41 protein-coding genes and 1 other RNA gene are annotated in these 42,386 nt (G+C 68.5%); 21 read left to right on the plus strand and 21 right to left on the minus strand.

Going from position 1 to position 42,386, the window contains the following annotated elements; translation table 11 throughout:
* The first annotated feature begins 223 nt into the window (after positions 1-223).
* Together K0H49_RS07335 and K0H49_RS07340 are read left to right on the plus strand one after the other, a co-directional pair.
* Positions 224-1,519 (plus strand): sigma-70 family RNA polymerase sigma factor, encoded by a 1,296-nt coding sequence (locus K0H49_RS07335; protein WP_219210725.1) that lies wholly within the window; start codon positions 224-226, stop codon positions 1,517-1,519.
* Between the two features lie 172 nt (positions 1,520-1,691).
* A complete protein-coding gene (locus K0H49_RS07340) occupies positions 1,692-4,013 on the plus strand; it encodes a TonB-dependent siderophore receptor (RefSeq protein WP_257624769.1) in 2,322 nt (773 codons plus the stop codon).
* 43 nt (positions 4,014-4,056) lie between these two features.
* Here the strand turns inward: K0H49_RS07340 and rnpB are convergent.
* Positions 4,057-4,424: RNase P RNA component class A (gene rnpB / locus K0H49_RS07345), an RNA gene on the minus strand.
* A gap of 18 nt (positions 4,425-4,442) precedes the next feature.
* Positions 4,443-5,228: an AraC family transcriptional regulator gene (locus K0H49_RS07350; protein WP_219210729.1), complete on the minus strand. Its 786-nt coding sequence runs from the start codon at positions 5,226-5,228 to the stop codon at positions 4,443-4,445.
* 108 nt (positions 5,229-5,336) lie between these two features.
* On the opposite strand from K0H49_RS07350, the gene K0H49_RS07355 reads away from it, so the two are divergent.
* Together K0H49_RS07355 and cysK are read left to right on the plus strand one after the other, a co-directional pair.
* Positions 5,337-6,263, plus strand: coding sequence for a DMT family transporter (locus tag K0H49_RS07355; protein WP_219210731.1), 927 nt, complete (start codon positions 5,337-5,339; stop codon positions 6,261-6,263).
* 14 nt (positions 6,264-6,277) lie between these two features.
* Complete coding sequence (gene cysK, locus K0H49_RS07360; RefSeq protein ID WP_219210733.1) at positions 6,278-7,207, plus strand: cysteine synthase A; 930 nt, start codon at positions 6,278-6,280, stop codon at positions 7,205-7,207.
* 6 nt (positions 7,208-7,213) lie between these two features.
* Here cysK and K0H49_RS07365 read toward each other — a convergent pair whose 3' ends face one another.
* Positions 7,214-7,858: a hypothetical protein gene (locus tag K0H49_RS07365; protein WP_219210737.1), complete on the minus strand. Its 645-nt coding sequence runs from the start codon at positions 7,856-7,858 to the stop codon at positions 7,214-7,216.
* A 44-nt stretch (positions 7,859-7,902) separates the two neighbouring features.
* Positions 7,903-9,123, minus strand: coding sequence for an MFS transporter (locus K0H49_RS07370; RefSeq protein ID WP_219210739.1), 1,221 nt, complete (start codon positions 9,121-9,123; stop codon positions 7,903-7,905).
* Positions 9,124-9,284: 161 nt separating this feature from the next.
* Here K0H49_RS07370 and K0H49_RS07375 point away from each other — a divergent pair, with 161 nt between their 5' ends.
* The 7 genes from K0H49_RS07375 to K0H49_RS07405 all read left to right on the plus strand — a co-directional run bounded on the left by K0H49_RS07375 (position 9,285) and on the right by K0H49_RS07405 (position 16,464).
* Positions 9,285-9,896, plus strand: a complete 612-nt coding sequence (locus K0H49_RS07375; RefSeq protein WP_257624771.1) for a TetR/AcrR family transcriptional regulator — start codon at positions 9,285-9,287, stop codon at positions 9,894-9,896.
* A 103-nt stretch (positions 9,897-9,999) separates the two neighbouring features.
* Positions 10,000-11,037 (plus strand): MerR family transcriptional regulator, encoded by a 1,038-nt coding sequence (locus K0H49_RS07380; RefSeq protein ID WP_219210741.1) that lies wholly within the window; start codon positions 10,000-10,002, stop codon positions 11,035-11,037.
* Entirely contained in the window at positions 11,034-12,467 is a 1,434-nt protein-coding gene (locus tag K0H49_RS07385; protein WP_219210743.1) for a carotenoid oxygenase family protein, read from the plus strand. The genes K0H49_RS07380 and K0H49_RS07385 overlap by 4 nt, the downstream gene beginning before the upstream one ends.
* A gap of 98 nt (positions 12,468-12,565) precedes the next feature.
* Positions 12,566-14,233 (plus strand): NAD(P)/FAD-dependent oxidoreductase, encoded by a 1,668-nt coding sequence (locus K0H49_RS07390; protein ID WP_219210745.1) that lies wholly within the window; start codon positions 12,566-12,568, stop codon positions 14,231-14,233.
* A complete protein-coding gene (locus K0H49_RS07395) occupies positions 14,233-14,787 on the plus strand; it encodes a VUT family protein (protein WP_219210747.1) in 555 nt (184 codons plus the stop codon). Before K0H49_RS07390 ends, K0H49_RS07395 begins: the two co-directional genes overlap by 1 nt.
* 20 nt (positions 14,788-14,807) lie before the next feature.
* On the plus strand, positions 14,808-15,443 hold the full coding sequence (locus K0H49_RS07400) for a flavin reductase family protein (protein WP_219210749.1): 636 nt from the start codon (positions 14,808-14,810) through the stop codon (positions 15,441-15,443).
* 55 nt (positions 15,444-15,498) lie between these two features.
* On the plus strand, positions 15,499-16,464 hold the full coding sequence (locus K0H49_RS07405) for a ProQ/FINO family protein (RefSeq protein ID WP_219210751.1): 966 nt from the start codon (positions 15,499-15,501) through the stop codon (positions 16,462-16,464).
* A gap of 71 nt (positions 16,465-16,535) precedes the next feature.
* Here the strand turns inward: K0H49_RS07405 and htpX are convergent, their stop codons facing one another.
* The 4 genes from htpX to pyrC form a co-directional block, all read right to left on the minus strand.
* Positions 16,536-17,414, minus strand: a complete 879-nt coding sequence (gene htpX, locus K0H49_RS07410) for a protease HtpX (RefSeq protein WP_219210753.1) — start codon at positions 17,412-17,414, stop codon at positions 16,536-16,538.
* A gap of 230 nt (positions 17,415-17,644) precedes the next feature.
* Positions 17,645-18,376 carry a DUF3025 domain-containing protein gene (locus tag K0H49_RS07415; protein WP_219210754.1) on the minus strand — a complete coding sequence of 244 codons (732 nt, stop codon included), beginning with the start codon at positions 18,374-18,376 and terminating at the stop codon, positions 17,645-17,647.
* Positions 18,373-19,239, minus strand: coding sequence for an NYN domain-containing protein (locus K0H49_RS07420; RefSeq protein WP_219210755.1), 867 nt, complete (start codon positions 19,237-19,239; stop codon positions 18,373-18,375). The genes K0H49_RS07415 and K0H49_RS07420 overlap by 4 nt, the downstream gene beginning before the upstream one ends.
* A complete protein-coding gene (gene pyrC, locus K0H49_RS07425) occupies positions 19,236-20,276 on the minus strand; it encodes a dihydroorotase (RefSeq protein WP_219210756.1) in 1,041 nt (346 codons plus the stop codon). Before pyrC ends, K0H49_RS07420 begins: the two co-directional genes overlap by 4 nt.
* Before the next feature lie 236 nt (positions 20,277-20,512).
* On the opposite strand from pyrC, the gene K0H49_RS07430 reads away from it, so the two are divergent.
* The 3 genes from K0H49_RS07430 to K0H49_RS07440 are packed head-to-tail and all read left to right on the plus strand — an operon-like array spanning position 20,513 to position 23,449.
* On the plus strand, positions 20,513-21,073 hold the full coding sequence (locus tag K0H49_RS07430) for a TRAP transporter small permease (RefSeq protein ID WP_219210757.1): 561 nt from the start codon (positions 20,513-20,515) through the stop codon (positions 21,071-21,073).
* Positions 21,070-22,368, plus strand: coding sequence for a TRAP transporter large permease (locus K0H49_RS07435; RefSeq protein ID WP_183028854.1), 1,299 nt, complete (start codon positions 21,070-21,072; stop codon positions 22,366-22,368). Before K0H49_RS07430 ends, K0H49_RS07435 begins: the two co-directional genes overlap by 4 nt.
* 46 nt (positions 22,369-22,414) lie before the next feature.
* On the plus strand, positions 22,415-23,449 hold the full coding sequence (locus K0H49_RS07440; protein ID WP_219210763.1) for a DctP family TRAP transporter solute-binding subunit: 1,035 nt from the start codon (positions 22,415-22,417) through the stop codon (positions 23,447-23,449).
* Between the two features lie 69 nt (positions 23,450-23,518).
* Here K0H49_RS07440 and K0H49_RS07445 read toward each other — a convergent pair whose 3' ends face one another.
* From K0H49_RS07445 to K0H49_RS07495, 11 genes are all read right to left on the minus strand, one after another.
* Positions 23,519-23,956, minus strand: a complete 438-nt coding sequence (locus tag K0H49_RS07445; protein ID WP_219210765.1) for a GreA/GreB family elongation factor — start codon at positions 23,954-23,956, stop codon at positions 23,519-23,521.
* A 351-nt stretch (positions 23,957-24,307) separates the two neighbouring features.
* Positions 24,308-25,045 (minus strand): amino acid ABC transporter ATP-binding protein, encoded by a 738-nt coding sequence (locus K0H49_RS07450; protein WP_219213097.1) that lies wholly within the window; start codon positions 25,043-25,045, stop codon positions 24,308-24,310.
* A gap of 75 nt (positions 25,046-25,120) precedes the next feature.
* Positions 25,121-25,810 carry an amino acid ABC transporter permease gene (locus K0H49_RS07455; RefSeq protein WP_219210767.1) on the minus strand — a complete coding sequence of 230 codons (690 nt, stop codon included), beginning with the start codon at positions 25,808-25,810 and terminating at the stop codon, positions 25,121-25,123.
* A gap of 1 nt (position 25,811) precedes the next feature.
* Positions 25,812-26,543 carry an amino acid ABC transporter permease gene (locus tag K0H49_RS07460; protein ID WP_219210769.1) on the minus strand — a complete coding sequence of 244 codons (732 nt, stop codon included), beginning with the start codon at positions 26,541-26,543 and terminating at the stop codon, positions 25,812-25,814.
* A gap of 107 nt (positions 26,544-26,650) precedes the next feature.
* Entirely contained in the window at positions 26,651-27,550 is a 900-nt protein-coding gene (locus K0H49_RS07465) for a transporter substrate-binding domain-containing protein (RefSeq protein ID WP_219210771.1), read from the minus strand.
* A 364-nt stretch (positions 27,551-27,914) separates the two neighbouring features.
* Positions 27,915-28,895, minus strand: a complete 981-nt coding sequence (locus K0H49_RS07470; protein ID WP_219210772.1) for a LysR substrate-binding domain-containing protein — start codon at positions 28,893-28,895, stop codon at positions 27,915-27,917.
* Positions 28,896-28,951: 56 nt separating this feature from the next.
* The gene (locus tag K0H49_RS07475) at positions 28,952-29,890 is read right to left on the minus strand and encodes a 2-hydroxyacid dehydrogenase (protein WP_219210774.1); all 939 of its coding nucleotides are present in this window, start codon (positions 29,888-29,890) and stop codon (positions 28,952-28,954) included.
* A gap of 211 nt (positions 29,891-30,101) precedes the next feature.
* A complete protein-coding gene (locus tag K0H49_RS07480; RefSeq protein ID WP_219210776.1) occupies positions 30,102-30,587 on the minus strand; it encodes a hypothetical protein in 486 nt (161 codons plus the stop codon).
* Positions 30,584-31,315, minus strand: a complete 732-nt coding sequence (locus K0H49_RS07485) for a hypothetical protein (protein ID WP_219210778.1) — start codon at positions 31,313-31,315, stop codon at positions 30,584-30,586. The genes K0H49_RS07480 and K0H49_RS07485 overlap by 4 nt, the downstream gene beginning before the upstream one ends.
* A gap of 11 nt (positions 31,316-31,326) precedes the next feature.
* Positions 31,327-32,994 carry a hypothetical protein gene (locus K0H49_RS07490; protein WP_219210780.1) on the minus strand — a complete coding sequence of 556 codons (1,668 nt, stop codon included), beginning with the start codon at positions 32,992-32,994 and terminating at the stop codon, positions 31,327-31,329.
* Positions 32,995-33,128: 134 nt separating this feature from the next.
* The gene (locus tag K0H49_RS07495) at positions 33,129-35,009 is read right to left on the minus strand and encodes an ABCB family ABC transporter ATP-binding protein/permease (protein ID WP_219210782.1); all 1,881 of its coding nucleotides are present in this window, start codon (positions 35,007-35,009) and stop codon (positions 33,129-33,131) included.
* A 38-nt stretch (positions 35,010-35,047) separates the two neighbouring features.
* Here K0H49_RS07495 and K0H49_RS07500 point away from each other — a divergent pair, with 38 nt between their 5' ends.
* Complete coding sequence (locus tag K0H49_RS07500) at positions 35,048-35,473, plus strand: acyl-CoA thioesterase (RefSeq protein WP_219210788.1); 426 nt, start codon at positions 35,048-35,050, stop codon at positions 35,471-35,473.
* Here the strand turns inward: K0H49_RS07500 and K0H49_RS07505 are convergent.
* Entirely contained in the window at positions 35,470-36,465 is a 996-nt protein-coding gene (locus K0H49_RS07505) for an ABC transporter substrate-binding protein (RefSeq protein WP_257624616.1), read from the minus strand. The two genes, K0H49_RS07500 and K0H49_RS07505, sit on opposite strands and share 4 nt — an antisense overlap.
* A gap of 93 nt (positions 36,466-36,558) precedes the next feature.
* Here K0H49_RS07505 and K0H49_RS07510 point away from each other — a divergent pair, with 93 nt between their 5' ends.
* From K0H49_RS07510 to K0H49_RS07535, 6 genes are all read left to right on the plus strand, one after another.
* Positions 36,559-37,245 carry a TetR/AcrR family transcriptional regulator gene (locus K0H49_RS07510; RefSeq protein ID WP_219210789.1) on the plus strand — a complete coding sequence of 229 codons (687 nt, stop codon included), beginning with the start codon at positions 36,559-36,561 and terminating at the stop codon, positions 37,243-37,245.
* A gap of 123 nt (positions 37,246-37,368) precedes the next feature.
* Entirely contained in the window at positions 37,369-38,202 is an 834-nt protein-coding gene (locus K0H49_RS07515) for an ABC transporter permease (protein ID WP_219210790.1), read from the plus strand.
* The gene (locus K0H49_RS07520) at positions 38,199-39,266 is read left to right on the plus strand and encodes an NAD-dependent epimerase/dehydratase family protein (RefSeq protein ID WP_219210791.1); all 1,068 of its coding nucleotides are present in this window, start codon (positions 38,199-38,201) and stop codon (positions 39,264-39,266) included. The genes K0H49_RS07515 and K0H49_RS07520 overlap by 4 nt, the downstream gene beginning before the upstream one ends.
* Positions 39,253-40,113, plus strand: coding sequence for a GNAT family N-acetyltransferase (locus K0H49_RS07525; RefSeq protein ID WP_219210792.1), 861 nt, complete (start codon positions 39,253-39,255; stop codon positions 40,111-40,113). The genes K0H49_RS07520 and K0H49_RS07525 overlap by 14 nt, the downstream gene beginning before the upstream one ends.
* Positions 40,114-40,141: 28 nt before the next feature.
* Complete coding sequence (locus K0H49_RS07530; protein ID WP_219210794.1) at positions 40,142-41,209, plus strand: dihydrodipicolinate synthase family protein; 1,068 nt, start codon at positions 40,142-40,144, stop codon at positions 41,207-41,209.
* A complete protein-coding gene (locus K0H49_RS07535; RefSeq protein WP_219210796.1) occupies positions 41,206-42,021 on the plus strand; it encodes an ABC transporter ATP-binding protein in 816 nt (271 codons plus the stop codon). The genes K0H49_RS07530 and K0H49_RS07535 overlap by 4 nt, the downstream gene beginning before the upstream one ends.
* Positions 42,022-42,205: 184 nt before the next feature.
* Here the strand turns inward: K0H49_RS07535 and K0H49_RS07540 are convergent.
* Positions 42,206-42,386: hypothetical protein (locus tag K0H49_RS07540; RefSeq protein ID WP_219210798.1), on the minus strand; the 181-nt coding region annotated here is incomplete at its 5' end.

Genomic DNA, 42,386 nt, shown 5'->3' on the forward strand with positions numbered 1-42,386 from the left:
AGACCCTACTCGTCGAAACTGAAAACACCGCTCGGCGCTTGCCCTGTGAATACGAGCGACGGAGTTATTTCGGCCCTGCGTGTCGTCGCCCAAAGCCCTCGACGGGATGGTCACCTCCTGCAGCACCCACACGACACCCACCCCCACCCACGCACAAAGCATTCACAAATGAGAACCATTCTCGTCATAATGCCAGCGCGATCCGCGTGCCCTCCTCCCGCCCATGTCCGCCCAACTCTCCCCCACCCCGCTGCTCTCGGCTTTCCAGGAAAGCTATCCGGAGGTGGTGCGCTTCATCGCGCGCCGCACGGGCAGTGCGCAGGACGCGCGGGAGCTGGCGCATGACACCTGGATCCGGCTGGCCGAGCGGGGGGCGGCCGGCGATGAGGCGCCGCCGGCCCCGGCCGCGCGGGCGTATGTCTACACGGTGGCGGAGAACATCGCGATCGACCATCTGCGCCGGCGGCAGCGCGGCCAGGAGCGCTTCACGCCGCAGCGCGCGGAGGGCGAAGCGCCGTTGCGTGAGCCGCTGACGCCCGACATCGCCGAGCGGCTGGGCCATCGGCAGGCACTCGATGCGGTGGCCGCGGCGCTGGCAGCGTTGCCGGCGCGCAGCCGAGACATCTTTTTGGCGGACCGGCTCGATGGCGCGAGCCATGCAGAGCTCGCGGCGCAGCATGGGGTGTCGGTCAAGACCATCGAGCGCGAGGTGATGCGCGCCATGGACGGCGTCGAGGCCGCGCTGCACCGCTGGCGTGGCGAGGCGGTGCCGCCGGCGCGCACGGGGCGGCGGCGTGCGCTGTCGGCGCTGCTGGGCGTGGCGGGCATGGGCGTGGGCAGCGCGGGGGTCTGGCAGGCCTGGCGCCGGTATGTGCCGGAGCAGTCGCTCACGCTGGCCACCGCGCCCGGGCGCATCCGGCAGCAGACGCTGCCCGACGGCAGCCGGCTCACGCTCGATGCGGCCACCCAGCTCGAGGTGGCCTATTACGCGGCTCGGCGCACCACGCGGCTGCTGGCCGGCAGCGTGTTCTTCGACGTGGCGCGCGACCCGGAGCGGCCCTTCACCGTGGCGGCCGGCGCGCACGAGGTCACGGTGCTGGGCACGCGCTTCGAAGTGGCGCTGCAACCATCAGGCGACCTGCAGGTGGCGGTCGAGTCGGGCCAGGTGCGGGTGCGCAGCGGCGCGGGCGCGCAGTGCGTGCTGGGCGCAGGCGAGCGCGTGCGCATCGAAGGGGCGCAGCTCACGGTCAGCCGCGACGGCGATGCGGCCGCGGTCGCGCCCTGGCGCGAGGGCTGGCTCGACTTCCAGCACACGCCGCTGGGCGAGGTGGTGGCGCGGCTCGCGCGCTATGGCACGCAGCCGATCGAGGTGGCGCCCGAGGTCGCGCAGCTGCCGGTGGTGGGCCGGGTGCGCATCGCCGACAGCCGGGCCTGGCTGCGGCTGCTGCCGGGCAGCCTGCCGGTGCAGGTGCGCGAGCGGGGGCCGGGGCGTTCGCTGGTGATCGAAGGTCGCGGCTGAGGGATTTCGGAAGTTCGTACGTTTCAGTACTCCATGAGCCCGCGCCGACCGACTTCGGGGCGCGGGATGTCGATGGACCCGAACGAGCCGAGAAACCCGAATGCCTGCTGTTGCTGCTGATCATCCTCCCCGTCTTCACGCTGGCGCCCGCCGCCTGATCGCCGTGGCCGTCATGGCCCTGGCCGCCCAGCAGGGCCAGGCCCAGACCGGCGCTGCGCCAGCGCCCTCGCAGCGCGCGGCCATCGCCTTCGCGATCCCCGCGCAGCCGCTGGACCAGGCGCTGGGCCAGCTGGCGCGCCAGGCCAGGCTGCAGCTGATGGCCGCACCCGCGCTGCTGCAAGGTCAGCAGGGCCGTGCGGTGCAGGGCAGCCTGAGCGCCAACGCGGCCGTCGCGCAGCTGCTGCAGGGCAGCGGCCTGTCGGGCCGCATCGACGGCAGCACGCTGGTGATCGAGCGCGCGTCGAATGCATCGAGCGGCACCACGCTGGCCACCGTCACCGTGCTGGCAGCCAGCCCCGAGACAGCCACCGGCCCGGTCAACGGCTACGTGGCGCGGCGCAGCGCCACGGCCACCAAGACCGACACGCCGCTGCTCGAGGTGCCGCAATCGGTCTCGGTGATCGGCCGCGAGGAGATGGACGCGCGCGGCGTGCAGGACGTGATGGAGGCCATCCGCTACAGCCCCGGCATCACGGTGGGCATCTACGGCCCGGACAACCGCGGCTGGGACCTGATGCTGCTGCGCGGCTTCGACACCTCCAACAGCACCTACCTGGATGGGCTCTCGCAGGCGCTGTTCGGCGTCAACCGCTTCCTGACCGAGCCCTATGCGCTGGAACGCGTCGAGGTGCTGCGCGGGCCGGCCTCGATGGCCTTCGGCCAGGGCGATGCGGCCGGGGTCATCAACCGCGTGAGCAAGCAGCCCACGGGCGAACGGATCCGCGAGATCGAGGCGCAGGTCGGCAGCTTCGACCGCAAGCAGCTGGCCTTCGACATCGGCGACCGCTTCGGCGCCGATTCCGACTGGAGCTACCGGCTGATCGGCGTGGGGCTCGACAGCAACGACCAGGACCGCTACCCCGACGGCCACAAGCTCAATCGCAAGCGCACCTACCTCGCGCCCTCGGTGCGCTGGCAGCCCCATGCCGGGACCTCGCTGACGCTGTACGCCAATGTGCTGGACAACAAGTCGCAGGAGGACACCTACTATTTCAGCCAGAACAACGTGCTCACCGACGTGAAGATGGGCGACTACAGCTTCAGCCGCATGAAGCAGCGCCAGAGCGCCGTGGGCTACAACTTCGAGACCGCGCTCGACAGCGCCTGGACGCTGCGCCAGAACTTCCGCTACAGCCATGTGGCACTGACCCGGCGCACGGTGTGGGTCGACGAAGTGGATGCCGACGCACACAGCATCTCGCGCATCGCCCGCACCTGGGACGACCCGGTGAACCAGGCCAGCCTCGACACCCACGTGCAGGGCAAGCTGCGCACCGGCGAGGTCGCGCACACGCTGCTGTTCGGCGTGGACTTCAGCGAACAGCGCGGCACCGCACGGCGCTTCATCGGGCCGGCGCCCGCCCTGGACCTGCTGGCGCCGGTCTATGGCCAGCACGTCGACACGCCGCAGGACCCGCTGGCCCACTACAGGCAGACCACGCGGCAGATCGGCCTCTACGCGCAGGACCAGATCAAGTTCGCGGACCGCTGGGTCGTCACGCTGGGCGGGCGCCAGGACCATGTGCGCTCGGTCACCGACGACCAACTCCACGCCACCGTCACGAAGAAAAGCGACGATGCCTTCAGCGGCCGCGCAGGGCTGACCTACCTCGCGGGCAACGGCTGGGCGCCGTATGTGGGCTACACCGAATCGTTCCTGCCCGTGAGCGGTGCCGACGCGGACAACAACCCGTTCAAGCCGATGCGCGGCAAGCAGGTCGAGGCGGGCGTGAAGTTCCAGCCCGAGGGCAGCCGCACGCTGGTCACGGCCGCGGTGTTCGACCTGCGCAAGACCAACGTGGTCACCTACGACCCGGTGAACTTCGAAGGCCGGCAGATCGGCAGGCAGCGCTCGCGCGGCCTCGAGCTCGAGGCCAAGGCCGAGATCATCCCCGGCCTGAATGCGCTGGCCTCGTACACCTGGATGGACACCAAGGTGCTCGAGAGCGCCGATCCCGGCGAAGCCGGCAAGATCCCGCCGCTGGTGCCTCGGCAGACCGCCTCGGCCTGGCTCGACTACACGCTGGGCAACGGTTGGGGTGCGGGCGCGGGCGTGCGCTACATCGGCCGGCGCGCCAACGACGAATACAACACGTCCTTCGAGCGCGGCGTGACGCTGGTCGACGCGGCGCTGCACTACGAGCAGGGGCCGTGGCGGCTCGCGCTCAACGTGTCGAACCTGTTCGACAAGGACTACAAGGCCATCTGCTACCACGGCGAGTGCTACCGCGGGAACCTGCGCAGCGCGACGGTGACGGCGCGCTACCGGTTCTAGGGTGCATGCGTGCGGCCCGCAGGCAGCGGGGCCGAAAAATAAAGTGTGAAGCGCGCCGATAAGCCGGATTCTGTGCACCGGCGCTCCTTGCGGAATGCCGGCGTGACCGCCATTACTCTGGGCCGTCTGTCACCAGACGGCTCGATGCCACCTACCCGCCAGCTCAGCGGAACCACCTCGATACTGGCCTACTTGGTGTTGCTGCGCGCAGAGATTGCCCGTTTCACCCGGATCCGGGTTGCCCCTTCACCGACTCGTCTCTGTTGCTCTGATCCTCACCTCACGGTGGAGAGCCGTTAGCTCCTGCGCTGTCCTGTGCAGTCCGGACGTTCCTCCAGTGCGGTCTTTCGACACGACCCCTTGCGGCGTCGCCCCTTGCGGGCTTGCACCAGCGGCGGTCTGGCGTGCTTCACGCGGTGGATTATCGCCTCACATTCCGCAGAACTCTTTTCGGTACTGCTCGGGCGTGGCGCCGGCCTCGCGCTGGAACATCGCGATGAAGGCCGAGGCGGTGCCGTAGCCCAGGTCGAAGCCGATCTGCTGCACCGTCTGGCCGGCCTCGAGCGCGTCGACGGCACGCAGGAAGCGCAGGCGCTGGCGCCATTCGCCCAGGCTCATCCCGAGTTCGCGCTGGCAGTGCCGCGCCAGCGTGCGCTCGGTGACGTGCACCTGCTGCGCCCAGTCGGCCAGCGAACGGTGGTCGCCCGGCGCGGCCTGCAGCGCATCGAGCACCGAGACCAGCGCGGGCGACTGCGCATCGGGCAGGTAGCAGCGCTGCTGCGGCGCCTGGGCCAGCTGGTCGACCACCACGTGCGCCAGCCGCAGGTCGGCCTCGGTGCGAGGCTCGTGGAGCGCGCGCGCGGCGAAGTCGGCCAGGATGCTGCGCACGATCGGGCCCACGCGCACCGTGCAGGGCGTGGCCGGCAACGCTGCGCAGAGCGCGCGCTCGACGTAGATCGAGCGGTAGGCGATCGCATGGCGCAGGTGGCAGCTGTGCACCACGTCGGGCGGTATCCAGACCGCGTACTGCGGCGGCGACAGCATGCGCAGGCCCTCGGTGTCCATCTGCAGCGTGCCGTGGGCCGCGTAGTTGAGGTGGCCCCAGCTGTGGCTGTGGGCCGCGGCCACGCTGTCCGCGTCGAACTCGTCGTAGCGGAAATAGAAGGGGCCGGGCTTGCCCTCGACGTCCTGGATGCGCAGCTGCTGGGTGGCCATGACGGGTGCTGAGTTGGAGAAGGTCCGAAACGCCGGACTGAATGTCCTGAATGCGCTATATGCCTCAGGACAGACGAACCGATCATAGGACCCCTTCAAGGAATCCCTATGTGGCGCTATGCATTTCCCCTGATCGCGGTGGTGATCTGGTCCTTCAACACAGTCGTGAGCAAGATGGCCGCGGGCGTGATCGCACCCGCCGAGATCAGCTTCTACCGCTGGCTGCTGGCCGCGCTGCTGCTCACGCCGCTGGCGCTGCGCGCGACGCTGCGCAACCGGCAGGCGATCCGCCCGGCACTGGGCCGCATCGTGGTGCTGGGCCTGCTGGGCATGGTGATCTACCAGAGCCTCGCCTACTACGCGGCCTACATGACCAGCGCCACCCACATGGGCATCATCGCTTCGCTCACGCCGCTGCTGGTGCTCGGGCTGTCGGTGCCGATGCTGCGCCAGCGGCTCACGCCGGGTGCGGTGGCGGGCTCGCTGCTGTCGATCGTCGGCGTGCTGATCGTGGTGAGCGAAGGCAGCCTGCACGCCCTGCTCGCCTCGGGCATCGGCCCGGGCGACGGGCTGATGCTGCTGGCCATGCTGGCCTATTCGCTCTACGTGGTGCTGCTCAAGCGCTGGAACCTGCGCGAGGTGCCGCCGCTGCAGCTGATGTACCTGCAGGTGCTGGTGGCCGCGGTGGCGCTGTTCCCGGTCTACCTGCTGTCGCCGCGCATGGGCCTGTCGGCCACCAACCTGCCGCTGGTGCTGTTCGCGGGCGTGTTCGCCTCGATGGCGGCGCCGCTGCTGTGGATGCATGCGGTGGGCCGGCTCGGCCCCAGCCGCACCAGCATGTTCTTCAACCTGATGCCGCTGTTCACCGCGCTGATCGCGGCCGCCACGCTGGGCGAGACGCTCGAGGGCTACCACGCGATCGGCGGCGTGCTGACGGTCGGGGGCGTGCTGCTGGCCGAGCTCTGGAAAGCCCCGTTCTCCGCACGGAAGCCACCGGTCGGCGCCACAATGGCGGTCCGCAAAGACCGACCCTGAAGGAGACCGCCCCCATGAAAGCCGACACCATCCTCGCCACCATCGGCCGCACGCCCCACATCCGGATCCAGCGGCTGTTCGCGGGCACGGCCAAGGGCACGCAGCAGGTCTGGATCAAGTCCGAGCGCGCCAACCCCGGCGGCTCGATCAAGGACCGCATCGCGCTGTCGATGGTCGAGGACGCGGAGAAATCCGGCGCGCTGAAGCCCGGCGGCACCATCATCGAACCGACCTCGGGCAACACCGGCATCGGCCTGGCGATGGTCGCGGCGGTCAAGGGCTACAAGCTGGTGCTGGTGATGCCCGATTCGATGTCGGTCGAACGCCGCCGCCTGATGCTTGCCTACGGCGCGACCTTCGACCTCACGCCGCGCGCCGGCGGCATGAAGGCCGCGATCGCGCGCGCCGAGGAGCTGGTGGCGAGCACGCCCGACAGCTGGATGCCGCAGCAGTTCAACAACCCGGCCAACGTGGCGGTGCATGTGCGCACCACGGCCGAGGAGATCGCGGCCGATTTCCCCGAGGGCCTGGACGCCATCATCACCGGCGTGGGCACGGGCGGCCACATCACGGGCGTGGCCAAGGTGCTCAAGGCCAGGTGGCCGAAGCTCAAGGTCTACGCGGTCGAGCCGGTCGCTTCGCCGGTGCTGTCGGGCGGCAGCCCGGCACCGCACCCGATCCAGGGCATCGGCGCGGGCTTCGTGCCCAAGATCCTGGACATGGGCCTGATCGACGGCGTGATCCAGGTCGATGCCGATCCGGCGCGCGAGATGGCACGCCGCTCGGCGCGCGAGGAAGGCACGCTGGTCGGCATCTCCTCGGGCGCCACGCTGGCCGCCATCGCACAGAAGCTGCCCGAACTGGCCGACGACGCCGTGGTGCTGGGCTTCAACTACGACACCGGCGAACGCTACCTGTCGGTCGAAGGCTTCCTGCCGGCCTGAGGGTTTTCAGCGCGACTGTTCGCGCAGGCGCTCGGCCTTCTGCGCCAGCGCCGCCGCCTCGGCGAGTTGTGCGATCGACAGCGGGCCGGTGGTCTCCACTTCGCCCGTGAGCAGGCTCTTCAGGGCCTCGCTGCCCGCCGGCCCCGCGACCCAGGCAAAGGCCGAGGTGATCGAGCCGCCGCCGAACTTGGCGCGCAGCGCCTTCGCCGCCGCCCGGCCCACCTCGGCGAAGGACGCCTGGTCCGCGGCCGTCGAGGCGGCCCGCACGATCACGCAGAAGGCCTCGAATTTTTCGGCTTCGGTGTGCAGGCGGCGCGCCTTGGCCGCGCTGTGGACCGCCGCGCTCAGCAGGGCTGACTCGTGGGCTTCGGTAAAGAAGACGATCTCGCGCCCTACGACCCATGCGGCATCGGCGCGCGAGACCACCTGGACCTCGGCGCCGCGCGCCGCCGAGGCGCGTTCGGCTGCGGCCTGAGCGGCCTCGGCCTGCGCCGACGGCCACGCCAGCAGCGGCACCGACGCAAAGCCCTGAACCGCCCAGCGGCCCGCGCTGTTGAGGCAGCGCACCGACTCGGCCGAAGCAGCCGAGGAGGTGGAAGCGTCGGCAAGGGAAAGGAGCAGGTACGTGGGCAGCGACATCGGGGCGTTCATTCAGGGGAGCCCTCGATTGTCGCCGCGCCGCGCGGACCGGTGGGTCAGCGCCTCACCGCACGCCGGGCCGGAAAACCGCGCCCGCGTGCCCCTGCCGCGATCGCGAAGCCGATCACGACCAGCACCAGCGCCACCCAGGGCAAGGATCCGACACCGAGGCTGCCCAGCAGCACGCCGCCCAGCACCCCGGCGCCCGCGATGGCGCTGTTCCAGGTCACGACGTTCATCGACAGCGCCACGTCCGCGCCCTCGCCGGCCGTGTCGGCCAGGGCCGTCTGCAGCAGGGTCGCCGCGCCGCCGAAGGTCGCCCCCCAGATGCCGACCCCGACGAAGATCATGAGCGGGAGGGACGCGAAGAGTCCGAACAGCAGCGTGACCAGCGCGAACACGCCCAGGCTGGCCAGCACCGACAGCCGCAGGTGCCGGTCGACCACGCGGCCCGTGATCCAGATGCCCAGCAGCGCCGCGGCGCCGAAGACCAACAGCACCACGTCGACCGCATCGCCCAGGCCCGAGGGCGCCACGAAGGGCGCGACATAGGTGTAGAGCAGGTTGTGCGCGAGCATCCAGGCCAGCACCACGCCCAGCACCGGACGCACACCCGGGGTCGTGAGCACCTGGCGCAGCGGCATGGCCTGCGCGTCCGACGCCTGGCCGGGGTAGTCCGGCACCTTGGCGACGACCCAGCCGATCAGGAGCAGGCTTAGCAGCGACATCAGGCCGAAGGTGGTGCGCCAGCCCAACAGCGCCCCCATCCAGGTGCCCAGCGGCACACCCAGCGACAGCGCGACCGGCGCGCCGACCATCGCCACCGCCATGGCCCGGCCCTGCTGGTGCGACGGGACCATGCGCCGCGCATAGCCCGCAAGCAGCGCCCAGGCCAGGCCCGCCGAGGCGCCGGCGAAGAAGCGCGCCACCAGCGTGAGCGCATAGCTCGAGGACAGGGCCGTGAGCGTGTTGAAGACCAGAAAACCCACGATGGTCGCGAGCAGCACCGTGCGGCGGCGCCAGCGGCGCGTGGCGATCGTCAGCGGGATGGCCGCGAGCAGCGAGCCCAGCGCGTAGAGCGTGACCATCTGGCCGGCCAGCGAGGGCGACACGCCCAACCCCTCGACGATCTGGGGCAGCAGGCCGGCCGGCAGGGTCTCGGTGACGATGCAGATGAAGCCGGTCATGGCCAGCGCCAGCAGGGCGGCCAGGGGCAGGGGTTCGGCGCGCTCGTTGGCGGGCATGCGCTCCGGTGGCGCGGTTCGGGAAGAAGACATGGGATTCCTGAGTGGGGGTTGCAAGAGAAGCCGCGAGGACTGCGGCCACGACATATATATCGATTGGTACAAATGTAGGCCGCCTGTCACTGGCTTGTCAACGACTTTTGTATCGACTAGTATTGAAGTGAACTTGCAACCAGGAGACTGCCGTGGCACAGATGGGCCGCCCCCGAAGCTTCGACCGCGATGCCGCGCTGACCCAGGCCATGCACTTGTTCTGGGAGCAGGGCTTCGAGTCGACCTCGCTGAGCCAGCTCAAGGCCGCGATCGGCGGCGGCATCTCGGCGCCCAGCTTCTATGCGGCCTTCGGCTCGAAGGAGGCGCTCTACCAGGAGGCCATGGCGTGCTACCTCGCCACGCACGGCCAGGTCACGCAGGCGCTGTTCGACAAGGCGCTGGCGCCGCGCGACGCCATCGAGCAGGCCTTGCGCACCTCCGCCAGGATGCAATGCGAAGCCGGCCATCCGCGCGGCTGCATGGTGGCGCTGGGCGCGGCCTATGTCGGCGGCCCAGGCCAGGACACGATCACGCAGCCGCTGCGCGACTCGCGCGACCGCACCCGCGCAGGCCTCCTCGCCTGCGTGGAGCGCGGCATCAAGAGCGGCGAGCTGTCGGCCACGACCGATGCCAAATCGCTGGCCGCGGTGTTCGACAGCTTCCTGCTGGGCCTGTCGATCCGCGCGCGCGACGGCGCCCGGCATGCGCTGCTCGACGCGGCGATCACGCAGGTCCTGACGCTCTGGGATGCGGCCGTCGCGCGCAAGCGCTGAGTGGCGCTGCGCGGCGCCGAAGGTGCCGATCTTTCTTCGCAAAGCGTCTTGACCCTCACGCAACGTGAGGTCCTACGATGCCTTCAACTTTTCGAGAGAAGGCATGCATTTGAAGATTGGCGAACTCGCGCGGCGCACCGGCCTGACCGTGCGCACCCTGCACCACTACGACGACATCGGCCTGCTCAAGCCCGCGACGCGCGGCGCGAGCGGCTACCGGCTCTATGGCCGCGAAGACATCGCGCGGCTCTACCGCATCCAGGCGCTGCGCCGGCTCGACGTGTCGCTGGCCGACATCGCGGCCCTGCTCGACGACGAGGCCCACGGGATCGATGACATCGTGGCCCGGCAGCTGGGCGCGCTCGAACAACAGATCCGCCAGGCCAGCGCGCTGCGCGATCACCTGATCGCACTGCAGGCGCAGCTGCGCGCCCAGGCGGAGCCGGGCATGGACGAGTGGCTGCTCGCGCTCGAGGGCATGGTCGCGGGCGCCCGGTACTTCAGCGACGACGAACGCGCCCGATTGAAGCCGCCCGCGGCCGAGGCCCAGCGGGCGCACAAGGCCGCGCTGACCGCCACGCTGCAGGCCCTGATGCGCACGGGCGCCGCGCCGGACGGCGCCGAAGCCATCGACCTCGCGCGCCAATGGATCGCGATGCTGCTCGACGAGGCCCGGGGCGACGAGGGCCTGCTGATGAAGCTCTACGCCATGCACTGGCACGAGCCCGGCCTGCGCGCGCTCACCGGCGTCGACCAAGCCGCCATGCGCTTCATCTCGCTGGCCATGGCGCACCATCGGCTGAGCCTCTACGCGCCCTTCTGCAGCCCCGAGGAGATGACGCTGCTGCGCCGGCACTACATCGACCGCACCGACGACTGGCCCGCGCTGATCGCCCGCGTGCGCGACTGCCTGCAGCGCGGCGTGCCCGCGAGCGCCCCTGAGATGCAGGCGCTGGCCGCGGACTGGCAGGCGCTGTCGCTGGCCAAGGCCGGTGGCGACGCGGTCCTGCAGGCCCGGCTGCAGGCCGCCTTCGAGCACGAGCCCGAGCTGCGCCGGGGCTCGGGCATCGACACGGCGCTGACGGCCTATGTCGGCGCAGCCCTCCGCGCATCGAATCTTTTCGACCACCGCTCCGCATGACCTCCAACCCGCCCGCCACCGCCCACTTCTTCACCGGCAACTTCGCGCCGATCGCCACCGAGCACGACCTCGACACCCTCGAGCTGATCGGCCAGATCCCCGCAGCCCTGTCCGGCGCGCTCTACCGCGTCGGCCCCAACCCGCAGCACACGCCGCGCGACGACCACTACCACTGGTTCTCGGGCGACGGCATGGTGCATGCGTTCTTCATCGACGGCGGCAGCGTCCGCTACCGCAACCGCTGGGCGCGCACGCCCAAGTGGCAACTCGAGCACCAGGCCGGCCGCGCGTTGTTCGGCTCCTTCGGCAACCCCGCGACCAGCGACCCGTCGGCGCTGGGTCGCAACAGCGGCACGGCCAACACCCACATCGTGTGGCACGGCGAGCGGCTCTTCGCGCTGGAGGAATCGCACCAGCCCTTCGAGCTCGATGCCTTCACGCTCGAATCCCGGGGCCACCAGGACTTCGACGGCCGGATCGCGGCGCGTTGCACCGCCCATCCCAAGGCCGATGCGGCCACCGGCGAGCTGCACTTCTTCGCCTACTCGCCCGACGGCCCGGGCACGCGCGCCATGCAGTACGGCGTGATGGACGCGCAGTGCCGGGTGACGCGCCTCGACAGCTTCGATGCGCCCTACGCCAGCATGGTCCACGACTTCATGCTCACGAGCCGCCATGTGCTGTTCCCCGTCATGCCGCTGACGATGAGCGTCGACCGCGCCATGCGCGGCAAGCCGCTGCTGGCCTGGGAGGACGGCCTGCGCACCCACGTGGGCGTGCTGCGGCGCGGCGCGCCGGCCTCGGCCATGCGCTGGTTCCAGACCGAGGCCTGCCACGTCTTCCATGTGATGAACGCCTGGGACGACGGCGACACCGTGGTCGCCTACGTGATGCAGGCCGACCAGGCGCCGGGCCTGCCCGACGCCGAAGGCCGGCCCGGCGACCCCGAGGCCATGGCCGCGCGCCTGTGGCGCTGGACCTTCGACCTCGCCGGCGACGCCCCCAACTTCGCGCGCGTGCAGCTCGACGACCTGGTGGCCGAGTTCCCGCGCATCGACGAGCGCTGCACCGGGCTGCGCAACCGCTACGGCTTCTATGCCTGCCATGCGACGCCGCGGGCGCGTGGCGATGCCGAAAGCACGCTCTACGACAGCCTCGCCTGCTTCGATTTCACGACCGGCCGACGCCGCGTTTACACCCTGCCTGCCGGCGACGTGGCCTCCGAGCCGGTGTTCGTGCCACGCAGCGCCGACGCGCCCGAAGCCGACGGCTGGCTGCTCAGCGTGGTCTGGCGCGCAGCCGAGCAGCGCAGCGACCTGCTGGTGCTCGATGCCCAGCGGCTCGATGCCGGGCCGCTGGCGATCGCCCGGCTGCCGCACCGTGTGCCATTCGGCTTTCATGGCAGCTGGCGCGCGAACGACCGGGGCTGAAGGCGCCTGCCCCTTGGCCGCGGAAGGCGGCTGTCAGCCAGGGGATGGCCAATGGGTCTAAGATTCGGGCCCTGCTTGATAACCACAAGCCCATTCCCATGCTCAGACTTTCAGAAATCAAGCTCCCGCTCGATCCGCCCGCCGATGCGCTCGCGCATGCCGTGCAGGGCCTGCTCGGCGTCGACGCCGCAGCGATCGCCAACATCCACGTCCACAAGCGCAGCTTCGACGCCCGCAAGGTCGACCTGCTGCAGGTCTACATCGTCGACGTGACGCTGGCCGACCCGGCCGACGACGCGCGCCTGCTGGCCAAGCTGGCCGGCAACCCGCGGGTGACGACCGCGCCCGACATGGTCTACCGGCCGAGCGCGCAGGCGCCGGCCGAGTTGCCGATCCGCCCGGTGGTGATCGGCTTCGGCCCCTGCGGCATCTTCGCGGCGCTGATGCTGGCGAAGATGGGCTTCAAGCCCATCGTGCTCGAACGCGGCAAGACCGTGCGCCAACGCACCCGCGACACCTGGGGCCTGTGGCGCAAGAGCGTGCTCAACCCCGAGTCGAACGTGCAGTTCGGCGAAGGCGGCGCCGGCACCTTCTCCGACGGCAAGCTCTACAGCCAGATCAAGGACCCGCGCTTCCTGGGCCGCAAGGTGATGGAAGAGTTCGTCAAAGCCGGCGCGCCACCGGAGATCCTCTACGTCGCGCACCCGCACATCGGCACCTTCAAGCTGGTGAAGGTGGTGGAGAACATCCGCGAGCAGATCGTGGCGCTGGGCGGCGAGATCCGCTTCGAGCAGCGCGTGACCGACGTGCACATCGAAGACGGCCACCTGCGCGGCCTGACCGTGCGCGACCAGCAGACCGGCGCCTCGAGCGAACTGCGCTGCGACCACGTCGTGATGGCGCTGGGCCACAGCGCGCGCGACACCTTCGAGATGCTGCATGCCCGCGGCGTGCACATCGAGGCCAAGCCTTTCTCGATCGGCTTCCGCGTCGAGCACCCGCAAGGGCTGATCGATCGCGCGCGCTGGGGCCGGCATGCGGGCCATCCACTGCTGGGCGCGGCCGACTACAAGCTGGTGCACCACGCGAGCAACGGCCGCTCGGTCTACAGCTTCTGCATGTGCCCGGGCGGCACGGTGGTCGCGGCCACCAGCGAGCCGGGGCGCGTCGTGACCAACGGCATGAGCCAGTACTCGCGCAACGAGCGCAACGCCAATGCGGGCATCGTGGTGGGCATCGAGCCCACGGACTATCCCGGTTGGGAAAACGGCCAAACCGGCTCGCCGCTGGCCGGCATGGTGCTGCAGCGCGAGCTCGAATCCAATGCCTTCGTGCTCGGCGGCAGCGACTACCGCGCGCCGGGGCAGCTGGTGGGCGACTTCGTCGCCGGCACGCCCTCGACCGCGCTCGGCAGCATCGTGCCCTCGTACAAGCCGGGCGTGACGCCGACCGACCTGCACCAGGCCCTGCCGGCCTATGCGATCGAGGCGATGCGCGAGGCCTTCCCGGCCTTCGGCCGCAAGATCAAGGGCTTCGACACGCACGACGCGGTGCTGACCGGCGTCGAGACGCGCACCTCGTCGCCGATCCGGATCACGCGCGGCGAGGACTTCCAGAGCCTCAACACCCGCGGCCTGTACCCGGCCGGCGAAGGCGCGAGCTACGCGGGCGGCATCCTGTCGGCCGGCGTCGACGGCATCAAGGTCGCCGAGGCCGTGGCGCGCGCCGTGCTGCAGGACGCCGAGCGCCTGCCGAAGGCCGCGTGATGGCGTTTCCCAAGGCCTCCGCCGCGCAGTTCGCCGGCGCCACGCTCGCGATGGCGGCGGTGGTGCTGGCCTCGAACATCCTGGTGCAGTTCGCGATCAACGACTGGCTGACCTGGGGCGCCTTCAGCTACCCGGTGGCCTTCCTGGTGAGCGACCTGATCAACCGCCGCTTCGGCCCCGGCCCGGCACGCCGCGTGGCGTACATCGGCTTCGCGGTGGCGGTGATGGCGTCGCTGGCGCTCGCACCGGCGCGCATCGCGATCGCGTCGGGCCTGGCCTTCATCGCCTCGCAGCTGCTCGACATCGGCATCTTCGACCGGCTGCGCCGCGGCACCTGGTGGCGCGCGCCGCTGGTGGCCACGGTGATCGCGGCCGTGCTCGACAGCGCGGTGTTCTGGGGCATCGCCTTCGCGGGCACCGACGGCCCCTGGCTGACCTGGGCGCTGGGCGACCTGGGCGTGAAGCTGGCGGTCGGCGTGCTGATGCTGCTGCCCTTCCGGCTGCTGATCGGCCGTGCGGTCGGCGCGGGTCCGGCACAGGCGACCGGTCGCTGAAACACAGGAAGGAGAAGCCCATGGCCGACGAGACCGATTTCCACGACTTCCATTTCTACGAACCCGCCAAGGGCCACGGCCTGCCGCACGACCCGTTCAACGCGATGGTCGGGCCGCGGCCGATCGGCTGGATCTCCTCGCAGGACAGCGAAGGCCGGCGCAACCTCGCGCCCTACAGCTTCTTCAACGGCTTCAACTACACGCCGCCGATCATCGGCTTCGCCAGCATCGGCGCCAAGGACAGCCTGCACAACATCCGCCAGACCGGCGAGTTCGGCTGGAACCTCGCGACCCGGCCGCTGGCCGAGCGCATGAACGCGTCGTGCGCCGCGGTGCCGCCCGAGGTCGACGAGTTCGAGCTCGCCGGGCTCACGCCGGTGGCCTCGCGCTGCATCGCGGCGCCGCGCGTGGCCGAGAGCCCGGTGTCCTTCGAGTGCAAGCTCACCCAGATCGTGCAACTGCAGCGCGCCGACGGCCAGGCCGTCGAGACCTGGCTGGTGCTGGGCGAAGTGGTGGGCGTGCACATCGCGCGCCACCTGCTCAAGAACGGCATCTACGACACGGCGGCGGCCGAACCAATCCTGCGCGCAGGCGGCCCGGCCGACTACTTTTCCGTGACCCACGACAATCTCTTCAAGATGTTCCGTCCGCGCTGAGCGCGGGCCCTTCGCTTTGCGGCACCTCGGTGCGGCCCTCACCCCGAACAGAACCATGACAGACGCACCCGAAACCACCACCTCCGCACCGGCCGAAGCCGTCGCCGTGCCCTCGCCAGCGGCCGACGCCGCAGCGCCCGCAGCACAGCCGGAATCGACCGGACGCCCGCCCCGCTCGCGCGGCGGCCGCGGCCGGCGCGCACGCCCGACCGAAGGCGCAGCCGCGCCCGAACAGGAACAGCAAGCCGCGCAGCCGGCGGCGAAGCAGCCGAATGCCCAGCGCAAGCCGCAGCAGCAGGCCGCGCGCAAGGTGCACCCGGTGCTCGAACGCCTGTTCGAGCTCTACCCCAAGCTCTTCGGCGCGCGCTTCCTGCCGCTCAAGCTGGGCATCTACCAGGAACTGCTGGCCGCCCACGGCGACGAGTTCAAGGCCGAGGACCTGAAGCTCGCGATGGGCCTGCATGCCCGTTCGACCCGTTATCTCGAATGCGTGGCCGCGGGCCATCCGCGCCATGACCTGCAGGGCAACCCGGTCGAGCCGGTGGCGCCCGAGCACATCCACCACGCGATCCTCGAGGCCTTCCGCCGCCGCCAGGCGCGCAGCAAGGAAGACCTGGGCCCGCAGCTGCGCGAACGCATCATGGCCGCGATCGAGGCCTCGGGCGTCGGCCGCGAAGCCTATGCCGAGCGCGTGCGCGCACGCGACGATGCATCGAATGCCGCGCTCGACGACGCGCTGGCCGAACTGGGCCGCCAGGCCGCCAAGCGGGAAGCGCTGGTGCGCGCCTTCGAGGCCAGCGGCAAGACCGAGGCCGAGTTCGCCGACATGTACGGCATGGACCCGAAGGACGTCTCGCGCACGCTGAACCGGGTGCGCCGCGACAAGGCCGAGGACGAGAAGCGCGCGGCTGCGGCAGCCGTTGCAGCGGCCGCTACCGAAGTCGAGGCCGCCAAGGCCGCCGAACCCGAAACCGCGGTCGCCGACGACACGGCATCGACGACGGAAACGCCCGCCGCCTGAGCGCCCCGCGCCCATGAAAAAGCCGGCGTCCAGCGCCGGCTTTTTTCATGGGGCGAAGGGTGTGCCGTCGCTCAGCCGCGCTGCGAATTCTGCAGCGCCGCGATGCGCTCCTCGATCGGCGGGTGGGTGGCGAACAGCTTGCCCATCGCACCCGTGATGCCCATGGCCTCGACCGCCTTCGGCAGCTCGCCGGCGGGCATGCCGCCCAGGCGGGCCAGCGCGTTCATCATCGGCTGCTTGCGGCCCATGAGTTCGGCCGCACCGGCATCGGCGCGGAATTCGCGCTGGCGCGAGAACCAGGCCACGACGATCGCCGCGGCGAAGCCCAGCACGATGTCGAGCACGATGGTGCTCACGTAGTAGCCGATGCCCGGGCCCGAATTGCGGTCGTCGCCGCGGCGCAGGAAGGAGTCGACCGCATAGCCGATCACGCGCGAAAGGAACACCACGAAGGTGTTCATCACGCCCTGGATCAGCGTCATCGTGACCATGTCGCCGTTGGCAATGTGGGCCACCTCGTGGCCGATCACGGCCTCGACCTCTTCGCGCGTCATGCCCTGCAGCAGGCCGGTCGACACCGCGACCAGCGACGAGTTCTTGAACGCGCCGGTGGCGAAGGCGTTGGGCTCGCCCTCGAAGATCGCGACTTCGGGCATGCCGATGCCGGCCTTGTCGGCGAACTTGCGCACGGTGCCGACGATCCAGGCCTCGTCGGCCGACTGGGGCGTGTCGATCATGCGCAGGCCGGCGGTCCACTTGGCCATCGGCTTGCTGATCAGCAGCGAGATGATCGCGCCGCCGAAGCCCATGATCAGCGCGAAGCCGAGCAGCGCCGTGAGGTTGAGCCCGTTGGCCGTGAGGAAGCGGTTCACGCCGAGCAGGCTCGCGACCACGCCCAGCACCGCGACCACCATCACGTTGGTCAGGACGAACAGAAGAATGCGTTTCAAGTTGGTTTCTCCGTGGGGAAATCTGCCCCTCAAATGGGGGCCCCGGGGCTCTCTTCAAGCCGTGCGCGGCATGGAGGCCCTGGCGTTGTGATGCGTCATGGGCGCCCCGGGCGGCGGCAACCGGGCAACCATGATAGGAGCAAAAATCGGCGCGCCCTGGTAATCCCTGTGTTCACCAAGGCCTGTGGGCCGACCGGGTGCGGCCCGGGCGGAGCGCGCGGCGCCCCAGCTCAGGCCCTGGGCCTGAAGACCTGCGCGTCGGCGTAGAAAGCGGGCGATGCGTTCTCCGCGCACCAGCCGGGAACGCCCAGCACCGGCAATGCCGCGAAGGGCTTGGTCCGCAGCCATGCCGGGTCGAGGGTGCCCGCCAGCGCGGCATCGTCGAGGGCCGCCGATGCGCCCGCGGGCGTGCGCAGCACATGCGCGGTGATCGGCTTGCGCGGCGTCACCAGTTTCTCGAGCAGTGCGTGACCGAAGAGCCACAGCCGCGCCTCCTGCCAGCGCGCCCGCTCGGTGACGAACAGCCGCTGCCAGTCGCGCTCGACCAGCGCCTGCCAGAGCACGGGCGGTGCGTCGAGCAGTGCACCGTTCTCGTCGAACAGCGTGAGCGCGTCGCGCAGCGGGCCGCGCACGGTGGCCACGCCGCGGCGCGCGATCTCGCCGGCCTGCAGCTGGTTGAGCCGACGCTTGGTGTGCGGGAACGCGAGCCACACGAGGCCGTTGAAGAAATCGTGCAGGTTGTCGCGGGTCGGGACGGTGCGGGTCTCGAAGATGTGCGCCTCGTAGGCCTGGCCGGTGGGCAGCGCGTCCTGCGGCACGAAGGCGGGCGCGTTCTCGGGTCTCAAGGCCGACAGCGCGGCGGCCACCGACGAGGCCTGCTGCACGGCCTGCGCCACCGCTTCGCCGCGGGCGCGGTACGGCGCGAGCCAGGGCTGCGCCCAGTCGATCGCGCTCAGGCTCAAGGCAGGGGCGCGCCCGTCCAGCGGATGCGGTCGGGGTGCTGCATGACCGCGAACTCCGACGTGAGCTTGTCGAAGAGCTTGAGCGAACTGCCGCTCTTGCTCAGCAGGCCGGCTGCGCGCAGCGCCTGCGCCACGTCGTTGAGCTGCACCTCGTGCCCGCTGCGCAGTGCCGGCACGGCCGCGAGGATGAACTCGGCGGCTTCGGACACCGGCGCGGGCTGGGGCGCGGCGGCCGTCTTGCGGGCCGCGGTCTTGCGCGCGACCTTCTTGGCCGGCGCGGTCTTGGCTGCAGCAGCGGGCGCAGGCGCGACCGTGCGGGCGGCCGGCTTGGCGACGGCCTTCACGGCAGTCTTGCGGGCCGGACGGGGCGCCGCTTCGGCCGCGGCCTGCGAGCGCCGCGAGCGAGGCGCCGCTTCGGCCGCAAGCTGCGGGCGCGCCGCATGGTGCTGCAGGTCGGTGAAGGCGTCGTAGGCGGCCACGGTCTCTTCGCCGGTCTTGCCCTGCTGGCCGATGCCGCAGACGCGGCAGCCCTTCTCGCGCAGCCGGATCACCAGCGGCGCGAAGTCGGAGTCGGAGGACACCAGGTAGACGATCTGCGGCCGCTCGGCGATGGCCAGGTCGATCGCATCGACGGCCAGCGCGATGTCGGTGCTGTTCTTGCCCGCGGCCAGGTTGACCATCGGCCGCACCGACAGCCGCTTGAACAGCGCCTGGTGCTTGAGCGCGACCTCGGGCGTGCCGTAGGCGCGGCGCACATGCAGCGCGCCGTGTTCCTTCAGCACCAACTGCACCGCCTGCTCCATCACGTCGGCCGACACGTTGTCGGCGTCGATCAGCAGCATGACCTTCGGGGCGGCGTTCATACGAGCTTCCAGGGCAGCGACTCGCCGCCGCGCAAGGGTTTCAGTTCGGCCTCGCCATAGGGCACGGTCTCGGGCACGGTCCACGGCTCGCGGCGCAGCGTGATGGTGTCGGTGTTGCGCGGCAGGCTGTAGAAGTCGGGGCCGTGGAAGCTCGCGAAGCCCTCGAGCTTGTCGAGCGCGCCGGCGTTGTCGAAGGCCTCGGCGTAGAGCTCGATCGCGGTCAGCGCGGTGTAGCAGCCCGCGCAGCCCAGCGCATGCTCCTTGAGGTGCGAGGCGTGCGGCGCGCTGTCGGTGCCGAGGAAGAAACGGTCGCTGCCGCTGGTGGCGGCCTCGACCAGCGCCACGCGGTGGGTCTCGCGCTTGAGCACCGGCAGGCAGTAGTAATGCGGCCGGATGCCGCCGGTGAAGATCGCGTTGCGGTTGTAGAGCAGGTGGTGGGCCGTGATCGTGGCCGCGGTGAAGCGGTCGGCCGCGCGCACGTAGTCGGCGCCTTCCTTGGTGGTCAGGTGCTCGAACACGATCTTGAGTTCGGGGAAGTCGCGCCGCAGCGGGATCAGCACGCGGTCGATGAACACCGCCTCGCGGTCGAACAGGTCGATGCTCGGGTCGGTGACTTCGCCATGCACCAGGAACAGCAGGCCGTGCTTCTGCATGGCCTCGAGCGTCTTGTAGGTGTGGCGCAGGTCGGTCACGCCGGCGTCGCTGTTGGTGGTGGCGCCGGCCGGGTAGAGCTTGAGCGCGCGCACGCCGGCTTCGGCGGCCAGCGCGATTTCCTCGGGCGGCAGCCGGTCGGTGAGGTACAGCGACATCACGGGCTCGAAGGCCGTGCCGGCGGGCACCGCCGCCAGGATGCGGTCGCGGTAGGCCAGGGCCTGTTGCGCGGTCGTGACCGGCGGGCGCAGGTTGGGCATGATCAGCGCGCGGCCCATCTGGCGGGCCGAATGCGGCACGACGGCTTCGAGGGCGGCGCCGTCGCGCACATGCAGGTGCCAGTCGTCCGGGCGGGTGATCGTGAGGGTGTCGGCAGAGCGTGTCATGCCCCGATTGTCCCATCGGCCCGCGCCCCGCGGCGGACCTGGCACGGGCCTGGCACGGGCCTGGCACGGCGGGCCGGTAGCTAAGGAAACCCCCGATAGAGCTGGGGCTGCAAGTCGTTACGATCTTCGCAGCCTTGCCAGCGGCAAGGTGCACGGACCCCGTTTCCGGTGCCTGCCCCGGTGACACAACGACTCCAACATCCACCACCCGCTTCGCAGCCTCCCGCCCTCCTCCGATGTCCTCCCCTCCCGAGTCCGGCGCCCTGTTGGACGCCACCAGCCCCCTCCCCCCGCAGATCGAAGCCGCCGACGAACCGGCCAAGGTGCCGCTGGCCATCGAGGACTGGGCCACCGTCGTGATCATGGGCCTGCTGGCCTGCATCACCTTCGCCAACGTGCTGGTGCGCTACTTCACCGACTCGTCCTTCGCCTGGACCGAGGAGTTCTCGGTCTTCCTGATGATCCTGCTGGCCATGGTGGCCGGCTCGGCCGCGGTGGCGCGCGACCGCCACATCCGCATCGAGTACTTCTCGGAAAGCGGCTCGATGGCGCGGCGCAAGCGGCTGTCGCAGTTCGGCGCGGTGCTGGTGGCGGCGCTGTTCCTGCTGATCGCAGCGCTGAGCACGCGCATGGTCTGGGACGACTACCGCTTCGACGAGACCTCGCCGGGCATCGGCGTGCCGCAGTGGTGGTACTCGATCTGGCTGCCCATCGTGTCGACCGCGATCGCGCTGCGGGCCGTGGGCCTGTTCATCCGGCGCGGCCGCCGCGATGACAGCGAAGGCGCGCCGAAATGATCGCGACCTTGCTCTTCGTCGCCTTCGTGGTGCTGATGCTGGTCGGCGTGCCGATCGGCGCGGCGCTGGGCCTGGCCGGCGCGGCCTGCATCGCGCTCGCGAACGCCGACGCCCAGTGGTTCGGCCTCCTGGCCGTGCCCCAGAACTTCTACGCCGGCCTGGGCAAGTACCCGCTGCTGGCGATCCCGATGTTCGTGCTCGTGGGCTCGATCTTCGACCGGTCCGGCGTCGCGCTGCGGCTGGTGAACTTCGCGGTGGCAATGGTCGGGCGCGGCCCGGGCATGCTGCCGATGGTCGCGATCCTGGTGGCGATGTTCCTGGGCGGCATCTCGGGCTCGGGCCCGGCCAACGCCGCCGCCGTGGGCGCGGTGATGATCGCGGCGATGTCGCGCGCAGGCTACCCGCCGGCCTTCTCCGCCAGCGTGGTCGGTGCGGCCGCCGCGACCGACATCCTGATTCCGCCCTCGGTGGCCTTCATCGTGTATTCGGTGCTGGTGCCCGGCGCCTCGGTGCCGGCGCTGTTCGCCGCCGGCATGATCCCCGGCATCCTGGCCGGCCTGGCGCTGATCATTCCCGCGGTCTGGATGGCGCGCAGTCACAAGATGGGCGCGCTGGAAGCCAGCATGCCGCGGCCCGCGTTCTGGAAGAGCTTTCGCGAAGCCACCTGGGGCCTGGCGGCGCCGATCCTGATCCTTGGCGGCATGCGCGCCGGCTGGTTCACGCCGACCGAGGCCGCGGTGGTCGCGGTGTTCTACGGCCTGTTCGTGGGCATGGTGATCTACCGGACCATCAAGGTGCGCGACCTGTTCGTGATCCTGCGCGAATCGGGCGAACTCTCGGCCGTGATCCTGCTGGTGGTGTCGCTCGCGGGCATCTTCGCGTATTCGCTGTCGACACTGGGCGTGATCGACCCGGTGGCCACGGCCATCGTCAACTCCGGCCTGGGCGAGTACGGCGTGCTGGCACTGCTGATCGTGCTGCTGATCACGGTCGGCATGTTCCTCGACGGCGTGTCGATCTTCCTGATCTTCGTGCCACTGCTGTGGCCCATCGTGCAGCACTACAAGTGGGACCCGGTCTGGTTCGGCGTGATCCTCACGCTCAAGGTCGCGCTGGGCCAGTTCACGCCGCCGCTCGCGGTCAACCTGATGGTGTCGTGCCGCATCGCCAACGTGCGCATGGAAGAGACCGTGCGCTGGGTCGGCTGGATGCTGTTCGCGATGTTCATGGTGATGGTGGCCGTGATCATCTGGCCGCAGCTCGCGCTGTGGCTGCCGGCCAAGCTCGGCTACTGACCCCGCCCCTGCCCCTGCCCCTGATTTTTCACACGGAGACAAGACCATGAAATTCCGCCGCACCCTGCTCGGCCTCGCACTCGTCGCGACCGCTCTCGGCTTCACCACCGGCGCCATGGCGCAAGCGGCGTACAAGGCCGAGTACAAGATGTCGCTGGTGCTGGGTCCGCCCACGCCCTGGGGCCAGGCCGGCCAGATCTGGGCCAACCTGGTGAAGGAGCGCACCCAGGGCCGCATCAACATCAAGCTGTACCCGGGCGTGTCGCTGATCCAGGGCGACCAGACGCGCGAGTTCAGCGCGCTGCGCCAGGGCGTGATCGACATGGCGGTGGGCTCGACCATCAACTGGTCGCCGCAGGTCAAGCAGCTCAACCTGTTCTCGATGCCCTTCCTGATGCCCGACTATGCGGCGGTCGACGCGCTCACGCAGGGTGAAGTGGGCGCCGATCTGTTCAAGATCATCGACAAGGCCGGCGTGATGCCGCTGGCCTGGGGCGAGAACGGCTACCGCGAGATCACCAACTCCAAGCACGCGATCAAGTCACCGGCCGACCTGAAGGGCATGAAGATCCGCGTGGTCGGCTCGCCGCTGTTCGCCGACCTGTTCACCGCGCTGGGTGCCAACCCGACGCAGATGAGCTGGGCCGATGCGCAGCCCGCGCTCGCCAGCGGCGCGGTCGACGGCCAGGAGAACCCGCTGTTCCTGTTCACCGTGCTGAAGATGCACAACGTGGGCCAGAAGTTCGTCACCACCTGGGGCTATGTGGCCGACCCGCTGATCTTCGTGGTCAACAAGGAGATCTGGGCCTCGTGGACGCCGGCCGACCAGGCCATCGTGAAACAGGCCGCCATCGATGCCGGCAAGCAGGAAATCGCGATCGCGCGCAAGGGCCTGGTCGAAGCCGACAAGCCGGTGCTCAAGGACATCGCCGGCATGGGCGTGACGGTGACGCAGCTGACGCCGGAAGAACGCGAAGCCTTCGTCAAGGCCACGCGTTCGGTGTACGCCAAGTGGCGCCCGACGGTGGGCAACGACCTCATGGCCAAGGCCGAGAAGGCCATCGAGGCGCGCAAGAAGTAAGGCGCCCGCGCCGCAACGACGAAGGCCCCGCATGCGGGGCCTTTTTCGTGAGTGCGCGCTGCGTTGTTCCTAGCGCAGGTACTCGCCGCTGGCCTCGGGCTGGAAGGCGATGCCGGCGATGCGCAGCGCGCCGCCCGAGCCGTCGGGCGCGACCCAGTTCGCCACGTCGCCCACGCGCAGGCCCAGCAGCGCGGTACCGACGGGCGACAGCACCGAGATGCAGCCGGTGGCGGGATCGGCGTCCTGCGGATAGCTCAGCGTCAGCGTGCGCTCGCCGGCACCTGCCAGTTCGGTCACGTTGACGCGCGAACGCATCGTGACGACGTCGGCCGCGATGTCGGTCGGCGACACCAGGTCGGCGTTGTCGAGCACGGCCTGGATGGCCGGCGAATAGACCGCATCGGCGTCGGCGTACTTGGCCAGCCGGGCGTGATCGAGTTCGGTCAGGGTGCGGCCGGCAAGGATCGCGGACGAGACGGGAGAAGAAGAGGAAAGGGGTTGGACCATGGAACGCTCCTGGAGGAAATGCACAACGCCGGACGGAGGGCGCCCGGCGATCCAGTGGCGGGAATGAAAGGAGGGAAGCGGATCGCCGGGCTCAGGAATGTGCAGCAGCACTTCGAGCCGGCGGCATCTGACGAAGCTCCGCGCGCGGCCGCGTCGCCGGGCGGCTCGAGACGAGCCGGCGAGCGAGAACGCAGCCGAGGGAGAACGCGATGGAACGCATGTCGATATCGTAGGCCGGCTCGGCCCGCGTGCGGGCAATAGCCTTGCGCGGCATCAGGTACCGGGCGCACCCAGTAAAAAGGCCCCGCATCGCGGGGCCTCGGTGCAGCCAGGTGCCGGCGATCCGCTGGCTCAGTGCTGCAGGATCTTGTTGAGGAATTCCTTGGTGCGCGGCTGACGATTCTCCGGGTGGTTGAAGAACTCGTCCTTCTCGCAGTCTTCCAGGATGCGGCCGCCCACGTCGATGAAGATCACACGGCTCGCGACCTTGCGCGCGAAGGCCATCTCGTGCGTGACCACCATCATGGTCATGCCTTCCTTGGCCAGCGTGACCATCACGTCGAGCACTTCGCCCACCATTTCCGGGTCGAGCGCCGAGGTGGGCTCGTCGAACAGCATCACGATCGGGTCCATCGACAGCGCACGGGCGATCGCCACGCGCTGCTGCTGGCCGCCCGACAGCTGGCCGGGGAACTTGTCCTTGTGCGCCATCAGGCCCACGCGGTCGAGCATCTTGAGGCCGCGGGTCTTGGCCTCGTCGGCGCTGCGGCCCAGCACCTTGATCTGCGCGATCGTGAGGTTCTCGGTCACCGACAGGTGCGGGAACAGCTCGAAGTGCTGGAACACCATGCCGACCTTGGAGCGCAGCTTGGGCAGGTTGGTCTTGGGGTCGTGCAAGGGGATGCCGTTGACGGTGATCTCGCCCTTCTGGAAGGGCTCGAGCGCATTGACCGTCTTGATCAGCGTCGACTTGCCCGAACCCGAGGGGCCGCACACCACCACCACGTCGCCCTTGGCAATGTTCACCGAGCACTCGTTGAGCACCTGCACCGGGCCATACCACTTGGAGACGTTCTTGATTTCAATCATTTTTTCGGACATTTCAAACTCCTATGAGTGTGTTCGTCGCACCGTGGGTCCCCACGGTGCGCGAAGACGGCAGGGTCAGCGGATGATGGCGATCTTCTTGTGCAGGCGCTTGACCATCCAGGACAGCGAATAGCACAGGATGAAGTAGACGACCGCGGCCAGCAGGTAGGACTCGACGGTACGACCGTACTGCTTGCCCATCGTGTCGAAGCCCTTGAGCAGGTCGTAGGCGCCGATGGCGTAGACCAGCGAGGTGTCCTGGAACAGGATGATGGTCTGCGTGAGCAGCACCGGCAGCATGTTGCGGAAGGCCTGCGGCAGGATCACCAGGCGCATGTTCTGGCCGTAGGTCATGCCCACCGCCTGGCCCGCGTTCACCTGACCGCGCGGGATCGACTGGATGCCGGCCCGCATGATCTCGCTGAAGTAGGCCGCCTCGAACGCGATGAAGGTGATCACCGCCGAGATTTCCGAGCGGTAGTTGGCGCCCATCGAGCCGAACAGGTTGTAGAACGAGGCCGGCACCAGCAGGAAGAACCAGAGGATCACCATCACCAGCGGGATGCTGCGCATGCCGTTGACGTAGACGGCCGCCGGTGCGTCGAGCCACTTCTTGCCCGACAGGCGCATCAGCGCCAGCAGGGTGCCGAAGAACACGCCGCCGATGGTGGCGATCAGGGTCAGCATCACGCTGAAGTAGAAGCCCTTCAACACGAAGTTGGAGATGACTTCCCAGTTGTAGAAGGAAAAATCGAGGTTCAACATGTCAGTGTCCCCCGCCGCCGCTGGCCGAGACGATGAAGCCCGGAACGCGCGTTTTCTTTTCGATGAAGGACATGAGGCGGTTGATTGCGAAGGCCGAGACCACGTAGAGCGCCGTCACGGCCAGGTAGACCTCGATGCCGCGCGAGGTTTCTTCCTGCGCCTGCATCGCGAACATGGTGAGTTCGGACACCGACACGGCGAACGCCACCGACGAGTTCTTGAAGATGTTCATCGTCTCGCTCGTGAGCGGCGGAATGATGATGCGATAGGCCATCGGCAGGATCACGTAGCGGTAGTACTGGAAGGTGGTGAAACCCATCGCCATGCCCGCGTAGCGCTGGCCCTTGGGCAGCGCCTGGATGCCGGAACGCACCTGCTCGGCGATACGCGCGGAGGTGAAGAAGCCCAGCGCCAGCACGACCAGCACGAAGCTGGGCACCGTCTTCATCGGTGGGATGAGCGCGGGGATGACGTGGTACCAGAGAAAGATCTGGACCAGGAGCGGAATGTTGCGGAACAGCTCGACCCATGCATTGCCGAGGCGAATGAGCCATGGGTTGTCCGGCAGCGTGCGGATGATGCCCACCAGCGAGCCCAGCACCAGCGCGACGATCAGCGCCAGCAGCGAGACCGACAGCGTCCAGCCCCAGGCCGAAAGCATCCATTGCCAATAGGTCGGGAATTTCCCGCCCGGATCCTGCAAGAAGACCTGCCAATCCCAGTTTGATCCCATCGGGACTCTCCTTGTTGTTGTCGACTGATTCGATGTGAAGCGCGCCCTGCTTCAACAGAAACGCCCGCCGGATGTGGCGGGCGTTGGCGCAATGACCTGCGAAGCGATTACTTCTTCGCGGCGTAGTCTTCCATCGGCTTGTCGTTCGGGTTCGCCCAGGCGTCCTTCGTCGCGTCCGACAGGGCCAGGCCGATCTTCACGTTCGACGGCGGGATCGGTTGCAGGAACCACTTGTCCCACAGCTTGGCCAGGTCGCCGTTCTTGATCTGGGCCTTGATGCTGTCGTCCACGGCCTTCTTGAAGGCCGGGTCGTCCTTGCGGATCATGATGGCGATCGGCTCGACGCTCAGGACTTCACCGACGATCTTGAAATCGTTGGGAGCCTTGGACTTGGCGATGTTCGAAGCCAGGATGGAACCGTCCATCACGAAGGCGTCGGCACGGCCCGACTCGAGCAGCAGGAAGCTGTCGGCGTGGTCCTTGCCGAAGACTTCCTTGAAGTCGATGCCGCCGGCGCGTTCGTTCTTGCGCAGGGTCTGCACCGAGGTGGTGCCGGTGGTGGTCGCGACGGTCTTGCCGTTCAGGTCCTTGATCGAGGTGATGCCCGAGTTCGCCTTGACGGCGATGCGGATTTCCTCGACGTAGGTGGTGACGGCGAAGGACACGTCCTTGGCACGGGTGGCGTTGTTGGTGGTCGAGCCGCATTCCAGGTCGACGGTGCCGTTCTGCACCAGCGGCACGCGGTTCTGCGAAGTCACGGGCTGGTACTTGGTTTCCAGCTTCTTGCCGAGCGACTTTTCCAGATCCTTGATGATGTTGGCGCAGATGTCGTAGTGGAAGCCGGTGTACTGGCCGTTACCGAGGGTGTAGGAAAGTCCGGAGGATTCGCGCACGCCTTCGGTGATGCTGCCCGAGGCCTTGATCTTGGCGAGGGTGTCGTTGGCTTGTGCGAACGCACCGCCGGCGGCCATGACGGCGATGGTCAACGCCAATACTTGCTTCTTCATTACGAAACTCCTGAGTGAAACTGAAACAGCCAAATTTTAGACAGTCGCGCGGACGGGAATACCCGGTCCAACCCGGTGCGTCTACCGGCACCGATCTGGCGCGGCGCGAAAGCCCTCGATGCCTCCTTGGTGCACCGCACCGCCGACGCATGACATGCAAGGGACTAAGCAGTCTTTGTGCCCGCTTCACATCCCAGCAGGCCAGACCTTGGCGTCAGCGCGAAAAAGAACACACATGCACCGCTTTTCCCACCGTGTGACAGCAAAGCAGGCGGGACTGTATGCGGCGCACCCCTTGCTGACCAATGCCGTATGTGCGCGTCGTCATGCACATCGATCATAGTTTGTGCAGTGCAGCAAATAGTCAGTTGACGGGTTGGGTTTCGACCAGATAGGCCCACAGCGCATCCAGCGCGCGCTTGGGTGGTGCGACCTCGTCGTGGGTCGGCTTGGCGGCGGCACGGCCGGCCTTGGCCGGCGCGGCCACGGGACGCTCGCGATAGGCGCGTATTTCCATCGTGGCCTCGAGCCGGTCGATCTCGGGCGGCAACGCGCTCACCAGCCGCCGCGCCTTGACCTCCTTGCGCACCGCGCTCTGCGGCAGGAAGGCGATGCCGTGGCCCTCGAGCGCCATCGCCTTCAGGCCTTCGGACATGTCGGTCTCATAGACGCGGTCGAGGTGGATCGCGGTGTCCGACTCCTTGATCAGCTGGTCGACGATACCGCTCATGTAGGCGCCCGGCGCGTAGCCCAGGTAGGGCAGCGGCTGGCCCTGGCGGCCCGGCAGCCGGTAGCGCGGCGCGCCCTCGGCATCGGGCTTGACCCAGGGTGCGACCACCTCCTGACCCAGCACCACCATCTCGTAGCGGTTGGTGTCGAGCTGCAGCGGCTGCGAGGGGTGCTGGTAGGCGATCAGCAGGTCGCAGCTGCCCTCGACCAGGCGCATCACCGCGTCGTGCACGTTGAGTGCGATGAGCCGGCTCTTGAGCGGCCCGAAATGCTCGCGCAGCGTGGTGGCCCAGGCCGGGAAGAAGGTGAAGGCCAGCGTGTGCGGGACCGCGAACTCGATCACGTCGTGCGCTGCGGCCGAATGCCCGCGCAGCATCGCGCGCGTGCTCTGCAGGCCCTGCAGCATCTCGAGCGCCTGGCCATACAGCGTCTGGCCGGCCGGTGTGAGGCGCGTGGGGTAGGACGAGCGGTCCACCAGGTCGGTGCCGGCCCAGCCCTCGAGCGCCTGGATGCGGCGCGAGAAGGCCGGCTGCGTCACATGACGCAGCTGGGCCGAGCGGCTGAAGCTGCGGGTTTCAGCAAGACTGACGAAGTCTTCGAGCCACTTGGTTTCCATGGGGCTGGATTATGTGCGTCCGCCCGGCTCGCGGTGGCGCCCTGCGGTGTGCTTTTTCAGACCGGCGAGATCACGCCGCGGCCGGTGAAGTGGCCTTCGGCATTGGCCAGGAAACGCTCGAAGGAGGCCTGCGTGGCCTCGGGCGACCAGCCGGCCAGATGCGGCGTGAGGATCACGTTGTCCAGGCCGATCAGCGGCTGGGGCGGCAGCGGCTCGCTCTCGTAGACGTCGAGCCCGGCGCCCGCGATGCGGCCGTCGCGCAGCGCCGCGGCCAGCGCCTCGGTGTCGACCACGCTGCCGCGGCCGATGTTCACCAGGAAGCCCTTGGGCCCCAGCGCGTCGAGGATGCGCGCGTCGATGATGTGGTGCGTGGCCGCGCCGCCCGGCGCCGCGCACACCAGCACGTCGCACCATTCGGCCAGCGCATGCAGGTCGTCGAAGTAGCGGTGCGCCACGCCTTCCTTGGGCCGGCGGTTGTGATAGCCGATGGCCATGTCGAAGCCGGCCGCGCGCTTGGCAATCTTCTGGCCGATGGTGCCCAGGCCGAGGATGCCCAGGCGCTTGCCCGAGACGTTGGGCGGCTGCGGGATGGCCAGGCGCCAGACGCCGTCGCGGCACAGCCGGTCGAGCTGGCGGAAGTTGCGCATCGCCGAGATCAGCAGGCCGAAGGCGTGGTCGGCCACGCAGTCGTCGTTGGTGCCCTGCCCGTTCGCCACCACGATGCCGCGCGCACGCGCCGCGGCGAGGTCGACCTTCTCGTAGCCCGCGCCCATGCAGCACACCAGTTCGAGCGCCGGCATCGCGGCCATCTCGTCGGCCGTCAGGCCGGTCACGCCGATGGTCAGCACCACGCGGACATCGGCACCGCGCGCGGCGATCGTGGCCGTGCGCTCGGCGGGCTCGGCGGCGTAGCGCAGGTCGAAGTGCTCGGCGAGCACGGCCTGGTGTTCGTGCGAGACGTGGCTCAACACCAGCAGGGGAATCTTGGTCGTCATCTGTGATGGGTTCCGAATGAAGAGTGGGCTGCGCCCGCTGGACGGGTGGCTACGGCCTGAATGGCCTTGTCTCGTCACCGTCTCGGGCGAGGGAAGCATTTTCCACGCGGGAAACGAGCAATTGAGCGCCATGACCGCGATCGCGGCGTCGCGCATCCCGTATCGTCCATGAAAAGCAGCCGGCCGTGCTGGCAGTCGGGCATTCCTGTTCCTAGCGATTGCCGATCACCACATAGCCATCGCCGAACTTGTCGGCCTTCGGAGCCACCTTGGCGCACAGGCGCTGGTTGCACAGGTTCAGGTCGCCCGCGGCGATGGCGCCAAGGACCTCTCGGTTGTAGTCGATCTCCTGCAGCGCCTGGGCATTGCGCCACACCCAGTAGCTGCTGCCACCCACCACCAGCACCGCCATGGCAAGCAGCGCCAGCGAGACTTTCCACAGCCATGCCTTCTGGGCCGTGAGCAGCTGGCCCTGCGCCCTCTGCAAGAACTGCTCCGCATTCGTCAGCTCGCGCTGCATGTTCTTCTGTCCCTCGCGATGCGCGGCGTCGACATCGGCCGACAGACGCGAAGCGCTTTGGTCGAGCTGCTGGCTGGCCTGCGCGATCCGCGCCGCGGCGCCCTCGTTCTGTCGGCGCAGGTGCTCGGTCACGCTCGACAGGTTCAGCGCGAGCTCTTGCAGTTGTTCGGGGGTCATGGCGCACCTGTCTGGAGGGGTGGGGCCGACGAGGCCGATGGAGGCAAGGGGTCGGCGATCAGGAATTCGGGGCTGAAGGAGGAGCCACCGCTTTTTCTCAGTCGGGGCAGGGCATCCTGACCTGATTGCCCGAACTCGACGGTGACCGTCATGGGTTCGGTGCTTTCGTCAACCTTCACCCTGTGCCAGAGAATGGTCCACTTGCCGGCTTCGACGACGATGTTGGTGCTTTGGGGTGGACTCAGGAAGGCGTACTTTTTGCTGGGGAGGCTCACCTTTTCCACGATGCTGGCCTGGGCTGTCAGTTTGTAGATTCCGGGCGGCATCAATGGGGCGTTCGTAGGAATGCGTCCTTTTCTTGACATCAAGGTGGCTGGATCGATGTAGTCGTCGCCGAAAACGGCGCTGAACCATGCGCTGCCTTGGGCCTGCTGCGCTGTGACGCCAGGCACATAGGCTTGCGCGTCGACCTTCCCGGTACCCAGTGGCTCGCCAACGCGCTCCAATGTGCCAAAGCCAAAGATGGTGTACTTCTCGGTCTTACCAAAAACGACATCGCCCCAAAGCGCTCCGCGTAGCGGGTCAGCAGGCGCGGCAAAGCTCCGAGGCATGTTGCCCCCGCAGCGGCTGAAGCATTCACCGTACTGCGTCATCGCACAGCCCGGCAGTGCCAGCGCCACCCATGCGACGGCGAGCCACTTGCATTTCTGAGAAGCATTGTTCTGCATCGCACACTCTCCTATCGACCCATCACCAGGCCGCGTTGTTGTTGCTGCTGAGCTTCTTCTTGTAGCTGCGCGGCGATTTTTTGCTCGCGTTCAAGCTGCTGCTGGGCGATCAAGGCTTGCTCGTAGTCTTGACTCTGCTGTTGGAAGGCCTGCAATTCAGGGGAAGCTTGGTGCGCCTGGAGCACTTGGTCGTAGGCTTTGTCGTCTTTGCGCTCGATGGCGTCGACCAGCGCCTTGAATCGCTCGTCGATGGAACTTTGAGGGGTGATCGAAGCACCCAGCGGCTGATCTTGCGCGGCCGTGGGCATTGTCTTCGCGGGCGGCTCGACGGAGATTGGCACCTGGGTTTGTCGTCGCTGCGTGTGCTTGCCGTGCGGGTGGGGTACCGCGTCCAGATGCAGCGGGTGATCCTTGGCAAGGTAGTGTTGCTGGGCTTGGGTGCGTTGGACCTCGATATCGGCTTCCACCTCTCGAATAACCGCTTTCCGCTCGGGTTTAGGGTCGTTCGCAATAGCCTGGAACTTCCCCTCCAAATCCCGCAGCGCCTCCTGATACAACGGACTGCCGTCCACCCTCGGATGGTCATTCTTCCCTTCGGGCAGCGAGCTTTGGCTGACAACCTGCCCTTGCCCATCGCGCGTTTCGACGGCGTAGCTGGGCGTGAAGTAGTTCTGGGCAATGAGCGGCCCTGTCGGCGTTCTGGTTTCGGTGCTCAAGGCCTGGCCGGTCGCGGGGTCGCTCGTCGTGGTGGTGAAGCGCCGGCCTTGATCGAGGTCCAGCACCTTCTCGACGCGGTGGCCTTGCTCGTCGGTGTAGCCGAGCTTGAAGCGGCCGTGCGCCATGGCGCCCGCCTGATTGGCAGGGTGGTCTGGATGGGGCTCCCACACCGGCGCACCACGTTGTTTGATGCTGTCGATGCTGTTGTGGAAAAAGTCGCGCTCGCGGTCGCTCAGGGGCAGCGTGACGAACTGCTCGAACGCGGTCTTCTTGAGGCCCACGGCCCCCATCGCATGTCCGCCCATCGAAAGGGGATTGAAGTCCACGCCGCCGCCCTTGTCGCGCAAGGCCGGCATTTCGGCCAGCATGCGTTCGCGAGCGGACGCGGGGTAGCTGCCAGCCAGCGCTTCGAAGCCGGCCACGCCCTTGTTCTTGAAATAGCCGGCGACGGCGCCTTCGGGCTTCCAGTCTTGCAGGCCATGCAGAAACTCAGTTTCGGCCGTGGTACGGATGTCGTGGTAGCGGGCGTCGGCGGCCAGGGCGGTGGCGTTGGTGGATCGCTCCCAGCCGCTCAGTTCGGCCCAGGTGCGGTATTCGCCGGGGCGCCCGGGGCGCCCGGGGCGTTCAAATTCTTTGTGACCTTGCAGCATGCGATCGCGCTGGTCGGCCGCATACCAGCATTCGATGTCGTGGCGCTGGGCGATGGTGTCCGCGTAGGAATTCGCGCCCGTCGTGCGCGGCACCTCGGGGTCGGCAAGTTGCTGGTGGATCGTGTAGTGCGCCGCCACCTGCGCATCGAGGTTGTAGACCCGGTCGCCATTCGGCAGCGCGGTGCCATACAGATCAGGCCGGCTGCCCTTGGCGGGATGGATCTGGCTGCCCCCTCCGAAGTAGTCGGCGCCGGGTGAATTGCCATAGCGCGGCGGCAGGCTCTGATCGGCCTGGTGTCTGTGATCGCCCATTCTTTGAGGCTCCCTGTGATGGCTGAAGCATGCACATCCCGGACGAAATGACAGCGGTCCATGCCGCCGCACACCATCCGTTTTGGCGCATGCTACTTCCCCTCAAGCAAGCTACAAAGCGATGAGAAATGTGTTCAAAGATTGACCGGCGTCGCCTCGATTTTCTGCAGCGCCCACATCTGCGCATAGCGCCCCTGGCGTGCCAGCAGCTCCGCATGGGTGCCGCGCTCGACGATCACGCCGGCCTCCAGCACCAGGATCTCGTGCGCATCGACCACCGTCGACAGCCGGTGCGCGATGACCAGCGTGGTCTTGTTCTGCGCCGCGCTCTTGAGCTCCGACTGGATCGCGCGTTCGTTAGCCGAATCAAGCGCCGAGGTGGCCTCGTCGAAGATCACGATCGGCGGGTTCTTGAGCAAGGTGCGCGCGATCGCCACGCGCTGCTTCTCGCCGCCCGAGAGCTTCAGGCCGCGCTCACCGACCGGCGTGTCGTAGCCCTTGGGCGTGACGGCGATGAAGTCGTGGATGCGCGCGGCCTTGGCCGCGGCCTCGATCTCGTCGGTCGTGGCGCCGGGCCGGCCGTAGGCGATGTTGTAGGCCACGCTGTCGTTGAACAGCACCGTGTCCTGCGGCACGATGCCGATGGCCTGGCGCACGCTGGACTGGGTCACCAGGCGGATGTCTTCGCCGCCGATGGTGATCTTCCCCTGCTGGACGTCATAGAAGCGGTACAGGAGTCGGGCCAGCGTGGATTTTCCGGAGCCTGAAGGGCCCACCACCGCCACCGTCTTGCCGGCCGGGATCTCGAAGCTCACATGCTGGAGGATCGGCCTCGAGGGCTCGTAGGCGAAGCTGACGTCCTCGAAACGGATGGTGGCGTCGACGCTGCCGCCCTCCCCCCCGCCGCCCTCTTCCGGAGGCAGAGGGCGCAAGGACAGAGCCCGGGCGCCCGGCGCGTCCTGCACCTCGCGGTCCTTCTCCATCAGCACGAACATCTTGTCGAGGTCGGTCAGGCTCTGCTTGATCTCGCGGTAGATCACGCCCAGGAAATTGAGCGGGATGTAGAGCTGGATCATGAAGGCGTTGACCATCACCAGGTCGCCCAGCGTCATGCGGCCCTCGACCACGCCCGAGGTGGCGCGCCACAGCATCAGCACCAGGCTGACGGCGATCAGCAACTGCTGGCCCGCATTGAGCATCGACAGCGTGCGCTGGCTCTTGATCGCGGCCTTGCGGTAGCGGTCGAGGCTGGCGTCGTAGCGCCTGGCCTCGAACTCCTCGTTGTTGAAATACTTGACGGTTTCGTAGTTCAGCAGCGAGTCGACGGCACGGCTCTGCGCCATGGTGTCGAGCTCGTTCATGGTCTTGCGGAACTGCGTGCGCCATTCGGTCACGGTCACGGTGAAGCCGATGTAGAGCACCAGCGCTGCGCCGGTAATCCAGACGAACAGCGCATCGAACTTGACGCCCAGGATGGTCAGCACCAGCGCCAGCTCGATGATGGTCGGCACGATGCTGTAGAGCGACATCGAGATCAGCGAGTGCACGCCGCGCGTGCCGCGCTCGATGTCGCGCGTCATGCCGCCGGTCTGCCGCTCGAGGTGGAAGCGCAGGCTCAGCGCATGCAGGTGGCGGAACACCTCCAGCGAAATGCGCCGCGCCGCGCCCTCGGTGGCCTTGGCGAACACCAGCTCGCGCAGCTCGCTGAACAGCGAGGTCGACAGCCGCAGCAGGCCGTAGCCGACCAGCAGCGCGATCGGCACCACGAGCAGCGCCTGCGCCATGTCGGGCTTGGGCGTCATGGTGTCGACCAGGGTCTTGAGCAGCACCGGCACGCCGACGTTGGCGACCTTGGCGCCGACCATGAAGGTCAGCGCGGCCAGCACCCGCCATTTGTAGTCCCAGAGGTAGGGGAAGAGGCGCCGCAGCGTCGCCCAGTCGGAGCGGTCGGCCCGTTCGGGCGCGCCGCCGGGGGCATGGTGGGGAGAGGGAATGGCTTCGCCGCTGCGGCGCATGGGGGACAATCTGGCTGTTATTTGCTTCGATTGTGCCCATGTCCCATTCTCCCGACGCCAACGTGGCCGCCGTCCTCAAGAGCCTGCCCACCGACATGGAGCTGGTGCTCAAGGTCATCCCGATGCCGGCCGACTGCAATGCCAACGGCGACATCTTCGGCGGCTGGGTCATGGCCCAGTGCGACCTGGCCGGCTCGGTGATTCCGGCGCGCTACACCCAGGGCCGGATGGCGACGGTGGCGGTCAACGAGTTCGTCTTCAAGCAGCCGGTGCGCATCGGCGACATCCTGTCTTTCTATTCGAAGCTGGTGCGCATCGGGCGCACCTCGGTCACGGTCACGGTCGAGGTCTTCGCCGAGCGCTTCAAGGCCCAGGGCAACTACATCAAGGTGACCGAAGCCACCTTCACCTACGTCGCGATCGACGACCACGGGCGGCCGCGGCCGATCGCGCCTACGGCCTAGTTGCTCATGCGCACCGACTTGTCCAGGTACTCGTTGGTGAACAGCGTGGCCGGCTCGAAGGCCTTTTCGATGCCGATCATTTCCTTGACCAGTTCGTAGTCGGTCTTGACGCGCGCGCCGTCGAAGGCGCCCAGCGCCACGCCGGTGGTGGTGTCGTCGCGCATCAGCTGCTTGATGCGTTCCCACTGGTCGCGCTGGTTGTCGGGCGTCAGGCCGCTCACGCTGGCGGTCAACGCATCGAGGCAGGGTGCGAAGTCCTTCACGCAGGCCGCATAGGCGCGCTGCGTGACGGCCGCGAACTTGCGCACGCGCTCGGGGTTGGCCTTGAGATAGGCGCCGTTCACGAACAGCGAGTTGCCGTACACGTTCACACCCACCGTGCGCCAGGCCACGAAGCCCAGGTCGGGGCCGAACTCGCGCACCTTGAGGTCGTGCTCGTTGTAGAAGTCGCTGATGATGTCGACCGACTTGCTCTTGAGCGCGCCCACCTTGGCCTGCGGGCTCAGGTTGACGAAGTTCACGCCCGCCGGGTCGATGCCGGTCTTCTTGGCGAAGGCCGGCCACATCAGGCGCGCGGCGTCGCCGGGCGGGTTGCCGATCTTGCGGCCGACGAAATCCTTGGGCCCGTTGATGCCCGAGGACTTGAGCCAGTAGAAGCCCTGCGGGCTGTTGGCGTAGATCACCATGATCGCCTTCAGGTCGGCGCCCTTGCCCACGGCCTGGATCGCGGTCGGCAGGTCGGCGATGCCCAGGTTGGCGCCGCCCGATCCCACGCGCTGCGCCGACAGCGCCGAGCCCTTGCCGGCCTCGATGCTGAGGTCGATGCCGGCCTCGGTGTACCAGCCCTTGGCCTTGGCGAAGTAGATCGGCGCATGGTCCGCGGTCGGCGTCCAGTTGAGCATCAGGTTCATCGGATCCGCGGCCGAGGCCGTGCCGGCGAGCCCGAGGGCGCACAGGGCGGTGAAGAGGACGGAAGACGCGCGTGCTCGCATGGGATCGCTCCAGAATGAAGGGGTGGATCAGGACTAGAATTCATATTACCAACTGTTTGGTTGACAATCAATACAACAGAACGAGCAGTACGCATGGCACCTTCTTCCACCGCCCCCTCCACGATCGCTCCTCGCAAGAAGAAGGCCGCACCGGCCGAGGGCGTGGCACGCCGCGACGCCGCCGCCACGCGCGAGGCCCTGCTGGCCGCCGCGGTGGCCGAGTTCTCGCGCAACGGCTTCGCCGGCGCGCGGGTCGACGAGATCGCGCGCACGGCCGGCGCCAACAAGCAACTGGTCTACCACTACTTCGAGAGCAAGCAGGGCCTGTACCTGGTGGCGCTCGAGTCGGTCTATGCGGCGATCCGCGAGAAGGAGCAGGCGCTGTCGCTGGGCGCGCTGGAGCCGGTGGAAGCCATGACGCAGCTCATCGGCTTCTCCTTCGACTACCTGGCCGAGCACCCGGAATTCCTCGCGCTGTTGACCGACGAGAACCGCAACCAGGGCCAGCACATCCTGGGCTCGGAGCGGCTGCAGAAGATGCACTCGCCCTTCATCGAGATGCTCGAGGCCACGCTCGAACGCGGCGTGCAGCAGGGCGTGTTCCGCAACGACTTCGATGCGATCAACCTCTACATCTCGATCGCCGGCATCTCCTACTTCTTCTTCTCCAACAACCACACGCTGTCGGCCATCTTCGGCAAGCCGCTGGGCTCGCGCGGCGCGCTGGTGCAGCGGCGGCGCCATGTGATCGCCTTCGCGCTCAACGCGCTGCGGCCCTGAGCCGCTGAGGCCCGGCCGACCTGGCCGGCGTCTTCTCGATAATTTATCAACCAGTTGGTTGACAGTGCATCGGTCGAATCCTATGATTTGGATTCGACCCGCACTCCCGAGGAAGACGCACCCATGACGGCCTCCGCCACCGCACCCGCCGCCGACCCGCCCGCCATCCAGGCGGCGGGCGGCCCCGACAGCAGCTACGACAGTCCTGCCTGGCAGCGCTGGGCGGCCATCGTCGGGGTCCACCTGGCCGGCGTGGCCTTGTGGGAACTCGCGGTGCGCATGTTCTCGATCCAGACCTTCATCCTGCCCGCGCCCTCGCGCGTGCTGGCCACGCTGGGCAACAGCAACTACCACTGGCTGTCCAACACCGGCGTGACCGCGCTCGAGGTGTTCGGCGGCTATGTGCTGGCCCTGGTGCTGGGCATTCTTTGCGCGCTGCTGTTCATCACCAGCCGGCGCCTGATGCTGCTGGCCTTCCCGCTGCTGGTCACGCTCAACATGATCCCGAAGGTGGCGATGGGGCCGCTGATCATCGTGTGGTTCAGCTACGGCATCGGGCCCAACATCCTGATCACCTTCAGCCTGTGCTTCTTCCCGATCCTGCTGACCACCATCCGCGGGCTCAACGAGACCGAGCCCGAGCTGCTGAACCTGGTGCGCGCGCTCAAGGGTTCGCGCTGGCAGCTGTTCCGCTACATCCAGCTGCCGGGTTCGCTGCCCTACGTGTTCTCGGGCATGAAGGTCGCAACCATCCTGGCCGTCGCCGGTGCGGTGGTGGGCGAGTTCATCGCCTCCGACAAGGGCCTGGGCTACCTGATGATCCAGGTGCAGGCCTCGCTCGACACCCCTGCCGTCTTCATGGCCGTGCTGCTGATCACCGGCCTCGGCGTGCTGCTCTACCTGCTGGTCCTGCTGCTGGAGCGCTTCTTCATCACCCAGGACGCCCGCATCCAATGACCACCTCCCCCACCACGCCCACCGCCGTGCTCGACACGCGCGCCTTCCCCACGCACTTCGAGACCGAACAGGCGCTCGAGGACTACCTGGCCACGCCCTCGCGCGAACTCATCGACGACCTCGCGCGCCTGGACGGCGACCTGATGATCCTCGGCGTGGGCGGCAAGATGGGCCCGACGCTGGCACGGCTGGCGCGCAACGCCCTGCCCGCCGGGCGCCGCGTGATCGCGGTGGCGCGCTTCAGCGAGGCCGGCATGCGCGAGATGCTGCATGCGCACGGCATCGAAACGATCGTCTGCGACCTGCTCGATGCGGCCGCCGTGGCCGCGCTGCCCCGCTGCGCCAACGTGGTCTTCATGGCCGGGCGCAAGTTCGGCGGCGACGACAACAACCCGCTGACCTGGGCCATGAACGTCCATGTGCCCGCGCTGGTTGCGCAGGCCTTCAGCGGCTCGCGCATCGTGGCCTTCTCCACCGCCTGCGTGTACCCCTTCGTGCCGGTCACGGGCCAGGGCGCCTCCGAAGACCTGCCGCCCAGCCCGCCCGGCGAGTACGCGAACTCCTGCGTCGGCCGCGAGCGCATGTTCGAGTACTTCTCGCGCCAGCACGGCACGCCCGGCCGGCTGTTCCGCCTGAGTTACGCGATCGACCTGCGCTACGGCGTGCTGGCCGACGTGGCGCAGAAGGTCTGGCGCGGCGAGCCGGTGGACGTGACCATGGGCCACGTCAACGTGATCTGGCAGGGCGACGCCAACGCGCAGGCGCTGCGCTGCCTGGCCGTGGCCACGGTGCCGACCTCGCCGATCAACGTGAGCGGCCCCGAGACCACATCGATCCGCTGGCTGGCCGAGGAGTTCGGCCGCCGCTTCGGCAAGCCGGTGCAGATCACCGGCAGCGAAGCGCCCACCGCCTGGCTCATGAACACCGGCGAGGCCGAGCGCCTGTTCGGCTACCCGCAGGTGCCGCTGTCGCAGCAGCTGGGCTGGGTCGCCGACTGGATCGCGCGCGAACAGCGGCTCTACGGCAAGCCGACCAAGTTCGAGTCGCGCGATGGCAAGTACTGAACTCGACGCACCGGTGCACGTGGTCGAGACGCTCGGCGCGCTCGACGGCGAGACGCTGGCGATGCTCGACGCGCTGGTGGTGCAGAGCGGCTGGAACCAGACCACCGAGGACTGGGCGCTGTTCTCGCAGCAGGGCACGCTGTTCGCGGTGCGCAATGGCGAGGGCCACGACGGCCGCATCGTCGCCAGCGGCGCGGTGCTGCCGATGGGCGACACCGGCGCCTGGATCAGCATGATCCTGGTCGCGCCCGCGCTGCGCGGCCAGGGCCTGGGCCGTACGGTCTTCGAGCAATGCCTGCGCGAGGTGCGGCGTCAGGGCCGCGTCGCGCTGCTCGACGCCACGCCTGCGGGCGAGCGGCTCTATGCGCAGTACGGCTTCACGCCGCTGTGGCGCCTCACGCGCTGGCAGCGCCCCGCCACCGCGCCGACCGCAGCACTCGCCCGACAGGAACCGGCCGGCCTCGCGCATCTGGCCGCCCTCGACGCCGAGGCCCTGGGCTTGGCGCGCGGCCCCGTGCTCGCGCACCTGGCCGGACGCGCGGGCTCGCGCCTGCAGCGCCATGCGCAGGGCTTCGCGATCGTGCGCGCCGGCCGCATCGCCCACCAGATCGGCCCGCTGATCGCGACCGACGAGGCCGCCGCCGCGCGGCTGCTGGCCGAGCTTGTCGAGGGCACGCCCGGCCCGTTGATGGTCGACGTGCCCGACATGCGCGCGCTGCTGCGCGAGCAGCTCGCCGCCGCCGGCTTCACGCCGCAGCGCGGCTTCGTGCGCATGGCCCTGGGCGAACCCGTGCCCCATGGCCAGACCGCCTTCCTCCACGCCATCGCCGGCCCCGAGTACGGCTGAGCGCCCCTACACTTTTCCAGGAGTTTCGATGGCCTTGCAACGATCCGATCTTCCCGCCGACGTGCTGGCGCTGCTGGCGCAGGGCACGGTGATTCCGGCCCACCCGCTGGCGCTCGACGCCGACCGCCAATTCGACCGCCGCCGCCAGCGCGCGCTCACCCGCTACTACACCGACGCCGGCGCGGGCGGCCTGGCCGTGGGCGTGCACACCACCCAGTTCAGCATCCGCGAACGCGGCCTCTACGAGACGGTGCTGCGCGCCGCGGCCGAAGACCGCGCCGCCTGGACCGACCGCCCCATGGCCATGGTCGCCGGCCTGTGCGGCCCCACCGCCCAGGCGCGCGCCGAAGCGCGGACGGCCGTCGGCCTGGGCTACCACGCGGGCCTGCTGAGCCTCGCGGCCGTGGCCTCGGCCTCGGAGGACGAACTGATCGCCCATTGCGAAGCGGTGGCACAGGAGATCCCGCTGATCGGCTTCTACCTGCAGACCGTGGTCGGCGGCCCGATCCTGTCGAGCGACTTCTGGCGCCGCTTCGCGCTGATCCCCAACGTGCTGGCGATCAAGGTCGCGCCCTTCAACCGCTACCGCACCATCGACGTGGTGCGCGGCGTGGTCGATGCGCGGGCCGAGGAGCGCGTCTTCCTCTACACCGGCAACGACGACCACATCGTGCTCGACCTCGCCCTGCCCTTCAGCGCGATGCGCGACGGCGCCCAGGTGCAGGTGCGCTTCCGCGGCGGCCTGCTGGGCCACTGGTCGGTCTGGACCGCGAGCGCGGTGCAGCAGCTGGCGCAGATCAAGGCCGAGATCGCGGCGCAGGGCGGCGCACTGAGCCCGGCGCTGCTTGCGCTCGATTCGCGCGTGACCGACTGCAATGCGGCCTTCTTCGACGTGAAGAACAACTTCCACGGCTGCATCGCCGGCTGCCATGAAGTGCTGCGGCGCCAGGGCCTGCTCGATGGCATCTGGTGCCTGGACCCGGCCGAGGGCATGGGCGCGGGCCAGAGCGAAGAGATCGATCGCGTCTACCGCCTGCACGGCGACCTGGCCGACGACGCCTTCGTGCGCGACAACCTGGCACGGTGGCTGGCATGAGCGCCGTCCTGCGCGAGCGCGTCGCGACCGGCGCACCGCTGATCCGCATGCAGCAGCTGCGCAAGGTCTACCGCAAGAAGCAGGCGGGCGGCAGGACCGAGGAGTTCCTCGCGGTCTCCGACGTGTCGATGGACATCCACGAGGGCGACATGGTGTCGCTGGTCGGGCCCTCGGGCTGCGGCAAGTCGACCCTGCTCAAGATCCTGTCGGGGCTGCACGGCCACGACGGCGGCACGCTGCAGATCGGCGGTGGCGCCGGCGGCGCGCCCTTCAACGCGGGCCGCGACGTGGGCATGGTGTTCCAGCAGCCGGTGCTGCTCAAGTGGCGCACCATCCTCGAGAACGTGATGCTGCCTGCGGACATCCTGGGGCTGGACCGCAAGAAGGCCCGGGTGCGCGCGCACGAACTGCTGGAGATGGTGGGCCTCACCGGCTTCGCCGACAAGCTGCCCTACGAACTCTCGGGCGGCATGCAGCAGCGCGCGGCGATCGCGCGGGCGCTGATCCACGACCCGAAGCTGGTGCTGATGGACGAGCCCTTCGGCGCGCTCGACGCGCTGACGCGTGAGAAGATGAACCTCGAGATGCTGCGCATCTGGGAAGAGACGGGCAAGACCTTCGTGGTCGTGACCCACAGCATCCAGGAGGCCGTGTTCCTGGGCACGCACTGCGCCGTGCTCACGGCCGGCCCGGCACGCATGGCCGACTTCTTCCCCATCGACCTGCCCGCGCCGCGCCGGCTGCACCTCAAGACCAGTCCGGCCTTCGGCGACTATGTGCGGCGGGTGTACGACCTGCTGGGCGTGGAATAACGACGCTGCCGATCGGAGCTTGGAGAAGTCGGGCTTCTGTTTCTGACAAAAGCCGGCTCGCGCCGCTTCGCGGCCATGCCTCTGACGAGGCATCGATTTCAGACCTTGCTGAAATCGGGCTTGCGCTTTTGTCGAAAGCTTGCGCGCGCCGCTTCGCGGCCATGCCTCTGGCGAGGCATCGATTTCAGACCTTGCTGAAATCGGGCTTGCGCTTTTGTCGAAAGCTTGCTCGCGCCGCTTCGCGGCCATGCCTCTGGCGAGGCATCGATTTCAGACCTTGCTGAAATCGGGCTTGCGCTTTTGTCGAAAGCTTGCGCGCGCCGCTTCGCGGCCATGCCTCTGGCGAGGCATCGATTTCAGACCTT

Source organism: Variovorax boronicumulans (assembly GCF_019352895.1).
Classification (GTDB): Bacteria; Pseudomonadota; Gammaproteobacteria; order Burkholderiales; family Burkholderiaceae_C; genus Variovorax; species Variovorax boronicumulans_A.

What these genes read in the sequence shown, in the direction of transcription:
- K0H49_RS07335 (WP_219210725.1), top strand. Translation starts at nt 224, where the DNA reads ATGTCCGCCCAACTCTCCCCCACCCCGCTGCTCTCGGCTTTCCAGGAA.
- K0H49_RS07340 (WP_257624769.1), top strand. Translation starts at nt 1,692, where the DNA reads ATGGCCCTGGCCGCCCAGCAGGGCCAGGCCCAGACCGGCGCTGCGCCA.
- K0H49_RS07350 (WP_219210729.1), bottom strand. Translation starts at nt 5,228, where the DNA reads ATGGCCACCCAGCAGCTGCGCATCCAGGACGTCGAGGGCAAGCCCGGC.
- K0H49_RS07355 (WP_219210731.1), top strand. Translation starts at nt 5,337, where the DNA reads ATGTGGCGCTATGCATTTCCCCTGATCGCGGTGGTGATCTGGTCCTTC.
- cysK (WP_219210733.1), top strand. Translation starts at nt 6,278, where the DNA reads ATGAAAGCCGACACCATCCTCGCCACCATCGGCCGCACGCCCCACATC.
- K0H49_RS07365 (WP_219210737.1), bottom strand. Translation starts at nt 7,858, where the DNA reads ATGAACGCCCCGATGTCGCTGCCCACGTACCTGCTCCTTTCCCTTGCC.
- K0H49_RS07370 (WP_219210739.1), bottom strand. Translation starts at nt 9,123, where the DNA reads ATGTCTTCTTCCCGAACCGCGCCACCGGAGCGCATGCCCGCCAACGAG.
- K0H49_RS07375 (WP_257624771.1), top strand. Translation starts at nt 9,285, where the DNA reads ATGGGCCGCCCCCGAAGCTTCGACCGCGATGCCGCGCTGACCCAGGCC.
- K0H49_RS07380 (WP_219210741.1), top strand. Translation starts at nt 10,000, where the DNA reads ATGCATTTGAAGATTGGCGAACTCGCGCGGCGCACCGGCCTGACCGTG.
- K0H49_RS07385 (WP_219210743.1), top strand. Translation starts at nt 11,034, where the DNA reads ATGACCTCCAACCCGCCCGCCACCGCCCACTTCTTCACCGGCAACTTC.
- K0H49_RS07390 (WP_219210745.1), top strand. Translation starts at nt 12,566, where the DNA reads ATGCTCAGACTTTCAGAAATCAAGCTCCCGCTCGATCCGCCCGCCGAT.
- K0H49_RS07395 (WP_219210747.1), top strand. Translation starts at nt 14,233, where the DNA reads ATGGCGTTTCCCAAGGCCTCCGCCGCGCAGTTCGCCGGCGCCACGCTC.
- K0H49_RS07400 (WP_219210749.1), top strand. Translation starts at nt 14,808, where the DNA reads ATGGCCGACGAGACCGATTTCCACGACTTCCATTTCTACGAACCCGCC.
- K0H49_RS07405 (WP_219210751.1), top strand. Translation starts at nt 15,499, where the DNA reads ATGACAGACGCACCCGAAACCACCACCTCCGCACCGGCCGAAGCCGTC.
- K0H49_RS07420 (WP_219210755.1), bottom strand. Translation starts at nt 19,239, where the DNA reads ATGAACGCCGCCCCGAAGGTCATGCTGCTGATCGACGCCGACAACGTG.
- pyrC (WP_219210756.1), bottom strand. Translation starts at nt 20,276, where the DNA reads ATGACACGCTCTGCCGACACCCTCACGATCACCCGCCCGGACGACTGG.
- K0H49_RS07430 (WP_219210757.1), top strand. Translation starts at nt 20,513, where the DNA reads ATGTCCTCCCCTCCCGAGTCCGGCGCCCTGTTGGACGCCACCAGCCCC.
- K0H49_RS07435 (WP_183028854.1), top strand. Translation starts at nt 21,070, where the DNA reads ATGATCGCGACCTTGCTCTTCGTCGCCTTCGTGGTGCTGATGCTGGTC.
- K0H49_RS07440 (WP_219210763.1), top strand. Translation starts at nt 22,415, where the DNA reads ATGAAATTCCGCCGCACCCTGCTCGGCCTCGCACTCGTCGCGACCGCT.
- K0H49_RS07445 (WP_219210765.1), bottom strand. Translation starts at nt 23,956, where the DNA reads ATGGTCCAACCCCTTTCCTCTTCTTCTCCCGTCTCGTCCGCGATCCTT.
- K0H49_RS07450 (WP_219213097.1), bottom strand. Translation starts at nt 25,045, where the DNA reads ATGATTGAAATCAAGAACGTCTCCAAGTGGTATGGCCCGGTGCAGGTG.
- K0H49_RS07455 (WP_219210767.1), bottom strand. Translation starts at nt 25,810, where the DNA reads ATGTTGAACCTCGATTTTTCCTTCTACAACTGGGAAGTCATCTCCAAC.
- K0H49_RS07460 (WP_219210769.1), bottom strand. Translation starts at nt 26,543, where the DNA reads ATGGGATCAAACTGGGATTGGCAGGTCTTCTTGCAGGATCCGGGCGGG.
- K0H49_RS07465 (WP_219210771.1), bottom strand. Translation starts at nt 27,550, where the DNA reads ATGAAGAAGCAAGTATTGGCGTTGACCATCGCCGTCATGGCCGCCGGC.
- K0H49_RS07470 (WP_219210772.1), bottom strand. Translation starts at nt 28,895, where the DNA reads ATGGAAACCAAGTGGCTCGAAGACTTCGTCAGTCTTGCTGAAACCCGC.
- K0H49_RS07475 (WP_219210774.1), bottom strand. Translation starts at nt 29,890, where the DNA reads ATGACGACCAAGATTCCCCTGCTGGTGTTGAGCCACGTCTCGCACGAA.
- K0H49_RS07480 (WP_219210776.1), bottom strand. Translation starts at nt 30,587, where the DNA reads ATGACCCCCGAACAACTGCAAGAGCTCGCGCTGAACCTGTCGAGCGTG.
- K0H49_RS07485 (WP_219210778.1), bottom strand. Translation starts at nt 31,315, where the DNA reads ATGCAGAACAATGCTTCTCAGAAATGCAAGTGGCTCGCCGTCGCATGG.
- K0H49_RS07490 (WP_219210780.1), bottom strand. Translation starts at nt 32,994, where the DNA reads ATGGGCGATCACAGACACCAGGCCGATCAGAGCCTGCCGCCGCGCTAT.
- K0H49_RS07495 (WP_219210782.1), bottom strand. Translation starts at nt 35,009, where the DNA reads ATGCGCCGCAGCGGCGAAGCCATTCCCTCTCCCCACCATGCCCCCGGC.
- K0H49_RS07500 (WP_219210788.1), top strand. Translation starts at nt 35,048, where the DNA reads ATGTCCCATTCTCCCGACGCCAACGTGGCCGCCGTCCTCAAGAGCCTG.
- K0H49_RS07505 (WP_257624616.1), bottom strand. Translation starts at nt 36,465, where the DNA reads ATGCGAGCACGCGCGTCTTCCGTCCTCTTCACCGCCCTGTGCGCCCTC.
- K0H49_RS07510 (WP_219210789.1), top strand. Translation starts at nt 36,559, where the DNA reads ATGGCACCTTCTTCCACCGCCCCCTCCACGATCGCTCCTCGCAAGAAG.
- K0H49_RS07515 (WP_219210790.1), top strand. Translation starts at nt 37,369, where the DNA reads ATGACGGCCTCCGCCACCGCACCCGCCGCCGACCCGCCCGCCATCCAG.
- K0H49_RS07520 (WP_219210791.1), top strand. Translation starts at nt 38,199, where the DNA reads ATGACCACCTCCCCCACCACGCCCACCGCCGTGCTCGACACGCGCGCC.
- K0H49_RS07525 (WP_219210792.1), top strand. Translation starts at nt 39,253, where the DNA reads ATGGCAAGTACTGAACTCGACGCACCGGTGCACGTGGTCGAGACGCTC.
- K0H49_RS07530 (WP_219210794.1), top strand. Translation starts at nt 40,142, where the DNA reads ATGGCCTTGCAACGATCCGATCTTCCCGCCGACGTGCTGGCGCTGCTG.
- K0H49_RS07535 (WP_219210796.1), top strand. Translation starts at nt 41,206, where the DNA reads ATGAGCGCCGTCCTGCGCGAGCGCGTCGCGACCGGCGCACCGCTGATC.